This is a genomic window from Acinetobacter sp. A47 (genome assembly GCF_000805455.1).
Taxonomy (GTDB): Bacteria; Pseudomonadota; Gammaproteobacteria; order Pseudomonadales; family Moraxellaceae; genus Acinetobacter.
In genome coordinates, this window is sequence record NZ_JSUS01000027.1 from 1 (window position 1) to 57,671 (window position 57,671).

Here is a 57,671-nt window from a genome sequence, read left to right on the forward strand (position 1 = left end):
GCCCCTGCAGCCCGTCGGCGGTTTGTGACAGCGACTGGCCATCACGATAGGTCACCGTGATCTGGGCTTCGGTATCTTGCCACCCCAAGATCTTGTTCAGATCAAAGTGTGTACCTAAAGCCAGTTGCCCAGTAAATTCACTGCCGTGGCTTGAATGTTGTTTAGAATCTAAAACTCCTGCAAATTCACCAGTGTAATCAGCAGAAAACTTGTAACCCTGTTCTTGTAACGCAGTGCGTTGACCATTCCAATCACCAAACAGCCATGGGCTATTCGGATCAAATGCGGAAGAAGCAGCTTGAGCATGTTGTGCAAAAAGACTCAATGAAAGAACGGATAAACAAGAAACAATCATAGATTTAGAGATTGTCATGTTTACGTAACCTTTTATGTTTTTGTGTATAAAAGATTACTATTATTTTTAAATTACAATTTATTTGAAATGTTAACGGTATGGGCAATATTTCAACAAACAGTGATTAATTGCACATATTTTCTACCATTTGCCCTGCCCCAGTCCCTGACCGATAAATGCATAGCGCATTTGGGAACGGGAAAATTTGATCGGACAAGCCAGTTGAGACTCGGTTTGTGCAGAATGCTCAGATACGGGCACTTCCACCACCCAGTCACGTTGCTGGGCAATCGGTGAAACCAGCGCTTCATCCAGGCTCAGCACAGGTTCAACACAGAGATCCAGCTGCTGGAATAACTGCTGCCATTCGGAAAAATCCCGGGTTTTGAACTTGTCCCTTAAAGCCTGTTTCACGGCCTGACGATCTGCCGGATCAAACGATGCACCTTTTGCCAACAACACCGGCAACTCCAGAGCAGCTGCCAAGCCAGCCATAAACTGAGGCTCCAGACTGCCGACAGAGAAATAGCGGCCATCCCGGGTTTCATAATAATCATAAAAGCTTGCGCCATTTAGCATGCCCGCTTCCGGTGCCTGTGGGGTTTGCCCGGCCAGACTGGCAGCAGCAGCCATGCTATTGAGACTGGCCACACAATCAGTCATGGAAATATCAATATATTGCCCAAGGCCACTACGCTGGCGCTCAACCACGGCCGCAAGGATGCCAATCACGGCATGCAGGGAACCACCTGCAACATCGGCAACCTGAATCCCGAGGGGCGGCGGCCCACCCTCCTGACGGCCACTATGACCGGAAACTCCCGCCAGAGCCAAATAATTAATGTCATGTCCGGCGCGGTCTTTATATGCTCCTGTCTGCCCATATCCGGTAATGGAACAATAGATTAAGCGCGGGTTAATCTCGGCCAGTGTCTCATAATCCAGCCCTAAACGGCGCATCACATCCGGACGGAACTGCTCCAGTACAATATCAAACCCGGATATTTTATTCTTGATCAGTTCAATACTGGTCTTGTCTTTCAAGTCCAGCGCAATTGACTGCTTGTTGCGATTCAGATAACTATGTGCAGTGGCCTGACCATTCGCATAGGGTGGCATAATCCTTACCAGATCAGGACGTGTCGGCGATTCGACATGGATCACTTCTGCACCCATGTCTGCCAGATACATACTGGCAAACGGGCCAGGTAACAAAGTAGAAAAATCTAGAACTTTCAAACCCTTCAGAGCATTTGGCATGATATTTTTTACTCAATTTATTCAAATTTTCTTTTATACTAGGGCTGCATAAACATAAAAACAATGTCATGTTCAGCCATTTACCTTGATAGTTTCGGCAATTTAACATGTACACAATGGGCAATTATTTTTCTTGTCAATTGCCCAATTTGATATTTTAGACGGTTATTTAGGTCAATTATCGTGAATAGTAAAGAAAATGAAGGATTCAATATGAGCCGTGATACGATCAGCATCCACTTCGTGAATGCGGCTTTAACAGGTGTTAAACGCCTAGGCATGGACGTTGAAACATTACTTTCACATGTCGGTATAGAAGCTGAATTGCTCCGCCAGCCCAAAGCCCGAATCTCTCCAGAGCAATATACCCGCTTTGTAAAAATGTTATGGATGGTAACTCAGGACGAACACGTCGGTTTTGATGTACAGCCGCGCCGCTTAGGTACATTTGCCATCATGTGCCAGTTGATTATCCATTCCAAAACATTAGGACAGGCTCTAGAGCTTTCATCCCAGTTCTACAAACTGTTTGGTGATGAGTGGTCGGTCAGCCTGGAACGGGACAAGCATGAAGCGCGTCTGGTGCCTCATATTCCCAAAGCATTAGATCCTGATCACTTTATTACTGAAAGTATGCTGATGATCTGGCATGGTCTTGCATCGTGGCTGATTGAACGCCGCTTACCTTTGGAACGTGTTCATTTTGGTTATGAACGTCCAAGCCATGCTGATGAATATGATGCATTGTTCTTCGCTCCGGTTATGCAGTTCGATGCCCCACGTACCGAAATCACCTTTGCAGCAGATTATCTTGACCTGCCTATCCGTCAGGATGAAAAAACGCTAGAAGAATTCTTGAAGGCAGCACCAGCCCAGTTATTAGTGAAATTCAAGAACACCAACTCACTTACCTCTCGTATCCGCGATGTGTTAAAGAGCCAGATTGGCGAAGAAATGCCAACGCTCAACGATGTAGCTGCCATGTTATATTTATCACCGCAGACGTTGCGTCGACGTTTAGCTGCTGAAGGTAAAAGTTATCAGGGTGTGAAGGATGCCTTGCGTCGTGATGCTGCGATTCATTTATTATTGACTCCAAACCTGACCCTTGAAGATGTTGCTCAACAAGTTGGCTTTAGTGAAACCAGTACCTTCCACCGGGCCTTTAAGAAATGGACAGGTGTCACCCCAGGTCTATACCGTCAACTGCACGGCCATCATAACTAATTTTTTCCACCAGAGTGTTCAACTAGAGATTGTTGAACACTCGTTTCAAACTATGGTAAAAAATAAGCTTAATTTTACGATAAGCTTGAACAAGAATGATCATAAAAAAAGGTGATTTCACCCACCCACAAGTCCAAAATCTCATTCATATCCATTTACATGGCATGCAGCAAAATACCCCAACCGACCATAGTTTTGCATTAGACCTCAGTAGCTTGCAAAAAGATAGCGTGAGCTTCTATACCTTATGGAATGATGATCAGTTACTGGGTTGTGGCGCTCTTCAGGAACTAACGCCCGTGCATGCAGAAATCAAGTCTATGCGGACTCATCCTGCTCATTTGCGCCAAGGCGTCGCAGCACAACTGCTTGAATTTTTATTAAAACTCGCTCAGCAACGTCAATATCGGCGAGTCAGCTTAGAAACAGGAAAAGACGTTCACTTTGATGCAGCCATCAACCTTTATAAGAAGTTTGGTTTTGTTCAGGGTGATGCTTTTGCAGAATATACCGAATCGCCCTATAACCAGTTCTTTCATTTAGATTTATCGAATGAGTCCATCAACTCAAGCTTGAGTTGATCTACGCATTGAATAGCCATTGCTCAATGCCTTTTGGATAAACTGGATATTGATCCAGTTCAAGCTGTTCCCGACTCAACCATTGAGCGGTATAAGTCAAGCCCTCTGTATCACAATCCATTTTTCAATCAAGTTGCCAAATTGGCGAAAAACATCAAAGCAGCCAATGTTTATCATCATTGCGCTGCCACCTAAATTGAGTACACTCGATAAACAACAATTTTAAGGTGATACAAGGAAAACCTATGAGCGAGGCCTACATTATTGATGCCATTCGCACACCACGCGGAAAAGGAAAAAAATACGGCTCACTATATGAAGTAAAACCGATTACATTGCTCACAACATTACTGAACGAATTACAACAGCGTCACCAGCTCGACACATCCAAAGTCGATGATATAGTCTTGGGTTGCGTCACCCCTATCGCAGATCAAGGTGGGGATATTGCCAAAACTGCAGCGATTGCAGCGGGCTGGAATGATGATGTTGCTGGCGTGCAAATTAACCGTTTCTGTGCATCTGGTTTAGAAGCTGTCAACCTGGCTGCACAAAAAGTCCGTTCTGGTTGGGAAGATGTGGTGGTTGCCGGTGGTGTGGAATCCATGTCGCGCATCCCGATGGGTTCCGATGGTGGCCCTTGGACACTTGATCCTGAAACCAACTTAAAATCATCTTTTGTACCACAAGGTGTGGGGGCAGATTTAATTGCCACTTTAGATGGTTATAGCCGTGAAGATGTCGATGCTTTTGCCGTCGGTTCCCAACAAAAAGCGGCAGCCGCTCAGGCCAAGGGCTATTTCGATAAATCAGTAGTGCCGGTCAAAGACCATTCCGGGGTCATGATCTTGGAAAAAGATGAATTTATTAAAGGCAATACCACCCTTGAAGGTTTGGCAAAACTGAATGCCAGCTTTGAAATGATGGGACAAATGGGCTTTGATGCGGTTGCCTTACAGAAGTACCCGGAAGCGCAAAAGATTAATCATGTGCATCATGCCGGCAACTCCTCAGGCATCGTCGATGGCGCTGCAGTGGTGTTACTGGCTTCTGAAAAAGCAGTGAAGGAACAAGGCTTAAAACCACGAGCCAAGGTACTGGCAACGGCATTGGTCGGTACCGACCCGACCATCATGCTGACCGGCCCGGCTCCTGCTGCACGCAAAGCCTTGGCCAAAGCGGGCTTAACGATTGATGATATTGACCTGTTTGAAGTGAATGAAGCCTTTGCTGCGGTCGTGATGCGTTTTATCAATGAACTCAAGGTGCCAGCAGAGAAAGTCAATGTCAACGGCGGTGCAATTGCGATGGGTCACCCGCTCGGTGCAACGGGTGCCATGATTTTAGGCACCTTGCTGGATGAACTGGAGCGTCAAGATAAAAAACGTGGTTTGGCCACATTGTGTGTCGGTGGTGGCATGGGGATCGCCACCATTATTGAGTTGGTGTAAGGAGCACAACATGAGCGCGATTAAATACGAAAAAAACGCTGACAATATTGTAATTCTTACCCTTGATTCATCGGGTCAATCTGCCAATACCATGAATGCAGAATTCCGTGAGTCACTCCAGCAAGTCAGTCAAAAGCTCAAAACTGAAACAGACCTGAAAGGCATTATTTTCCGTTCTGCCAAGAAAACCTTCTTTGCCGGTGGTGACCTGGATGAACTGATTCAGGTTCAGCCTGAACATGCCACTGAGTTTTTCAAGATGATTGAAGAGCTCAAGGGTGACTTACGTGCGATTGAAACGTTAGGTGTACCTATTGTTGCGGCCTTAAATGGAACGGCGCTCGGCGGCGGTTGGGAAATTGCTTTAGGCTGTCATTACCGAATTGCCATCAACGATCCAAAAACCAAGTTTGGCTTGCCTGAGGTGACCTTAGGTTTGCTGCCAGGCGGTGGTGGTATCGTACGTATGGTGCGTTTGCTTGGCCTGCAAAATGCCTTTCCATTTCTGATGGAAGGCAAGCAGTTTGGTGTCGATAAAGCCAAATCGCTCGGTCTGGTACATGACACAGCCGAGAACGAACAAGAACTGTTAGATAAGGCGATTGCCTGGGTCAAAGCCAATCCAAAGTCACAGCAACCTTTTGATGTCAAAGGCTACAAAATTCCGGGTGGCGACCCGAAAACCCCTGCGGTGGCACAGGTCCTTGCCATTGCCCCTGCAATGCTGCGTGACAAAACCAAAGGCTGCTACCCTGCGCCTGAAGCAATCATGGCAGCAGCAGTTGAAGGTGCTCAGGTCGATGTTGATACGGCGTTACGTATCGAGTCACGTTACTTTACCCAGCTGACAGTCGGCCAGATTTCCAAAAATATGATCGGTACCTTCTGGCACGGCCTCAATGCCATCAAGTCTGGCGCAAGCCGCCCTGCAGAGGTTGCAAAATGGCAGGCCAAGAAAGTCGGAGTACTGGGTGCGGGCATGATGGGAGCAGGGATTGCCTATTCGACTGCAATCAAGGGCATTCCTGTGATCTTGAAAGATATCTCGGTCGAAAATGCAGAGAAAGGCAAAGCCTATTCGCAAAAGCTGCTCGATAAACGTGTATCACAAGGTCGTATGAGCGCAGAAAAACGTGACCAGATTTTATCGCTGATTACTGCAACTGCAGATGCAGCAGACTTGCAAGGTTGTGACCTGATCATTGAAGCAGTCTTTGAAAATCAGGAGTTAAAGGCCCAAGTGACTCAGGAAGCTGAGCAATATCTGGCTGAAGATGGCATCTTTGCTTCAAATACCTCTACCCTGCCAATCACAGGTTTGGCATCCGCCAGTAAAGATGCACAAAAATTCATTGGACTGCATTTCTTTAGTCCGGTAGATAAAATGCAACTGGTTGAAATTATTAAAGGCAAACAGACCTCGGCAGAGACTTTGGCCAAGGCGTATGACTTTGTACAGCAAATTGCCAAAATACCAATCGTGGTCAATGACAGCCGCGGTTTCTTTACCAGCCGTGTGTTCGGGACCTTTATTCAGGAAGGGATGCGTCTGCTTGCTGAAGGTGTGCATCCAGCCAAAATTGAAATGGCAGCACTAAAAGCGGGTATGCCTGTAGGTCCGCTTGCGATTCAGGATGAGGTCTCTTTAACCTTGACTGAACATGTTGCCAGTGAAACCCGTAAAGCTTTGCAGGCTGAAGGTCAGGATTTAGCCAAAACTCCGGTAGATGAAGTCATACATACCATGATTCATGAGCTGAACCGTAAAGGCAAAGCAGCAGGTGCCGGTTTCTACGACTATCCTGAAAATGGCAAAAAGCATTTGTGGGACGGGCTTAGTCGCTGGCACAAGGAAAATCATATTTCTGAACAGGACATGATTGACCGTTTCCTGTTTGTTCAGGCACTGGATACCTTGCGCTGCTATGAAGAGGGAGTTTTAGAATCGGTCATTGATGCCAATGTCGGTTCAATTTTTGGCATCGGTTTTGCACCGTGGACTGGTGGGGCGATTCAATTCCTCAATCAAAACGGGATTGAGCAATCCCTGCAACGTGCAGAACAACTCGCAGGCCAATATGGTGAACGTTTTGTGCCACCTCAACTGTTAAAAGACCTCGCGCAGCGAAAACAAAACATTCAATAAGCCCACTCTCAAGCTGAAGCGCTATCAGCCTGTATGGAACACTTTGACCATACAGGCTTTTTCTTGCTGCAACAGAATCAAAGTAAAACTTTCGAGCATTACGTCACGATTTATGCTATAACCACCAACAGTTTTGCTTTATTTTTTGTCCTTTGGAACTATCTTATGTCTGAGAAACTCTGTCCAGAAACCTCACCGTGGGGTTGGAAAGCATTAATTATCACCTGTATTTTAAGCTTCATTTTCATGGTGATTTTTTATTTAGCCATGAATAACGAACCAGACTATATGCCAATGAATAAAAACAAGGTGGCACCACAGTCTGAAATGTCATCCTCCATGATGTCTGAAACCAGCACGGAAAGCCATCAGCACAATCACTAAAGTGTTATTGTGGAATATGATAAATCCGTGTTAAACATGGGTTTATCATCATATTCGAGATTTGCAATGCTTCAACAAAATCGTCAGGCACTGGTTGTTGAAGGCGGTGGAATGCGTGGTGCATTCACCTGTGGTGTGCTGGATGCATTTTTACAGCAACAGTTTAATCCTTTTGATCTGTGTGTTGGCGTTTCTTCAGGTTCAACCAATGTCGCCAACTATCTGGCTGCGCAACAAGGCCGTACCCTCCAGATCTACCTGGACCATTCACTGCGTACTGAATTTATCCATTACGGTCGTTTTTTCAAAGGCGGTGACCTGCTCGATTTAAAATGGATGTGGGAAGTGGTCGAAAAAGAAAATCCGCTGAATCAGGCCCGGCTCTTTGCCAGCCATCCTGAGTTTTATATGGTGCTCACCCACGCCATTACCGGCGAAGCCACCTATATTAAAGCTTCAAAAGATAATATTCTGGATGGCCTGAGAGCCTCCAGCTCAATTCCGGTATTGACACGCCAAGCCGTTGAGGTGTTTGGAGAGCCTTATTTTGATGGCGGTGTAGCAGATGCCCTGCCAGTGCAATGGGCTGCACAACAGCATGCTGTTTCCAAATTGATGGTATTACGAACCCGCCCCCAGCATTATTATAAAGCAGGCAGTAAGGGCGATCAGTTCCTTGCAAAATATCTGTTCAAGAAAAATCAAGGCTTTGCACAAAGCCTATTGGCCAGAACACAACGCTATAACGATTCAGTCCAGTTTCTGCGTACTTCATCAGGACAGAAAATTCTGGAAGTCTGCCCGCCTGATCTGAAAAATATGGCAGGCCGGCTGACCAAAAATAAAGCCAAAATCCGCTATAGCTATGATGTGGGTCTGGAAGTTGGCTTACAGGCCATTGAGGACTGGAACAGACTTTAAAACAGAGTTGGACCATCAATCATACATTAAGGCAGGATGAGCATGGCCATGTTCATCCTGCCTTTCCCCTCTCCCGTATATGTGCTTTTTAGATGAACTCTTTAACCGAACAGGGTTGATCTTGCTATTTTAGACTTGGCAACAGCGACTAAAAAGGCGCAAAATCTGCTTTTATTTTTTGATTTATTCGGAAATTGATTATGAATCAGCAACCATCCCCACAAAAAGATTCAAATGAAACCGTATTGGGATGGAAATTTGTCATCATTGTCGGGGTACTCAGTACCATTTTTTTAAGTTTTTTCTATTTAGCCATGACCCAGGAACCGGACTATATGCCTGGCGCGCAGCGTAAGGCACAGCAACAAAAAGCGCTTGCCCAGGAAGCTGCGCCGGCCAGCTCCGAAGTAGCCGAGCAAGCTAAGCAGTAGTCAGATCGGGCATGCCAATGACAGCTTAGACCTTTGCTGTGATTGGCATACGCATCTCAATATGAGGAATGCCACACTCATCATATGCATCCCCCTGCACCACAAAGCCAAGCTGCTCATAAAATGAAATGGCATGCACTTGTGCAGATAGATGCAGAAATTCACGCTGCTGCTGTCGTGCAAAGGCCATGACCTCCTGCATGATCATGTGCCCCAGACCTTGCCCCCGATAAGCCTTCAATACTGCAACCCGTCCCACGCTATTATTTTGTAATAATCGTGCTGTCGCAATCGGCTGCTCCTGATCATAGAGGACAAAATGGTGTGAGATCGCATCCTGCTCATCCCATTCATCCTTTTCCGGGATAGCTTGCTCTCTGATAAAAACCTGCTCTCGGATCAATCTGGCGTCTGGCTGTAATTGATCCCAACTGCCCTGTTTGACTTGATACATCTTTATCCCTGTTTTGATTAACATTTACAGCCGATATTCTCAATTGGCATCTGATCTTGCAATAACAATTCCAGACTCTGCTTCTCAATCCCATACATCGCTTTTAAGGCCTGAATCTGCTGCATGATTTTAGCATCAGGCTGTTGTATATCTTTGCGCTTGGTGGCCAGAATCATCTTGTTTTTGCTGGTATGTTCCAAAGATACAAACTCGAATACCTTGGTTTCATAACCATAGGCTTTCAGCAACAAGGCACGTAAGGTATCTGTCAACATTTCTGCCTGCTGTCCGGCATGTATGCCAAACTGCAGCATCGGCTGTAATACCTCCGGACTTTGTAATTGTGGACGCAGCTCTTTATGACAGCACGGCGCACACATGATCATGGATGCATTGAGACGAATGCCGGTATGAATGGCGTAATCTGTTGCAATATCACAGGCATGCAATGCAATCATCACATCCAGTTTTTCAGGATGATAGGTCCGGACATCGCCCTCAAAAAAGTCTAAACGATGAAAACCGGCCTGATCTGCGACCTGCTGGCAGAACTCCACCAGATTGGAACGCAACTCCACCCCAGTGATTAAAGGCGTCTTTTGCTGGGCCTGCAAATAATCATATAAGGCAAACGTTAAATAGCCTTTACCCGAACCAAAATCGACAATATTTAATTCTTGCTGGGAAGCATCAATCTGCGCATAGGCATTGGCAAAAATTTCAATAAATTTATTAATCTGTTTCCACTTCCGCGCCATGCTGGGCACGATTTGCCCTTTTTCATCGGTAATCCCGAGATGCTTTAAGAACGGGCTTTGCTGCTGCACATAACGCTGCTTTTCACGGTTGTGTTGCTGCTGTTCAGGCTTGTCTGCTACTGCCTGTTTTTTCTGACGGGTCAACATGGCTTTCTTTTTATTTTTCTTGAGCTGAAGGTCCTGATTCAAAGTAAATAAATTGGCCTGTTTAGATTGAGTCAACAATTCTGCAATTTTTTCCAGACCGTCAGTCACCGAATAGTTTTTGGTAATGTCTTGCGTGGTGTGATGATACAGACACGATAAAGTTGGTTGTCCTTGCAGTTCGATCATCCGGAAAGTGATCTTCTCTAAATGTGCCAGCTCCCCTTTATACTGACTCAAAATCAGTCGCTCAAAGCTTTTATTTTCAATAGATTGCTGGATATCCAAGAAAAACTGCTGTTCCTGTTCAAAAGAAAATTTCGGCGCAAACATAATGAAAACCTGACAAATAGAAACTAAATTTTAAAGCGTCTTACTTTAAAAGGGAAATTGCATTACGATACAGTTGTATTTTTATATAGCCAGATCGCTTGATGAACACAAAAACACTGCTGGACTATGACCCCAAAGAAGAACTGATCAATGCCTATAGTCACGGGCTTGGCGCAGTACTGGCCCTGATTGCTTCCATCTTTCTGGTTATCAAGGGCCATGCTCTCCCTGTGGGCCAATGGATCAGTCTCTGGGTGTACGGGTTTAGTCTGGTGCTTCTGCTTAGCAGCTCGATGCTGTATCACTTTGCTGTAGATGAGCGAAAACGCTACTGGTATAAAAAGCTGGATCACACAGCCATTTATTACCTGATTGCAGGCACCTATACCCCGTTTTTGAGTATTGCGATTCCCACTGCCAAAGCCCACTACCTGCTGATTGCCTTATGGATTATTGCGCTGATCGGTACCCTGTTTAAACTGGTTTTCATTCACCGTTTCCAGAAGGTTTCTCTGGCAGCCTACCTGCTGATGGGCTGGCTCGCCATTCTGGTCATGGACGATATGCAACGCTATCTGAGCAAGGATGCGATACAGCTCCTGGTTGCAGGCGGCTTGGCTTATACCATCGGCACATTGTTTTATGCTTTAAAAAAGGTAAGATATACCCACGCAATTTGGCATGTTTTTGTGCTATTAGGGGCAGGATTACACTTTTTAGCAATCTATTGTTATGTATTATAAGTCCATATATAGCATTCAGCTTTTCTAAGTAAAACTGCACATTCAAAAGGAATTTTTCAAGACATTCCTTAGGATCTGTTGACGTTTCAACCATCTTTACATGATTGGCTAAATGAGGAGCGATTAAAGCTCCGCAAGCAAACAAGGCATGAAATGCAGGCAATGGCATGCCCTTGCCCGGTTTCATAACTCCGTTTAGACATGCTTTAGCACTCGCCGGTAAAATGTAATGTCCACAGTACCTATGTGTTCTTGAACGAATAACATGAAGGTCTTGTATGTCGTCAAGCACTACGACTGCCACCCCGGAAGTGGCCAGCAATTCAAAAGTACGGGTATTATTTGCCAGCCTTGTCGGCACCACGATTGAGTTTTTTGACTTTTATATCTATGCCACAGCCGCTGTACTCATTTTTCCTCATTTATTTTTCCCGGAAAGTAGCGATGGTGCTGCCGTCCTGAAATCACTGGCAACCTTTGCCATCGCCTTTATTGCCCGCCCGATCGGTGCCGCGCTGTTTGGGCATCTGGGTGACCGGATCGGCCGTAAAGCCACTTTGGTAGCGGCCTTGCTAACCATGGGAATTTCGACGGTCTGTATTGGCCTGTTACCGACTTATGCGCAGATTGGTCTTGCAGCGCCGCTGCTGCTTGCCTTATGCCGTCTAGGACAAGGTTTAGGTCTGGGTGGTGAATGGAGTGGCGCCGTATTGCTCGCCACAGAAAATGCACCGGAAGGCAAACGTGCCTGGTATGGCATGTTCCCGCAACTTGGTGCCCCGCTGGGCTTTATTCTTGCGACAGGTTCATTTCTGCTGCTCAATGCATTTATGTCAGAGCAGGCCTTCATGACCTGGGGCTGGCGTATTCCATTTATTGCCAGTGCAATCTTGGTCTTGGTCGGTTTGTATATCCGCTTAAAGCTGCATGAAACCCCGGCCTTCCAGAAAGTTCTAAATAAGCAGAAAGAGGTCAATGTACCGTTCAAGGAAGTCATGACCAGACATTTGCCGATGTTAATTCTGGGGACTATTGCCGCCATCTGTACCTTTGTGGTGTTTTATCTCACCACGGTTTTTGCCCTGAACTGGGGCACCACCAAACTCGGTTACGCACGCGGCGAGTTTCTGGTCTTGCAACTGGTGGCCACCCTGTGTTTTGCCGCCTTTATTCCCCTCTCTGCCATTTTTGCAGAGAAGTTTGGCCGTAAAAACACCTCGATTGCAGTTTGTGTACTCTCAGCCTTATTCGGGCTTGGTTTTGCACCGCTCCTGGGTTCAGGCAATCCACTGCTGGTGTTTTTGTTCCTGTGTATCGGCCTTGCCATCATGGGCTTAACTTATGGCCCGATCGGTACGGTACTGTCAGAGATTTTCCCGACCTCGGTCCGTTATACCGGTTCTGCATTGACCTTTAATCTGGCAGGTATTTTCGGTGCTTCTTTTGCGCCTTATATTGCCACCAAACTGGCTGAAAGTTATGGCCTGGGCGCGGTAGGCTTATATCTGAGCTGTGCCTCGCTACTTTCTCTAGTCGCCTTTTTACTGATTCGTGAAACCAAAAACGACGATGTAAACAACCAGATCTAGCCCTCCCCGGTTTCAGATGATTTGTGATAATCCGATCCAGATCATCTGAAATACCATTCAGTTTTTACCTTTTTATCTTATAAAGTTGCTTTTGCGATTACATTCTTCCAAATATTTTTTGTGCTAAAATAACCGCCTTTATTTTTTCTTAGACGATTGTGTTATGTACGCAGTGATTATCGTTGCCGTATTTTTAGTCAGCTTCTTATATACCTATTTACGCGGTAAAGAGCGCTTGAAAGCATCTCGACAATTATTCGACCATTCGACTTTTTTAGCGCCGATCAACATGTTTATGACCGGCTTTTCCAAATTGCCGAACCAACCCTTCTTTGACGTGGCCCAGTTCCCGGAACTCAAACCACTGCAAGATAACTGGCAGGTGATTCGCGAGGAAGCCATTCAGCTACAGAACCAGATTAAAGCCTCTGAAAAAAATAATGATGCGGGTTTTAATACCTTTTTTAAACGTGGCTGGAAACGCTTTTATCTGAAATGGTATCAGGATAGTCATCCGTCCGCACAACAGCTTTGTCCAAAAACTGTCGCCTTACTGGAAAGCATTCCTTCTGTCAAAGCGGCCATGTTTACCGAGCTGCCTTCCGGTAGTTATCTGGGCAAACACCGCGATCCTTATGCAGGTTCGGTACGCTACCATCTGGGTCTGGTCACACCAAATAGCGATGACTGCTTTATTGAAGTCGACCAGGAGCGCTATAGCTGGCGTGATGGTGAAGCCACCGTGTTTGATGAGACCTTCGTGCACTGGGCCGAAAATAAAACCAATGAAACACGAATCATCCTGTTTTGTGATATTGAACGACCAATGAAATGGGGTTGGGCACAAAAGTTCAATCACTGGTTTGGCCGTAATGTCATGTCTGCTGCCAGCTCACCCAATGACGATCAGGACAAGACCGGCTTTATCAACCGTATTTTTAAATATGGTTATGCCGTGCATCATTATGGCCGTGGCCTGAAGCAGCGTAATCGTCCACTCTATTATGTATCGAAGTGGTTGCTGTTTGCTGTCCTGATTGGTCTGATCTTGCTTCCAAGCTTTTTATAATTACAAGCTTCAATAAAAAAAGAGATGCCGGATGGCATCTCTTTTTTTGTTCCAAGCAGATGGCAATTAGTTAGCTTGAGCTGTCTGCGTGGTCGCAGTTTGTGCAGCTGCTGCATTGGCTGCCTGTACTGCAGTTTCACCAATCAAGGCGATTTTGGCTTTTTCCTGGCTTTGTGCCGATAATGCCGGGTTAGAAGCCACAATACGGTTAATATTAGCTGAATTTGCAGGTGCGATTGCAGCAGTTTGCAATACGATCGGACGATTACCAATGTCACCTAAAGTATAGCGGATACCGGTACGAGGACTAACCACAGTTGTCACTTCACGTTTCACTTGTGCCTCTGCGGTATTGCTCCCTTTGGCGGCCAATACTTTATCAACAGTCGTCGTCTGTGGAGCTTCAGCTGCAAATGCAAAACCTGACACCGCAGCACTTGCTAAAATTAAAAGTTGTAATGGTTTTTTCATTGTCTTCCCGCTTTTAATGCGAATTCAATCAAGATCTGTAAGTCCAATAATGAAACTACAAAGCTGCCCATGACTCAAGTTATTTCTCGTAAAAAAAGCAGAGCCTTATGCCCTGCTTTTCTGGTCCGATCTAACAGACAGCTTTAGATTTTACCGTGACACTGCTTATACTTTAAACCTGAACCGCATGGACAAGGAGCATTACGGCTTTCCGGTACCGGGAATGGTGCATTGTCTGTAAAGCCTTCAGTTTCCTCTGAAACCGTCACTTCACCGGTTAGGCCATCGACATCATCATGTTCAAATGACAGACGCATAGACTCGGCCTGACGTTGCTGCTGCGCTTCCATCTCTGCCAGCTCTTCAGCTGTAGGGACATGAACGCGGGATAAATCGGTCACCACGTCAGATTTAATAATACCCAACATGTTCACGAATAAGTTGAAGGCTTCTTTCTTGTATTCCTGCTCAGGGTTCTTTTGGGCATAACCACGTAAGTGAATCCCCTGACGCAAATAATCCATCGCCGCCAAATGGTCTTTCCAGTGACGATCCAGCGAATTTAACATGAAGTGACGCTCAAGCATGGCAGCTGACTCTTCACCCATCTGCTCACGACGCTGGCGATAACGCGCAATCACCTCATCTGAAATACGCTCGACCAGCCCTTCCTCATCCAGACGGCGGTCCTGGTCTAACCATTGCTGGACAGGAAGCTCGATCCCCAGATCAGACTGCAGTGCAGCCTCCAGTCCTTCAATATCCCACTGGTCATGAATCGACTCTGGTGGAATAAAGTTGGCGATCAGGCCTGTTACCACTTCACGGTGCATCTCTTCGATATAGTCTTGCAGTGTGCTTTCTGCAAGCACTTCATCACGTTGCGAATAAATAATCTTACGTTGTTCGTTATTGACATCATCGTACTTCAACAGGTTCTTACGAATATCAAAGTTACGTGCTTCAACCTTACGCTGGGCATTTTCGATGGAACGGCTCACCATCTTGTGTTCAATCGCCTCACTTTCCTGTAAGCCCATGGCACGCATCATGGCCACCACACGGTCTCCGGCAAAGATACGCATCAGGTCATCTTCAAGTGACAGATAGAAACGCGATACACCCGGGTCACCCTGACGACCGGCACGGCCACGCAGCTGGTTATCAATACGACGCGATTCGTGACGCTCGGAACCGATAATATGCAGACCGCCCGAATTTAATACGTCTTCGTGATCTTTTTCCCACTGCGCCTGTAAACGCGCTTCATCTTCAGGGGTCGGGTTTTCAATTTTGGCCAGTTTTGCCTTCCAGTTACCGCCAAGCAAGATGTCGGTACCACGACCTGCCATGTTGGTTGCGATGGTTACCGCATTCGGGCTACCGGCCTGTGCAATAATATCTGCTTCACGTTCATGCTGTTTTGCGTTCAGCACTTCATGATGGATGCCTGCCTGCAATAACTTGGCAGACAGGATTTCACTGGCTTCAATGGTGGCTGTACCAATCAGGATCGGCGCCACGCCCTGCTGACGAATTCTGGTAATTTCTTCAATAATGGCCGTGTATTTACCATTACGGTTGAGGTAAATCAGGTCATTATGGTCTTTACGGATCATTGGACGGTGAGTTGGAATAATCACCACATCCAGACCATAAATTTCTTTCATCTCCGCAGCTTCTGTATCTGCGGTACCGGTCATACCGGATAATTTTTTATACAGACGGAAATAGTTCTGGAAAGTTGTGGTTGCCAGCGTCTGGTTTTCTGGCTGGATTTCCATGTTTTCCTTGGCTTCAACCGCTTGATGCAGACCTTCGGACCAGCGACGTCCCGGCATGGTACGACCCGTGCTCTCATCGACAATAATGACTTCTTCTTTTTGCGTCTGAGGATTGATCCCAATGATGTAATGCACGTTTTTCTGGTACAGATAATGTGCACGAATCGCCGCAGTTACATGATGCACCAGATTCAGGTTGGTGGCCGAATACAGACTTTCACCTTCTGCCAACAGCCCCATTTCAATCAGTTTCTGCTCTACGGTTTCATAACCGATTTCTGTCATTTCGACTGAGCGCTGCTTTTCATCCACCCAGAAATGGCCCCCATCAGCCACTTTCTCTTCTTTCTGTGGACGCAAGGTTGGCGGAATACTGTTGATGAGCTGGTATAGCTGAGACGAGTCTTCACTTTGACCCGAAATGATCAATGGTGTACGCGCCTCATCAATCAGGATCGAGTCGACCTCATCGATAATGGCATAGCTTAAGCCACGCTGTTTTTTCTCTTGTAGAGAAAACACCATATTGTCACGAAGATAGTCAAAACCAAATTCGTTGTTGGTTCCGTAAGTAATGTCAGCCTTATAAGCCTGTGCTTTTTCGTCCGGCATCTGCATCGAATAAATCACGCCAATGCTTAGGCCTAGAAACTCGAATAATGGACGGTTCAACTCGGCATCACGCTGTGCCAGGTAATCGTTCACGGTAATAACGTGAACACCCTGCCCACTTAATGCATTGAGATAACAGGCCAGGGTTCCCATCAGGGTTTTACCTTCACCAGTACGCATCTCGGCAATTTTACCTTCATGCAAGGTGATACCACCAATCAGCTGCACATCATAATGACGCATGCCCATGACACGCTTCGCAGCTTCACGACAAACGGCAAAGGCTTCTGGCAATAATTTATCTAGACTTTCGCCATTGCTAAAACGTTGTTTGAATTCTGGAGTTTTCGCAGAGAGGTCTGCATCGCTAAGAGCAGATATCGTCGGTTCGAGCGCATTGATTTGTTCAACAATTTTACGCATGCGTTTGAGCTCACGCTCATTTTTTGTACCGAAGATACCTCCGATCAGACTTGCCAACATGAATAAACTCTCTAATCCTGTTTGTTATAAGGTAGGCCAACAGCGACTTACCCTAGGTCGGTTAATTTTTTCTTAGCTGTTATTATGGTGCCAGAAATAAGAACTACAAGTGCTTTGCATCCAAACAGGTAAAAAAATCTGCGAGGCGATTCTGACATTAAGCAACTAAAGTGCGTTAATGTAGCAAATTTGCATTTAACTTACATCGACTTGAATGTGAATTTCCGATCATTTTTTAACAAGATCAATAAGCAATATCTCAAAAACTCATAACAAAATACAAAAACAATAATTTTATTTATAAAGCAGATGCGGCATATTGGATGGAAAGATGACACAGAAAAAACGATAGAGGACTGATCATGACATTACGTTTAGGCGATATCGCCCCGAATTTCCAGCAAGAATCCAGTGAAGGCCAGATTGATTTTTATGAGTTTTTAGGCAACAGTTGGGGCATCCTGTTTTCTCACCCGGCCGATTACACCCCCGTATGTACCACTGAACTGGGTTATACTGCCAAACTGAAAGATGAATTTGACAAACGTGGCGTAAAAGCGATTGCACTTTCTGTAGATGATGTTGAATCACATAAAGGCTGGATTCAGGATATTAACGAAACCCAGAACACCACGGTGAATTTCCCCATCATTGCCGATAAAGACCGTAAAGTATCTGAACTGTATGGCTTTATTCATCCCAATGCCAGCGAAACCCTAACCGTTCGCTCATTGGTCATTATTGATCCGAATAAAAAAGTGCGTCTGATCATTACCTACCCTGCGTCTACCGGGCGTAACTTCAATGAAGTGTTGCGTGTGGTCGACTCATTGCAACTTACCGATAACCATAAAGTCGCGACACCGGCAAACTGGCAACAAGGCGAAGATGTAGTGATTGTGCCGTCATTAAAGGATGAGGAAGAAATCAAACAGCGCTTCCCGAAAGGTTATAAGGCCGTCAAACCTTATTTACGACTCACCCCCCAGCCTGAGTGAGGATCAAACGAGCAACGCTCGTTCCTGAGAAGCGGCTGAAGCTTCGCAAGAAGGTGAACAGCTATGCTGTGAACGAAGCGACTGAAGCGAAGGCTTGAATTGCCGTGCAAGATAAGACAGTCTGTCAGATGACAGGCTGTTTTTATTTATCCCTCAAATTTGTTTTGGTATTTTTTCAGTGCATACGTTATAAGAATGGTTCAATCTGAAACACAATAAAAACCATCATGATCTATAACATTCATCATCTGCATTGCGGCAGCTTCTGTCCGGTCTGCGCTCCTTTATTTGGGCAAAAGGGCTGGAAAGCCCATCTGGTATGCCATTGCCTATTGATTGAAACAGATCGGGGACTGGTGCTGGTTGATACAGGCTTGGGAGTGCAAGACTATTTACATACCGAACAACGTTTAGGCAACCTACTTTCACGGTTTGGCTCAATTGTACCCAACCTGAAACTCAGTGCCATTCAACAAATTCAGCAACTCGGTTTTAGTCCCAACGAGGTCAAACATATTTTTGTGACGCATCTGGATTTTGACCATGCTGGCGGGATTGCAGATTTTCCCCATGCAACCGTGCATGTGCTGGCTTCTGAGTTTAATGCAACCCAGACATTATCCGGTAAAGGCAAACTGCGTTATAAGACCGAACAGTTTAAACAGCACCGGTACTGGAGTTTTGCCGAACATCACGATGGTGAAACATGGTTCAACCTGCAACAGGTGAAAGGCCTACCATTTTTTCAAGATGAAATTTTGATGGTTCCCTTGTTAGGACATACACTCGGGCATAGCGGGATTGCCATAAAAAAAACCGAAGGCTGGATACTGTTCTGCGGCGATGCCTATTTTTCCCATCTGGAACTGAACCCTGAAAATAAACTCAGGGCACTCGATCTTACCGAGCGCTTGTTGGCCGAAGACAACCAGCAACGTCTGCATAATCTCAAACGCTTACAATATCTGGCTCAACATGAAGCATCTATTGAGTTAATTTGTGCGCACGATCCTGTTGAATTCAAGCGTTATCGCTCCGTCTTATGAAAAAAACTCTCGTCACCCTGACCCTGATTTCTGCCCTCAGCATGGGCGGCTGTATGAAACATCCAAGTCTGGATGAGGAACAACGCCCCAGCAACTGGGGGACACTCATCTCGGCAACTCATAATTTTTATCAGATCAGCGCTGATGTATTTCGCAGCGATCAACCAAGCAGCCAATTAATTCCAAGCTTAAAACAGTACAACATTGATACGGTCATCAACCTTCGCGCTCGCAACGAAGATGCCAAGGTACTCAAGGACCAGCCATTTAATCTGGTCCATATACCTATTTATACCTGGGCGATCAATCGCAATGATTTATTACAAGCAATGCGTGCCATTCAAACGGCCAAACAGAATAATCAAAAAGTCCTGATTCATTGCTATCATGGCTCAGACCGTACAGGTGCAACCATTGCCATGTATCGCATTATTTTTGAACACTGGACGATTGAGGAAGCGGTCAAAGAAATGAAGCAAGGCGGCTATGGCTTCCATGTCATCTGGAAAAACATCGACCATTTACTCAGCCCTGAAAATGTAAAATGGATTCAACAGCAACTGTCAAATCCATCTTGATCACTTTCAGGCAGCCGGGTTTCATTTAACGCTGGTCAAGTGGAACCCAGTCAATCACCCAGGCAGACTTCATATTCAGACTTTCATCAGAAGTAATCTTTTTACGGGTGACATCGGCCGTATCACGGTCTTTGGCTGGCCCGACCATGATCCGGATTCCTTTAGAAGTCGGACTGGTCGTGACCTTATAACCTTTAGCACGTAATTTCGATACCACAGCATCTGCATTGGCCTGATTGGCAGCCAGTGCTACCTGTACCATCCATTTTTTATCGCCATTTTCCATCAGGTCACGAGCTTTTTCAGCTTCTGCCTTTTTCTCGGCTTCTGCCTTACGCTTGTCTTCAGCTGCTTTTTTATCTGCTTCAGCTTTACGCTTGTCCTCGGCAGCTTTCTTGTCTGCTTCGGCTTTACGTTTATCTTCAGCCGCTTTTTTCTCGGCTTCTGCCTTGCGCTTGTCTTCTGCTGCTTTCTTGTCTGCTTCGGCTTTACGTTTGTCTTCTGCCGCCTTACGTTCGGCATCTGCTTTACGTTTGTCTTCTGCAGCCTTCTTGTCTGCTTCAGCCTTACGTTTATCCTCTGCTAACTTCTTTTCGGCATCGGTCTTTTGCTGGGCTGTTTTTAACTGTTCGGCCTTAAGCTGTTCTGCCCGCTTCTTTTCATCGGCCTTGCGTTTTTCATCCGCCAGTCGCTTAGCCTTGGCTTTTGCATCTTCAACCAGTTCAGGCGGAATGTTATCCGAGCTTTCCTGTGCAGCCGTACGGCGCGCATTAATCGCAGCATATTCTTCAGCAGCCTTACGTGCTGCGGCTGCTTCGGCTTGTTGCTGCATTTTTAAGAACTCTGCTGCACGGGCCTCTTGCTCGGCAACCGCTTTTTCGCGCGAACGACGCTGTTCTTCCAGCAAACGCTTTTCTGTTTCAACATCAACCGCCAAAGGTTGTAATGAAACCATTTCACCCTCTTGCGCAGGCTGAGCAGTTTTAGGCTTAGGCGCTGTTTTGGGAATAGGATGAGTAACGGTATCTTGCGTATGGTCCTGCTCTATTTCTTCATTACCTTTTAAAAGTAATGCAGCCAATAAAACACCACCTCCTAATAGAACAACGCCACCCATCCAACGTTGTTTGTTATTCATCGACATTCTTCTAAATACTCCCAGACCGCTTCTAAAGTATGAAACGAACCACAGACTAAAATCAGCTGATTGTTATTACCTTGTTTCAGCACAGTTTCAAACGCTTGCTGGATACTGCCGAACTCATGGACCTGTTGCCCCTGCAATGCAGCTTGAATCTGTTGCACTGGTGCGGCTCTAGGCACATCTAAATTAGCAATAAACCAATCTTTTACTGTTGTTTTTAGTAAATCGGTGACAGATGGAATGTCTTTATCTGCCAACATGGAAAATACTGCGACAACTTCTGTGTACTGTTTATTGTATTTTAGGAATTTTCGCAACTGCTTCAATAAAAATTCGACACCGTGAGCATTGTGTCCGGCATCAAATATGACGGTTTTATTTTGAATCTGCCTGATTTCAAAGCGGCCTTGTAAACGTGCCTGCCCAATACCGGTTGCTAGCGCTTGTTGCGAAATACCGATCCCACTTACCAGCACAGCTGCAACTGCTGTAGAAATATTGTCCAGGGCAAGCTGACCGACAGGAAGCTTTAATGTCGTACCAGAGGTAGCAAATGACCAGCTTTGCCCATCTGCATCTAACTGATAGAAATAATCTTGATTGAGGGTATATAACCGGGCTTGGGTTTCAGCCACTTTATCTTGAATGGCTTGTGGCAATTGTTGCTGTCCGGCAAAAATCACCGGAATATTCGGCCGAATGATTCCCGCTTTTTCATAGGCAATTTTTTCGACCGTATCGCCGAGCCAGTCGACATGATCCAGACCGATGTTGGTAATTACCGCAACATCCGGATCAATTACGTTGACCACATCCAGACGCCCACCCAGGCCGACTTCAAGTACCCAGACATCACATTGCTGCTGTTTAAAAATGACAAAAGCAGCCAGAGTGGTTGCTTCAAAAAAAGAAAGGCTCAAGCCACATTCACGGCGTGCCTGATCGACCTGTACAAAGGCATTAATCAGGCTCTGGTCATCGACCTCTGTTCCAGCCAGTTTTACCCGTTCATTAAAACGGTAAATATGCGGCGACTGGTACAGGCCAACCTTGTACCCCTGTGCATTTAAAATTGCAGCTAAGGTTGTTGTAGTTGAACCTTTACCATTGGTGCCTGCGACAGTAAACACCTTTGCCTCAGGCTGCATTACGCCCAGCTTTTCAGCGACGGGAATAACGCGCTCTAAACCTAAATCAATGCCTGTAACATGAACATGGCCCCAATAATCGAGCCATGTAGTTAATGTATCCGTTGAATGTGGAGCGTGCGGTTTCAAGGTAAGTTCATCAGTTTTGCAACAAGTCTGTATACAGTATCACGTAATGCATGACGATGAACAATTTGATCGACCACACCATGATCAAGCAAATATTCTGCACGCTGGAACGGTTCTTCCAGTTTTTCACGTACCGTTTGCTCGATCACACGCTTACCGGCAAAACCAATCATCGCCTTTGGTTCAGCAATGTGTACATCACCTAGCATTGCCAGTGAAGCCGTTACACCACCATAAACCGGATGGGTTAATACCACCACATAAGGCACGCGTGCTTCTTTCATTTTCTGGATCGCAGCTGCAGTACGCGCCATCTGCATCAGGGACAACATGCCTTCCTGCATACGTGCGCCACCAGAAGCAGCAAAACAGATCATCGGTTGATGCAGGGCAATAGCACGTTCAGCCGCCTGTACAAAACGGTCACCTACAACCGTACCCATCGAACCGCCCATAAAATCGAAGTCAAAGGCACAGGCAACCAGATCCAGTCCTTTCAGCGAACCCTGCATGACAACAAGAGCTTCTGTCTCGCCAGTTTTGTCCTGTGCTTCACGCATACGGTCCGGATAAGGCTTACTGTCCACAAACTTTAACGGGTCTTTGGCATTAAATTCCTGACCTAACTCACCATTGACCTGATCAAAGAACCAGTTCAAACGGTCACGGGCACGCATCCGCAGGTGCTCATCACATTGAGGACACACATAGGCATTAAATGACATGGCGGTACGTGTCACCAGTGCATGGCACTCAGGGCATTCAATCGTTGGTTCAGTGAAAGTTGCTTTAAATGTCTGCTGTTCATCTGCGACCTGAATACCCGGGACATCACGCTCAGTCCAAGGGGTTGAAGGGCTAAGAACCTTCCCTGATGTTAACTCTTGACTCATACTAACTCATCGAGCGCAGCTCGAAGCTCCTTCACTTTATTCACCGTCTGTTGCGCAGCTTCATCGGCTGGCAATGTTGCAAAAGATTTAACGAAAGCACTTCCCACAATCACGGCATCGGCAACCTGTCCCATCGCTTTTGCAGACGCTGCATCACTAATCCCAAAACCGACACCCACCGGCACATTCGTCTGGGTTTTAATTTTTGCAATACGTGCTGCTGCTTCTGAGGTATCCAGAGTTGCTGCACCGGTCACACCTTTTAATGACACATAGTAAACAAAGCCACTTGCCTGTTTGACGACATGCTGGATCCGCTGATCGGTTGAAGTTGGCGCCAGCAAGAAGATCTGATCCATTCCATTTTGTTTAAGAACGTCACCTAATTGCTGAGATTCTTCAGGCGGCAAGTCCACCAGAAGTACACCATCGACCCCGCAGTCTTTCGCATAAGCAACAAACTTTTCATAGCCAATGACTTCAACAGGATTGAGGTATCCCATCAACACCACAGGCGTCGTCTGGTCTTTTTCACGAAAGGCTTTCACCATATCCAGGGCATCCAGCGTGTTGGTTCCACCAGCCAAAGCGCGCTCGGCCGCCAGGGCAATCACCGGACCATCCGCCATCGGGTCAGAGAACGGCAGACCCAGTTCAATGACATCAACACCAGCTTCAACCATTTGATGTAACAGTGGAACAGTCACCTGTGGATGTGGATCACCTGCCATTACATAAGAAACAAGCGCTTTACGTTGCTGAGATTTAAGCTGTTCAAAACGAGTGGCAAGACGTGACATAGGATTATGCTTTCCTGATTTATATAAATTAAGGAGTTGTTTGTGGTCATACAAAAAACACTGCATTGTAACGCTATTTTTTGTTCATTGAACAGAGTTTGACGTGATTGCGACAGTGAATCTTGCGACTTCCAACAGTCCTTAAGGGGCATTAACGTTTCAGCCATACTTGCAGCATGGTAAGAAGGTCAACCCGCCCCTATACATTTATCTATATTTTGAATTATTTCTCAATGATCAAAGCTTCCTAATTTTAGGCAGATCAGTTAGTGGCTGGGCAGATTTTACCTGAGCCTGCCCCAGCAGACATTGATAGGAGGTACAAGGCACGCCTGATCGTATATCGCCCTTCCAGGCCATCATATAATCTTGTTACGACATACAGCTTCCCGGCCTGGCCGGCTTATGGCGAAAACTTCCATCCCTCTCCGGGTTACTGCCTGACAGGCTACTCTTGTCTGCGTTTCATGCGGTTGGTGTTGTCTTGGCCTCTATCATCAGACATGATCAAAAGCTCAACATGCCCTAATATTTTAGAATTTCGCCAAGCTCCTTTATACTACCCGCAATTTTTAAGTTTTCTTTTTATTTTATGTCTGCCCACTCTCCCGAAAAAGTACAAAGCAATGCCCTTGCTTTGTTGCCGCTATTGGTATTTTTGATCATCTTTCTTGGGAGTGGTCTGTATCATTCAATGATCGGAACGGAATTTGCCTTTTATCAGGTCAAGGCACCTGTGGCCGCGATTCCAGCCGTGATTCTCGCCCTTCTGCTGTATAAACAGAAACTCAATACGGCGATTGATGAGTTTATGCAAGGTGCCAGCCATCCCAATCTGATTCTGATGTTTATGGTGTTTATGCTGGCAGGAGCCTTTGCCAGCGTTTCCAGTGCCATTGGCAGTGTGGATGCAACAGTACAACTCGGTCTGTCGCTGATTTCAGCCGAGTTTGTGCTGCCGATGCTGTTTATCATTTCCGCCTTTATTGCCACCGCAATGGGTACCTCGATGGGCACCATTGCAGCCTGTGCACCAATTGCCTTTGGCTTTGCCCAGGCAACAGATATTGCGCCTGTCTATGCCATTGGTGCGGTGGTCGGGGGAGCCATGTTTGGCGATAATCTGTCGATGATCTCCGATACTACCATTGCTGCAACACGCAGCCAGCATGTTGAGCTGAGGGATAAATTCCGGGTCAATGTCTGGATTGCCGTTCCAGCCGCGATCCTGACCTTGCTGGTCTATATCCTGATGAGCCATCAGGCAGAAGCCATTCCCGCCAAAGCCTATGATCTCTGGCTGATCTTGCCTTATCTGGCGGTGTTCTTTCTTGCTTTTACCCGCCTGCACGTACTGGCCGTGCTGATGATCGGCGTGATTTTATCCGGCCTGATGGGACTGCTTGAAAAACCGGATTTTGATCTACTCAAGCTGAACAGTGCAATCTATGAGGGTTTTGTCAGCATGTTTGAGGTGGCATTACTGTCCATGTTGCTGGGTGGTTTATCGGCCCTGATGCAAAAAGAAGGGGGTTTACAGTGGCTGATTCAACGCATCTATGCCATCACCCGCCTGTTTAAATTCGGCAAGCAACGCGCTGGTGAACTGGGTATTAGCTTTCTGGTGGTCTTCTCGAATTTATTTGTAGCCAACAATACGGTTGCGATTATTTTATCTGGCGACATGGCACGTGAAGTGGCTAAAGAGTATGGGGTTGCCCCTAAACGGAGTGCGGCTTTACTGGATATCTTTTCTTGTGTGGTTCAAGGGATTATCCCCTACGGCGCGCAACTACTGTTGGCCTGTTCGATTGCCAAACTTTCTCCGGTTGAATTGATTGGCAATATTTATTATTGCTGGATTCTTGCGGTTTGTGCGGTGCTTGCCATTATCTTTAATTATCCACGCCTCAAAACACGTTAAAATAATACAGCGTGTTTTTTGTTATAAGCTCTTTATTCATCTGTTGAAATTAACAACGATCATAAGGACGTCGCTCCTAGTTCTCATCGTATTCTAGGATATGCCTTCGGCGAGTTACTTTGGTTTTGCCCAAAGTAACCAAAGGCATCCGTCATCCACATGAGGAGCGATTGAAGCTCCGCAAGGTTCATTTCTTACTTGCGTTTCACCAAAGCTTTAGTCGCTTTGGCTTACTCAGGTTGTGGATGACATTTCCGCGTATCACATTTCATACCATAATTTAAATTAAGCCTAGCGCTATATTTAAAATTAAAGTGACTTTAAAAACTGCTTGGGTGTAACGCCTGTCCAACGCTTAAAAGCCCGTCCAAACGCACTCTGATCGGCATAATTCAGCCGCTCCGCAATCTCAGACAAAGACTTTCCCTGTTGCAAATACAGCTTGCTCTGTTCCAGACGATACTGGTCCAGCACCTCCTGAAAATTCAGTTCATAGGCTTTCAGCTGACGTTGCAGCGTTCGCTCCGAACAATGCAGATGCCTGGCCACATAGCTTTGCAATACATCTTCCTGCTGCAATAAGCCCTGTTCGATCAGACCATGTATTTTCTGCCTCAATTGCTGTTGCTGAATCTCAAAAGAGCTGATGCTGTTTAAGGATTGCTGGGCCTGACTCGACAAGACCTGATTGAGCTGCTGGTCTGCGGCAATACTTTTGGCTTTCAATATCTGGTTAGAAAAGCGTATGGCGTACTGCCCCTGCTGAATCTGAACCGGACAGCCATAAAACTTTTCAAAATGGTACAGTGCCGTATGGGGCACATAGCCAAACTGGATCATCTGCGGCGGTACCAAGGCATCTTGCACAATCGATTGCGCAATCTTGAAAATCAGGGCCAGATTCAGCTCATACATTTCCCGATAATCACAATAAGAGGCACTCCAGACAATCTGGATATCATCAGGAAGTTGCTGCACAACCAGCTGTTCCAGATTGGTCTGCTTGAACACTAAAGAATAGTATCGCTGTAAAAGTTGAAGTGCCTGCTGAAGGTCAATACTGGTTGAAGCCAGATAGCCCATCAGTCCCAGATCTTGCAAATTGGCATGTTCAGCCAGTACCAGTGTAACCGGACGGGTAAAATAAGGTTGGGCCGCCTGTAACAATAAGGCATAGCGTTCCACATCAAAGTCGCGCTGATCCGGATTTTCCAGACAGGCCTGAAAGGCTTGCCAAAGTTCAGCGGCAACAACTTTAGATAAATCAATTTGTTCTTGTTGCAGTACGCGATTCAACAAACGCAAATATCCAATGATTATTTTAACTGACATGGGCCAATCTCATCCTGAGCTGTCGTTATTTGTATAAAAATTGGCTGTAACTGTCAAAACATTTCATCGGACTTTTTCCATACTGAATTCATGAAAAAAATCAGGAAGAATGAAGATGAATGCACATGTTTCCTATCAGGTTGATCCTGTGGTCAGAACCAAACTGGACTTCCATCTCGAGCAAGCACCCCGCTTCTGGTTCGGTGGCGACCCATTTCGTACCCGTATGTTTGATGCCCTCAGCCTGACCTTCCCCGATGGCGAGCGTTATTTTATTGAATGTGTCCGTTTATTCCGCGACAAGATTGATGACCCGGACTTGCAGGAACGTGTCGCTGATTTTATTCGTCAGGAAGCACAGCATGGTATTGCGCATGACAAAATGAACCAGATCATGAAAGATCAAGGCATGCCCGTAGACCAGTTCACAGCCCGCTTAAAAAAAATCTTTCGCTTTGAACTGAACAATCGTTCTCCCCAATATAACATTGCCATGACCGCAGCGGCCGAGCATTTAACCGCACTGATGGCAGATACCTTCTATAGTAAAAAAGAAACCTTGGCCGAAGCCGATCCTTTTGTACGTGCGCTATTTGCCTGGCATGCGATTGAGGAAATGGAACATCGCGATGTGGCATTTGATGTGATGCGTGAAGTCGGTGAAGTCCCGGAAGCAACCCGTCGCTTTGCCTTGGTCTTTACCACAGTGATGATGTTTGGTTTTACCCTGTACCGTACCGATGTAATGCTCAAAACCGATGGTTTTAGCTTGCGACAACGTTTTGATATGGCGCGTAAAGGCTTACCTTGGTTCTTTGGTCGTAACGGTATTTTGACTGCGAAAAGAGCGCAATATAGCGACTGGTTTAAAAAGGATTTCCATCCAAATCAACATCCGGTGATTCGCCAGTATGATGTCTGGATTGATACTTTGGCCAAGACCAATGATCCGATTGCAGCAGGTGAAGCGTTCTGGCAAGCAGGGCTTTAACCTCCCTCTTAAAAAAAATCCCCTCTCATTTAGGGGATTTTTTCAATGCTTACCACTTTGCATAATGCTGTTCCAGCAAACCATATTGATTATCTAATGACACCAGTTCAACCTGTTCATGCGCAATCGTCCCACTGACTTTGGCTTGCCACTGATTAAACTGGCTACCAATCAGTCGCAAGTTAATATTTTCAAAACGGCACCAGCCTGTTTCGACCACCAGATTTAAACATCCCCCCAAAGAACGGATTGACCAGATTTTTTCATCTTTTTGCTCAAATAAGACATCTGTCAATGGATATAAACGACCATTCACCCACAAGGCATTTTCATTACCAAAGCTTTCATTGACACCTGATGCCAGATTGATGCCGATACGGCGATCTTGCGCATCACGGAACTGGCAAGATAGCCAGAACCAGGCCGTCTCAGGACGTAGAAAACCACAGGTATCATCTAAAGCAGCTAAACTCTGTGCATTAAATTCAATCTGTTGCTGGGCAGGACTAATAAAAAAGCCCTCAACGGCCAGCGTGGTCTGCTTCTGGGTATAAGTCCAGCCATTAATTCCGGTCGGGCTACACAAACTCAAGGCATCCGTCCCTGCACAAAAAATCCGTGCTTTTAGCTGGATTTCACCATGTTTGCTAACCTGAATATAACGCACGCCATTGGCATGCTGCATATCGAATTGATAGGCTGATTTTTTAAACGAACTCTGACTAAATAACGGCTGCTCGTCCAGCTGGGTTTTGAAAGCCAGAGGTTGAATCGCATTCCATTCAATGACCTTTTGGCTCTGGTGATCATAAACATAGTAGAACCCATGCCCGGCCCACGACAGATCAACAATGGCGACACCAATGCTGTAGTGCTCATGCTGCAAACCACAGAATTTAAATTTTTTATATTTCAGCTGCTTGCGCCAGCCGGTTAGTACCTGTCCATAAGGCGTTTTATAAATATAGTCATCCAGATTAATTCGCGATGGAACCTGCTCAAAACGTCCATAACGTGGCTGGCCATTGGCTTGTATCAAATCCATGATTTCATTCCATAAGTACGGGTTGCCTCTGTCTCAATCATAAAGCTTAAACGGACAAATTTACTAATCGTTTTATCTGTAAAATGTTAACTAAAATGCATTGTTACAACTTATGCCAAGGTTCAGCCAGAACTTCCTGCCCCTGTATTTCATCAAACATTCATACAGAAGTTTTATGTTGGAAAACAGTCTTCTATCACCCGATCAAAAACCATGACGACTCAACAATTATTAAAAGCCAAAGTCTGTGGTCTGATGTTGCTGGCTTTAACCGCTTGCAATAATCATGACGATAATGATGCACCCAAAACTGAACGTAACAATCAAAGCGTTAATATTCTTGCCTTTAATGACTTTCATGGCAATTTAGAACCCCCAAAACGCTTTATTGAAGCAGAAGATCCGAATGACAGTAGCAAAACGGTACGTATTCCTGTCGGGGGTGTCAGTTATTTTGCCGATGCGATTAAAAAATTACGCGCGCAATATCCAAACAATGCTGTTGTTTCGGCTGGCGACCTGATTAGTGCCTCACCACTGACCTCATCGCTGTTTCTGGATGAGCCGACCATTGAAACCATGAATGAGATTCAGATCGATTTCAACGCAGTCGGCAATCATGAATTTGACCGTGGTACCGATGAATTACGTCGCTTGCAGAATGGTGGCTGCCAGCAATATACCAGTACCAGACCTTGCCAGATCAATCCAAAGTTTGAGGGGGCCAAGTTTAACTTTCTGGCTGCCAATGTCTCGATGAAGGCTGATCCCAACAAAACCCTGTTCCCGGCCTATAAAGTCAAAAGCTATGGTGGCATTCCGGTGGCCTTTATCGGCATGACCCTAAAAGCGACACCCAGCATTGTCTCGGCTGCAGGCATTAAAGACGTTAATTTTCATGATGAAGCCGATACGGTCAATGCCTTGATTCCAGAGTTAAAGAAACAAGGTATTGAAGCAATTGTGGTGGTGGTACATGAAGGCGTCGCACCCAGTACCAGATTTAATCAAAAAACCTGTGATGGCCTTAGCGGTCCATTACTCGGTATCCTCGATCGGCTAGATCCTGCAGTTGACGTGGTGGTGTCTGGACATACCCATCAGTCTTATATTTGTGATTACTCGACCAAGAATCCGCAAAAACCGTTCCTGCTTACCTCTGCCGGACAATATGGTACCGCCATTACCAATATTCAATTAGAACTGGATGGCAAAACAGGTGATGTGATTAAGAAAGATGCCAAACAGATTCCGGTTCAAAGTGAAGCCTATAGCTCGGGCTCAACCACAGTGAACCTGACGGATCTATATGAGAAATTCAATAAAACCCCAAGCATTGAAGCCATTCTGGATCAATATCGTCAAGCCGTGACCAGCATTTCAGCCCGTGTCGTCGGTACGGCGGATGGTGTGATTAATCGTAATGCTACTGAAAGTGGTGAAAGTGCTTTGGGTAATTTAATTGCCGATGCACAACAGGCCATGGCACTCACTGCAAGCAATCAAGGCTCTGACTTTACCCTGATGAATCCGGGCGGTGTTCGTGCCGATTTACTGGTCAATACCAATAATCAGATTAGCTTTGGCGATATCTTTACCGTGCAGCCATTTGGCAATTCGATTGTGACCCTGAGCCTGACAGGCCAGCAGATTCGCGACCTGCTAGAACAGCAATGGTCAGGCGCAAATGCCGCTACTGCCCGTATCTTGCAGCCATCCAAAGAGTTCAGTTACACCTATAAAAAAGATAAATCGGCTTCACCCCGCGCGGGCAATATACTGGTTGCAGGACAGCCACTGCTAGATCGCAAGGTGTATCGTGTCACCGTAAACAGCTTCCTTGCCGATGGCGGTGATAACTTTACCGTCTTAAAACAGGGGAAAAATCCAGTCGGTGGCGGGCAGGATATTGATGCCCTGGAACAATATGTGGCTCAGCATTCACCACTGACCGCACCTAAAACTGATCGAATCAAAGTTATCCTTTAATTCTATAGCGCATAAAAAAGGAAGCTTTTGCTTCCTTTTTTATAACGGGCATTAAGTTAAAGTCAGATAGGTATTTTCCCAGATGGTAGGGCTAAACTCGCCTGGAACCAAATGAATATAACGCCCTGCAACATGATCTATCGGAAGGCAGTCATCGACATCCACGACACGATCGGTATGCGGCTTATGCCAGTGTTGTTCAATGAACTGTTTGCCCAGCTGTTTTGCGGTCACTGCATCAGGGGCAACCACCAGATGATAGCTATGCAATTCACCAAAAGCCTTCGGCGTATAGCCGCCCAAATTAATCAAATACAGCTTTTGATCTGATGCTGCTGGTGCCGCATCAAAAAACTGGATTTGATAACTCACCCCTTGTGACTGCACACCTGAAAGCTGCGCCCAGGCATCAATATGCAAACCTTTTAGTTCGCCAAACCAGGCCTGTTTCAATTGGGGCGCCAGTTCGGATAAGCTTTCACCAATCGCCATCACTACATCATGCACTTCAGTGTTGGCACGCGCATGACGGCCACCAAGCATCACCATAAACAGACTTGGCATCTTAAAACCTACATATCCACCATTTCAACGCCATCAATACGTGCAACCGTCATCAGGTCTTTATCACCACGGCCTGAAACTGTTGCAATAATGATTTGATCTTTCGACATGGTCGGTGCAAGTTTAGTGACATATGCCATCGCATGTGAACTTTCCAGCGCAGGGATAATGCCTTCAATCCTGGTCAAATCGCGGAAGCCCTGTAAGGCCTCATCATCATTGATCGGCACATATTCCACACGGTTCATGTCTTTCAAGAAACTGTGCTCAGGGCCGACACCCGGATAGTCCAGACCAGCAGAAATACTATGTGTTTCAATGATCTGGCCTTGTTCATCTGACATCAGGTAAGTCCGGTTACCATGTAATACACCCACATGTCCTGCATTCAACGGCGCAGAATGTTTACCGGTTTCAATACCATAACCTGCCGCCTCCACGCCGTACATTTTCACATCCTGATCATTCAGGAAGGGATAGAACAAGCCCATGGCATTTGAACCACCGCCGACACAAGCGACCAAAGCATCTGGCAAACGCCCTGCCTGTTCCTGGATTTGACGGCGCGCTTCACGACCAATAATCGACTGGAAATCGCGAACCAGTTGCGGATATGGATGTGGCCCCGCCACAGTACCGATTACATAATAGGTACTGTCAACATTGGTCACCCAGTCACGCATCGCCTCGTTCATGGCATCTTTCAAGGTTTTTGAACCGCTTTGTACCGGAACCACCGTTGCACCCAGCAAACGCATACGATAGACATTCATGGCCTGACGTTTTACATCTTCAGCGCCCATATACACGACACATTCCATCCCCAGACGTGCAGCAATGGTTGCCGTCGCTACACCATGCTGACCTGCACCTGTTTCCGCAATGATGCGTTTCTTACCTGACAGCTTTGCCAATAAAGCCTGACCAATGGTGTTATTGACCTTATGCGAACCGGTATGGTTCAGGTCTTCACGTTTCAGGTAAATTTGCGCACCGCCGAGGTGCTGAGACCATCGCTCGGCATAATACAGCGGACTTGGACGACCAACATAGAACGCAAGATCACGATCAAACTCTGCTAAAAACTGCGCATCATTTTTCATACGACCATAAAGACTTTCGAGGTCTTCAAGCGCAGCCATCAGCGTTTCTGATACAAAACGTCCACCATGAATACCGAAATGCCCTTGCGCATCGGGAAACTGGGTGTAATCAATAACGTTGTTTTGCTGATCCACGTTGGACTCCTTGCATAAATTTTTCAATCAGTTGTTGGTCTTTTATACCTTTTGCGGACTCGACGCCTCCGCTAACATCCACAGCAAAAGCGGCTGTGGTATCAATCGCTTCACTGACATTTTCAGGAGTTAGGCCCCCTGCCAGAATGAGTGGAATATCGAGTTGGGGAAATTGCGTCCAGTCAAAACTGTGCCCTGTCCCACCTTTTAGCTCGGGATGCCATGCATCTAATAACACTGCACTGGCACCCGCTGCTTGATAGCGCCGGATTTCAGCGACCACATCCAGATCAGGTTTGACCTGAATCGCTTTATACCAGCGTCGTTTACATTGCGTTGCGATGAACTGGCATTGTTGTGGCGTTTCATCGCCATGTAGTTGTAATACATCCAGAGGAACCGAATCAAGCACCGTCTGGATTTCTTCAGCAGTGGCATTTACAAACAGACCGACCAGCTGTACATAAGGGGGAATCTGCTTTGCCAATACTTGCGCCTGCTCAATACTGACATACCGTGGACTAGGCGGAAAAAAGACGAAGCCGATTGCATCTGCACCAGATTGTACAACGGCATGGATATCTTGTATTCGGGTAATGCCACAAATCTTGGCGCGAGTTCGCATCTGGCTTTGGCGCATGAGCTGTCCAATCTAATCTGAATATTTTTGAAGCTCTCGCATTGTAATGCAATTTGACTCACTTTGTGCAAAGTTCATTCTGAAATGCAATTGTTTAAAAAACGTTAACACTTTATACTTTACGTAAACTTGCAACAAGTCTAAAGCACATTCTTTTGCTTATAGGGAAGTTGGTGAAACTCCAACACTGCCCTCGCAACGGTAACACCGAATGACTCATCACGGCTAAATGCCAAATCACTGCATCGGAACGATGTGGGAAGATGATGAGCCACATCATTGGTTTGATGATTATAGTGAAGTCCGGAGACCTGCTTGTTGTGTATTTCCACCTTATCATTCACGACGGGTGAATGTCTGGAGCACGCATGTCTACTGTTTTTCAACCGACTCGTTTAGTTGGTGCGATCGCTATTGCGATGGGATTTTCTTCGCCAGCTTTTGCTCAGGTTCAATCAAACGATAAAGCTGCAACACTCGATACGATTGTTGTAACCGCATCTCGTAGTGAACAGAAAATTGAAGATGTGCCTGCACGAATCAATGTAATTGATGAAAAGGCTATTCATCAAAATCCGATTTCCAATCTTTCAGATTTAATTCAACTCGATCCATCAATCTATGCAAAACAATCAGGTGGTATCGGGCAAATCTCTGAACTTTCTTTGCGTGGTACTTCACCAGCACAAACCTTAGTATTACAAGATGGCGCCCGTCTAAATAATCAAAATAACCTGTCCCCTTTATTTCCAGCTTTTTTAGACACTTCACATATCCAACAAATTGAAGTACTTAAAGGCCCTGCTTCTGTACAATATGGTAGTGATGCCATTGGTGGCGTAATCAATATGATTACAAAAGTCCCAGAAAAAACTGGAGCGCAACTCACCGGTATTTATGGAGAAAATAATACTTATAAAACCTTAGTAAATGCTGATTATGTGGATGCTTCAGGCTTTTATGCACAAATCGGTGGGCAACGTCTTGAATCTGACGGTACCTCGATCTTAAACACTCAAAACAAAAATGAAAAAGCAGGTTTTGATCAAAAAGGTTACTACACAAAAGTCGGGTATTATCAAAAAGATCAAATCGATACTAGTCTTGAGATCAATCAAAATCAGGGACGTAGTATCTATTACAACTATAATATGAACTTAAATAATGCTGTACGTGACTTCAAAAATCAGGTGATCAATGCAAAAGCAGCATATGTGTTAAATTCAGACTTTACTGTTAATGCTCGCTATTCAAATATTCGAGATGAACAAACCATTCCTACGGATCGTTCTTATTACAATACTGAAAGTAACGAAGGCGACTTGAGCCTAAAATGGAATCTTCTACCACATCAAAATATTTTACTTGGAGTAAGTTATCTTGATTCTGAATATGAAACACCAAGTATAAAGGATAAAAAACAAAGTATTGATTCTGTAGGCTATTATGTACAGCATCAATATCAAGATAATGGTATGAGCACACAAGTCGGTGTTCGGGTAGAAGATAACGAACGTTTTGGTACGCATACCGTAGGGCAAGCAGCTATTCGTTACCAGTTACTTCCTCTAACGAGTATTTATGCCAATATTGGAACAGCATTCAGGGCGCCTTCCCTTAATGAAATGTACACTCAATGGGGCGGGAATACTGAGCTTAAACCTGAAAAAAGTACTTCATATGAAATTGGCTTTGATCAAGACTTAAATTATGGTTTAAAGGCCAGCTTATCTGCTTATTATACCGAAATCGATAACCTGATTACTTATACCTGTATCGCTACTTGTGATGGCGATTGGGTTTCAACATTCCCTGTTTCAAAAAACATCAATATTAATAAAGCAAAGATTACCGGCGGTGAGTTTAATTTGAAATGGTCAAATGATATCTACTATATCAATACGCAATATGCTTATGCGCGTAGTATTAATGATGAAACAGATCGTGATATTGCTTACCGTCCTCGTCAGCGTTTAACCTTAACTGCTGGCTATGAATATGATAATGTTGGTATTAACACCTCAGTCATCGCACGTTCCAAATCAAATTCAAGTCAAACCAGCAGCGACAATCAGGTACCAGGCTCTGCCACTGTAGACGTAAATGCTTATTGGAATATCAATCCAAATGTAAAAGTATTTACCAATATTCAAAATATCGGTGATGTCCGTAATAAGCAAGTTTATAACTTTGGACCTTGGTACATCAACGGTGGTCGCCTAGCTTCTGCCGGTGTCACATTCCGTTATTAATCGTGCGCTAAAATAATAAAAACGTTTTCTTCACTTCAGTTTCGGGGTAATGTTCTGACCGACATTATCCCCTTTTTATTTTCAGGATCAGAGAAGCAGAACTATGGGACATCGTTTAAGTAAAATCTATACACGTACAGGTGACTCAGGTACCACCGGTCTGGGAGATGGTTCTCGCGTAGCCAAAGATGATTTACGTATTGCTGCGCTCGGCGATGTCGATGAACTCAATGCAACCATTGGTGTACTTCGCGCACAAATCAGTGCCAGCCAGATTGAAAATAAAGCACATTGGGATAAAAGCTTAAGCCTGATTCAACACTGGTTGTTTGATCTGGGGGGTGAAGTCTGTATTCCAAACTATCACCTGCTTCAACCTGTATGCATCGACTTTCTAGAAAAAGAAATCGACCACATGAATGAGGCTTTACCGATGTTAAAAGACTTCATTTTGCCATCAGGTACTTTGGCTTGTAGTTATGCTCATCAAGCCCGTGCAGTGTGTCGTCGTGCAGAACGTGCCTTACTATCGGTACATCATCGCGACCAGAATATTCAGGCAACGGCGCTACAATTGTTGAATCGCTTATCTGACTGGTTATTCGTTGCCTCTCGTGCTTTACAGCGCACCGAGGGAGGGAGCGAAGTGCTTTGGCAAAAAAATATAAACGACAGTATCGATCAAGCATAACTTTTCAATAAAGGCAGAAACAAATGCGAATTATTGGTCATCGTGGTGCGCGTGGTGAAGCCCCTGAAAATACCTTGGGCGGCTTTCGTTATCTGCATGATTTGGGCGTACGTGGCGTTGAATTTGATGTCCGCCAACTAAAAGATGATCAACTGGTCGTGATTCATGATGATGACTTTGTACGTACCGCAGGACGCTCTCAGCAGGTTGAAAACTGTAACTTAGCTGAGGCCCGGCAATTCGATCATCGTCATCAATGGCAAGCCTGGGCATTTGAAGAATATACGCCTAGCCTTTCCCATGTTCTTGAGTGTCTCACTGACTTTGCGCATATCGAAGTGGAGATTAAAGCGGTTGCAGATGAGGCTGCGGCTGAACGGCTGATCGTACAGCTGCATCAAGATTTAAAGGGCTTTGAGACAACGGCGACCATTACCAGTTTTGATGTCAAAATCTTGGCGGCATTACAGCGCCACCAGAGTCGTTTCAAGCGCGGATTACTGGTGGAAATTCCAGTTGGTGAATATGCAATTGAACTGGCGCATCAATATGGCTGCTGTCAGATTGGCTGGGGCGATGCACTGGCGACAGATGAAATCATTCAACAGACCCAACAGGCCAATCTTGAAATCAGTGTCTGGACAGTCAATGAAGTGGAACGCGCCAAACATCTTCAGCAGTTGGGCATACAAGGTTTGATTACCGATGTTCCAAGTACCATGTTGCAGCATTTAAAGTAAAAAAGGCGGAGTTTATTCCGCCTTTGCTTTTATTTCTTACGCTGGGCCTGAATCAAACGTTGCCCTTTTGCATCTAATAAATACAAGTTTGCACCATCCAGCTGGAAGCGTTCGACCCGCTGAATCGCATCCATCAAGTCTGCCTCTTGCGCCAAAGCGCGGTTACAGCTCTGGTGCTGTGCCATCACATCAAAATCCAGTTTACGCTGGCTAAAGTCATACTTGTAACGCCCGTAAATATTGTTGCAGCCGGTATGCCCTGACACCATCTTGGAAACCGAGTTGAGCTGAAAGCCCGGATACTGGTTAAAAAACAAGGCGCGCTTGCCCTGAATGGTGGTAATTTGCCAATCCACATCTTGCACACCATCGGTACTTTTACGGACTTGCATGGCAGGTGGATGGGTTACCCGTTTGGGTTGCAAGGTGTTTTTTTGCACGGGCTGAGGTTGGCTTTGACACGCTGCCAGCATGACAGCAGCAGAGAAAATTAAAGTTTTGTTAAAAAATGCCTTCAAAGAAAAAATGGGATTTTTCATGGTAATTTGCTCAGACATTGATTTATTTCACCTTTTGATTCATTGATCAAATTGACAAATGAATTCTGTTACTGTTCTTTCGATACAACTGTAGAATAATGCTAGTGCTAAACGATTTGGACATGCTAATATCAGTGATAAAATAGCAATATATCGTCGTGATTGGTTTTGCTATCTCGTTTAGTTTTATTATCTTGTACAAACAAGGTTATTAGGAGCGCTGACGGATATGACTTCCGCCCCACTCAAAAAAGCACCCATTAACTGGACTGCTAGCATTACCTTAATTGGAACACCAATTCTTGCCGCTATTTTAATTCCTTTATATGCTTATTATTATGATTTTAGTGTAAGTGCGTGGGTCAGCATGTTCTTCCTGCTGGCACTCAGTAGCCTTGGAATTACAGCAGGTTATCACCGTCTTTGGGCACACCGTGCCTATGAAGCTGCCTTACCGCTTAAAATCTTGCTGATGATTGGGGGAACCTTTGCCGTCCAGAACAGTATTTTATACTGGGCTTCAGGTCACCGTACCCATCACCGCCATGTCGATGATGTTGATCAGGACCCATATTCCATCAAGCGTGGTTTCTGGTATGCACATTTAGGCTGGATGATTCGCGACCATTCCCCGTCTCAACCTGATTTTAAAAATGCCCCTGATTTGCTTAATGACAAACTGGTGATGTTCCAGCACAAATACTATGTGCCGCTGGTCATTGCAGTTCATGTCGGCGTATTAGGATTGATTGGCTGGGCAACCGGTGATCTCTGGGGCGTGATTTTACTGGGTGGTTTATTGCGTTTGATCATTAGCCACCATGTGACCTTCTTCATCAATTCGCTTTGCCACATGTGGGGCAAACGTCCGTATACCGATGAAAATACCGCACGTGACAACTTCGTATTGGCTATTTTCACTTGGGGCGAGGGTTATCATAACTACCACCACATCTTCCAGTACGACTACCGTAATGGCGTGAAATGGTGGCAATATGACCCAACCAAATGGTTGATCTGGACCAGTTCAAAACTTGGTTTAGCTAAAAATTTACGCCGTATTCCAAGTTTTAATATCAAAAAAGCCGAGCTGGCGATGAAGTTTAAATATGCAGAACGTGATCTGGCGATCTATGGGCATGATGTCAATACCGACATCGTGCAAATAAAGCAACGTATTGCTCAGGAATATGAAGCATTTACCCATACCTTAAATGACTGGGCCAAGCTGAAAGAACAAGAGCTTCAGGCAAAGAAAGCCGCCATGGCAGAAAAAATCCATCAAATGGATCACAAGCTTAAAGTGGATTTCCAGTTACTTGAGCATCGTTTAAGTCATCACCGTGAATGTCTGGAAACTTTAATGCGCAACATCAAAAAAGCGCCTGTTTCCGAATAATGGCATAGCAGTTCAAAATGGTCTCAAATCGAGGCCATTTTTTATGCCTGCTGTTTCAGGTGCTGATCTTATATGCTTGTCCATTGCACAGGTTAATTTGCTATAGTCATAGATCAGCCTTTCAAGATATTTCGCTTATGCAATTTAATCCGCGCTATGACTCTTTAAATCCCAAGCTTTATCATCAGCAACAACCTAGTCCGTTGCGTGGTGCCAAAGCAGGCCATTTCAATGAAGCCTTGGCAGATGAGTTGCAATGGAGCGAAGAAGACAAAGCCAACTGGGTGGAAATCTGTAGCGGTCAAAAAACCTATGCCGAGTTTACGCCTTTAGCAATGGTCTATGCAGGGCATCAATTTGGACAATGGGCTGGACAACTCGGGGATGGTCGAGGTTTGCTGATCGGACAAATCCTGAATAAACACGGTGAAACCATTGATCTACATCTGAAAGGTGCAGGCCCTACCCCCTATTCACGTATGGGTGATGGCCGTGCTGTGCTGCGTTCGGTAATTCGTGAATATCTGGCGGGACATGCCTTAAATGCGTTGGGTGTAGCCTCCAGCCATGCCGTCGGTTTTACCAGTTCCACGCAAGGTGTACAGCGTGAAACCTTGGAGCTTGGGGCGATGCTGTTACGTACCTCCGAATGCCATATTCGTTTGGGTCATTTTGAATGGATCAATCAATATGCACCTGAACTGTTGGCAGAGTTTACCCAGAAATGTATCGAGTGGCATTATCCGGAATGCCTTGAAGCTGAACATCCGGTTCTGGCATTTGCTGAAGCCGTGATTGAACGAACTGCGATCATGATTGCCAAATGGCAACTGGTCGGTTTTGCACATGGGGTCATGAATACCGACAATCTCAATATTACTGGTTCAACCCTCGATTTTGGCCCTTACGGTTTTATGGAGCGTTTCCGTCCAAACTGGATAAACAACCACTCCGATTATCAGGGGCGATACACCTATCAAAACCAGCCTAGTATTGGCCACTGGAATCTGTGGACATGGCTGAACAACCTGATTCCTTTGGCATCGGACGCAGATAAGGAACAGTTCAAACAGGATCTGGCAAGCTGCCTGGAAAAATTTGAACCGACATTTTTACAGCATTATGGTCAGGGGCTTTGCCAAAAAATGGGTCTGCCGCATTTCCATAAAGATAGTCTAGATTGCAGTTTTGCCTTCTTGAGAATTTTGCAAACCGAACAACTGGATTACACCCAGAGCTTTATTCGTCTGCAACAACAGGATTATAAAGCTTTAAGAGATGACTGTATTCATATACAGCAGTTCGATGATTTCCTGACACATTACCAGCAGATCCGCCAGCATCAGGATACCGATGAATTAGATCAGCAGATGCAACAGGTCAATCCGCAGTATGTCCTGCGCAATCATATGGCGCAGAAAGCGATTGAGCAGGCTGAACGTGGTGATTTTAGTGAGGTTGACCGTTTATTTAAACTGCTCAATCAGCCGTACCAAAAACAGCCTGATCTGGAAACACAAGCAGATACCGCACCTTTACCAAGTGATGTTCCTGAAGTGATGGTGAGTTGTTCATCTTAATGGTGGATGGTTATGATTACCCAGTGCCGCTATTGCGATGTAGCGGATTAACTGATTTAAAAAGAAGAACCTCATGAAAACTGGTCTGATTGTGGGATGCGTCATTTTAGTGATTTTATTGGTACTGGCATATTACCAATATGGCAAATTCATCCCTACATTTACGGCATCCCATACGCCTTTAACAGCCGAACACATACAGCTGCTCAAACAAGGTAAACCTGTCACCTCAATCGAAGTCTTTAAAAGCCAGCGCATACTGCAATTAAAACATCAACAGGAAATCATTCGCAGCTATCCGATGCGTCTGGGCTTTGAGCCAGTTGGACACAAGCAGTTTGAAGGTGACGGTAAAACACCTGAGGGAACCTATTCAATTGACTGGCGCAATCCGCAAAGTGCCTACTATAAATCGTTGCATATCTCCTACCCCAATGCTGATGATCTAAGTTATGCCAAGCAGCACAACCGCTCAGCCGGGGGAGATGTGATGATTCATGGTACAGTGCCGACCGGCATGACTTCACTATCCACAAGTAAAACCTACCTGCCACGTAAAGACTGGACCTTGGGCTGTATCGCGGTAAGTAACTCGGATATGGATGAAATATGGCAGTTGGTGAGTAACCACACACCGATTATCATTCACCCATAAGGCTTTAAATGTTCAGACAGGCTTGCGGATAAAGCCTGTGATCAAACCGGACAAGGCTTATTCAGGGGATAAGTTTGCAAGCTAGAATCAATCTCATTTCAATCAGCCAGCTCACCACAAGTGTTTGTAAAGTAATGTAATCTTATTGAGTAGAATATCAAGCGATGCTTGAGTTAAAACCAGAAAAGCAGATAATTTCGACAAAATCTTTGCGAAACTATCCACATTTTCTGTGGATAACGCTGTGGTTATCCACAGGATAAAAGTTTTTACCGCACTTCACCCTTTATCCTTATCAAAACTCATCTCTTGTCAGTTTCTCTATCCGAAGAAAAAAAGATGAGTTTATCTATAGAAACTGTTCCACATTTTTTGATTATGAGCTACCACAAACCAAGTAATGCATCTTACTCATCTGGATATTCAAAACGATAACCAACACCATAAACAGCCTGAATCCATTCATGACGATTGCCTGTATCCGCTGCTTCTGAAATCTTACGGCGCAGATTTTTAATATGGCTGTCAATCACACGGTCTGCCACATCAAAGCTGTCCGGATTGATATGATCGAGCAACTGTGCACGTGAATAGACCTGACCAAGATGCTCTAAAAACAGCTCCAGTAAACGGAACTCTGTTGGGGTCAGGGTCAGTGCTTTTTGCTGATACCAGATACGTTGCTGGGCCTTATCAATGCGGAACAAGTCGTTTTGTTCCGGCTCGGCTTTACGTTCTAAACGGCGCAACACCGCTTGCACACGGGCAACCAGTTCCTTTGGACTAAAAGGCTTGCAGATATAGTCATCTGCACCCATATTGAGGCCCAGCACACGGTCAATCTCTTCAGTACGTGCCGTCACCATAATGATCGGCAGGTCAGACTGTTCACGCACCTTACGGCAAATGGTCAGGCCATCCATACGCGGCACCATCAGGTCCAGGATCATCAGGCTGGGTTTACGTTGCTGAAACTGGGTATAAGCATCCTGACCATCATGGAACATACTGACTTCAAAACCAGCAGCTTCTAAATAATCACGAACCAACTGTGCCAGTTCAACTTCGTCTTCAACCAACATAATATGTTTCATGGTCTTCATCCTATCCATCCTCCTCTACCACAGAGGAGCTAAAATTTATGCGATTTGTTTTGGGAAAGTCAGTACACAACGTAATCCACCTAATGGTGAATGATCGAAAGTCAGTGAACCGCCTAAAGCTTGGGCCAGTTTACAGGATAAAGCCAGCCCCAGACCTGTTCCACCTGTACTGCGTGTACGAGAATCATCAACACGGTAGAAACGCTCCCCCAGACGGGCCAGTTGTTCATCGGTCATTCCCAGTGGACTGTCATCTACATACAATATCCATTGTTGCTCGCTTTGTTGAGTATGGATCTGTATTTTGCCCCCCTGTTCGGTATAGCGCACACAGTTCCCCAGCAAATTGACTATGATCTGTTTAAAACGGTCCCGATCCAGAGAAAGTAAGGCTCCTTCACCTGACAAGGTGACGTCGAGCTGATGTTGCTCAAAGGTAGCCTTGAAGTTTTCAACTTCCTGCAACACCACATCCCACGGATTGACTTCAGCAAAATAGCACTTTAACTGCTGCGCATCGGCCTGTGCCAGATCTGCCAGATCCTGAGTTAACTTTTTCAAACTGCTGACCTGGCGCATCATGGCATCCAGATGTTCAGGAGTGGCTTTACGTATACCGTCCTGCATCGCTTCAATTTGTGCCTGCAATACGGCGAGCGGCGTTTTTAACTCATGCGATGTATCGGCCACCCATTGACGGCGTGATTCTTCATGCTGGTGTAAAATATCTGCCAGATGGTTGAGCTGGTTCGATAAATCGCCCAGTTCATCATTCCGTTTAATGACCACCTGATGCTGATAATTGCCCCGGGTCAGTTCTAGCGTGGCTTTTAACAGACGTTGAATCGGTTTTTTAAAATAAGTCGCCATCAGCAGTGCAGCAATCAGGCTCGAAAGTACGGTTAAGGCATAGACCAGCAGCAAATAACGCTTCTGATTACTAAAGAAATTAATACTGGATGCATCATCCTGATCCAGCACCGGTTTTAAACCGAGATAGCCTACCACCTGATCTCCGACAATAATCGGACGGAATGAAATCTGGTCTGTTGCAGGCTCACCCACAATAAACTGCTGCTTTTCATCATATAAAGACAGGCGTGAACTCAGCCCCAGACGGTCCGGAATCGAGACAAAACGCTTTTTCCCCTGTTCAGGCAGGTTTAACTTGCTGTCCGACTTATCATCTTTACCATCTTTCTTTAAACGGAACTGGCTCGGACTGAGCGGAAAGCGCAGGCCTTCAAAGGGTTGATATTCTGAAGGCAGGTTTTGCTTGAGAATTTTAAGCTCTTCATCATTAAAAATCTGACGGTTTCGCATCTCAAGGTTATTTTGCGCCAAGGTCGGTGACAGGCTCAGTAAGGTATGGTCATTAAAATAACGCTGCTGCAAGGCAATATCATACTGACGGCGTAGCCACCACTGGGACAGCCGGTCATAGTCATCGGGGGCAGCAGTCCCTTCAATCTGCAAAATCTGCGCCTGAATGGCATTGCCCCAGTCATGATAGACCGTATAGACATTGCCCAGATTGGCAATCAGCCGATCCAGTTTCTGCATTTCAACATCAGCGACATATCTTGCAAAGTTTTTTTGCATGGTCCAGTGCAAAATTCCCAGACTGATCGTGGCAATCAGCAAGGTGGTCAGCAATACCGTTAAAAATAGACGTAAGGCTAAAGGGACACGACGGACATTCAAAAGCTTAATCTCAATAGTGTTCTATTTGTGGATTGTAACCAACATGGTTGAAAAAGACTCTCCATTGTTTCTTCATCTTTATTATCTAATCTTTAATCATTAAATCACAACTGCTTACGCTGGACAAAACAATGGACAAGACAAAAATTGTATTGATGACCACCCTGCTCGGTTCTGTTTTAGGCCTGGCTGCCTGCCAGTCGACTACGCCAGCGGAACAGTCAATGAACCGTGATGCTCACCGACATCATCATATGCAACGTGCGCCACTGACACCGGAACAGCAGGCTGAATGGCAGGCCAAACGTGAACAGCGTCTGCAACAGCGCGAACAGATGCGCCAGCAACATCAGGCCCAGCGAACCCTGATTGAGCAGGCCTGTCAGGGTAAACGTATCGGAGAACGTGTGAATGTGCAATGGAATAACCGTGTAATTGAAGGGAGCTGTGAAGTGCGTTTCACGCCGGACAAATCGCAATTCAAACGTCAGGCCAATGCAACCACCTGAGTATCCTCTTCCTCACAGGCGCTTTTAAAGCGCCTTTTTTTTATGGATGGACAGTCCGGTTTTACATTACACAGCTGCTTACGATTTTAACCGATCAGTTTAAGTCAAAAGTCATAAATCCACCTACAATCTAAGCGTTTAGGCAGGTTGAACCATAAACTTTGACTTCACAGTCACTAAGAAATGACCTGCAAAAGCTTGTACCGAACTATAACTTGTTGCACGATTAGCGCTACCAAATGGTGCTCTTGGGCACATTGAACATTGACTAAGATTATAACTCTGGTTTAACCAGTATTGAGGAACCCGCTATGCCACAATACAAAGCACCCTTACGTGATATGCAGTTCGTATTGCACGAATTATTAAATGCTGAAGCACATTACGCAAAACTGCCTGCATTTCAAGACACAGTAAGCCGTGAATTGGTTGATCAATATTTAGAAGCAGCGGCTGATTTCTGCGAAAATGAACTTTCTCCTTTAAACCAGGTGGGCGACCGTGAAGGCTGTACCTGGAATGACGGCGTGGTGACTACCCCGACAGGCTTTAAAGAAGCGTATCAAAAATATATCGAACTCGGTTTCCCGTCACTTTCTGCCGATGAAGAATTCGGTGGTCAGGCATTACCAAACTCTTTAGGCATCGCCATCTCTGAAATGGTCGGTACTGCAAACTGGTCATGGGGCATGTACCCGGGTCTTTCTCACGGTGCCGTACGTACTTTAGAACACCACGGTTCTGATGAACAGAAGAAAACTTACTTGCCAAATCTGGTATCAGGCGTCTGGACAGGTACCATGTGCCTGACCGAATCGCATGCAGGTTCAGACCTGGGCATCATTCGTACCAAGGCAGAACCAAATGCAGATGGCAGCTATGCCATCTCTGGCGAGAAAATCTTTATCTCTGCCGGTGAGCATGACATGGCTGAGAACATCATCCATATCGTACTTGCTCGTTTACCGGGTGCGCCAAAAGGAACCAAAGGAATTTCACTGTTCATCGTACCGAAGTTCAATGTCAATGCTGACGGTTCTATCGGCGAGCGTAATGCAGTACGTTGCGGTTCAATCGAACACAAAATGGGAATCCATGGTAACGCGACCTGTGTAATTAACTTCGACCAGGCAAAAGGTTACCTGATTGGCCCTGAAAACCGTGGCTTAAACTGCATGTTCACCTTCATGAACACAGCGCGTATCGGTACTGCGGTTCAAGGCTTGTCTGCATCTGAATCTTCTTTCCAGGGCGCTTTGGCCTATGCGAAAGACCGTTTAGCCATGCGTTCTCTTTCTGGCCCGAAAGCACCTGAAAAAGAAGCAGACCCGATTATCGTTCACCCTGCTGTTCGCAACATGCTGTTAACCCAAAAGTCATTTGCTGAAGGTGGTCGTGCGCTGGTTTACTTACTGGCTCAATATGCAGACATCGTTGAAAAAGGCGAAACCGAAGAAGAACGCAAGTTTGCCGACAACATCTTGTCTCTGTTAACTCCAATTGCAAAAGCATTCTTAACTGAAACCGGTTCTGAATCTGCGAAGCACGGTGTACAAGTCTTTGGTGGTCACGGCTTCATTTCTGAACACGGCATGGAACAGATCGTACGTGATACACGGATCTCTTGCCTGTACGAAGGCACCACCGAAATTCAGGCACTTGACTTGCTCGGTCGTAAAGTATTGCAAACCCAAGGTGCAATGTTGAAAGACTTCACCAAGATCATCCATAAATTTGTTGAAGCAAACAAAGACAATGCGGCAATGCAAGAGTTCATTGCACCATTGGCTGCTGCCAACAAGGAATGGGGCGATATCACCATGCAAATTGGTATGCGTGCAATGCAAAATCCGGATGAAGTGGGTGCAGCTGCAGTTGATTACCTTTACTTCGCTGGCTACGTCACGCTTGCTTACCTGTGGGCACGTATGGCACTTGTTGCGCAAGAGAAACTGGCTGAAGGCAGCACTGATGTAGACTTCTACAATGCAAAAATCACCACTGCCCGCTTCTACTTCAAGAAGATCCTGCCACGTATCCGTTCTCACGTAGACGTGCTTTCAACTGGCGTTGCGCCATTGTTTGAACTTGATGCGGAACACTTTGCTTTCTAAACATAGTTTAGAATCAGATGCAACGTTCATCACAGAAAAAGGACTGGTCAGTTTTGACCGTCCTTTTTTTGTTTAATCAATGCTAAATTGATACGATTCAATTTATTTGTTCGTTTTATTTGGTCACTTTGCACATCCTGATGTGCTTAAAAAGGAACGATTATGCCAATTTACAATGCTCCTCTAGCAGACATGAAATTCATCTTGAATGATGTATTTAAAGCAGAACAATTTTGGCAGGCTAATGAGAAGCTGGCTCATGTGGACGCTGCAACAGCTGAAGCAATTTTAGAAGAAATGGCAAAGTTTGCCCAAAACGTGACACATCCGTTAAACCGTACGGGTGATGAAGAAGGTGCACGTTGGGAAAATGGCGAAGTATTTACACCAGCAGGTTTTAAAGAAGCTTTCCGTCAATATGCTGAAGGCGGCTGGATTGGCTTAGGTGCAGACGAAGAATGGGGCGGTCAGGGCATGCCGAAAATGCTGACCGTGCTGTCTGATGAAATGCTATTCGCAACCAACCCGTCATTCATGCTCTACCCGCTGCTTTCTGTAGGTGCAGGTATGGCCTTAAACAGCTATGCATCTCAAGAGCAAAAAGAAACCTATTTACCAAAAATCTATTCGGGTGAATGGTCAGGTACCATGTGCCTCACCGAGCCACATGCAGGTACAGACCTCGGTATTATCAAAACCAAGGCTGAACGTAACGACGATGGTAGCTATAACATTACCGGTACGAAAATCTTCATTACTGGCGGTGATAACGATCTCGCTGAGAACATCATTCACTTGGTTCTTGCGAAAACCCCTGATGCACCTGCAGGTTCACGTGGTATTTCGTTATTTATCGTACCGAAATTCTTGGTGAATGAAGATGGCTCTTTGGGCGAGCGTAACCCGGTAGGGCCAGGTTCAATCGAACACAAGATGGGGATCAAGGCATCTGCGACTTGCGTCATGAACTTTGACGGCGCCAAAGGTTATCTAGTCGGTAAAGAGAACGAAGGCCTTGCTGCCATGTTCGTGATGATGAACTACGAACGCTTGTCGATGGGTATCCAAGGTCTCGGTGCTTCTGAATTTGCATATCAAAATGCAGCACAATATGCGACTGACCGCCTGCAGGGCCGTAGCGCATCTGGTGCTCAATCGCCAAACAAGCCGGCAGACAGCATTTTGGTACACGGTGATGTACGTCGTATGTTGCTCAATGTACGTGCCAACAACGAAGCCTCTCGTGCGTTTGCAGTCTATGTGGGTCAACAGCTCGACATCACCAAGTTCTCAACTGATGCCGAAGCGGTGAAGAAAGCCAACGATCGCGTTGCACTGTTAACACCAATTGCAAAAGCGTACCTCACAGACACGGCGTTCCAGGCAACCTTGGATGCACAAATGGTGTTTGGTGGGCATGGTTATATCCGTGAATGGGGCATGGAACAATGTATCCGTGATCTTCGTATTGCTCAAATTTACGAAGGCACCAACGGTGTTCAGTCGCAAGACCTGATTGGCCGTAAGACCATTAAATGTGGTGGCGCGTTCATTGCAGAATATATCGCTGAAATCCGTGACTTTGCCAATAACCTGGATACCGACCTGAACTTCATTAAGGATGCAACTCTAGATGCTGCAACTGAAATTGAAGCCATCACCCAGTTCATTATTGAGCAAGCAGCTGAAAATGCAGAATTCCCGAACTCTGCTGCCGTTGACTACTTACATGCAGTCGGCTTACTCAGCTTTGCCTATATGTTTGCAAAAATCGCTGCTGCGGCAAAAGACAAGTCAGGCGACTTCTATCAAAACAAACTTGCCTTGACGCAATACTTTGTTGATCGTATCTTGCCAGAGCTGGATACCCGTCTGGCCAAGATCAAGGCCGGTTCTGACCTGATCATGAACTTCAGCGAAGATTACTTTACCAATCAGGCTTAACCCAGATTTAATCCAAAAACTGCCTCAATCCAGGTTGAGGCAGTTTTTTTATGTCTATAATAAAATCAGCATAAAACTTGCATATTATTCCACGCATCATGTTGAGCAGATAAATCGCCATGTCGAATCCCAAAGAGAAACTTGAAGGCTTACCCCGTTTACTTGACCGTTTTGGGCACTATGCGGTTGAAGCCTTTCATTATTTAGCCCTGTTTATTATCGGCTGTATGATTGCATGGTCCGCCGTACATACCGTGATTGAAATCCTGACGGTTAAACAGTACGCCACCATTGATGACATTTTGCTGCTGTTTATCTATCTGGAACTAGGCGCCATGGTCGGGATTTATTTCAAGACCAACCATATGCCGGTGCGCTTTCTGATTTATGTCGCCATTACCGCACTGACCCGTCTACTGATTGCCGATATTCAGCATAACCATAAAGCCTCCATGGATCTGGTGATTACCACAGGCTCTATTCTGATCTTGGCGATTGCAATTTTGATTGTACGTTTTGCGTCATGGAACTACCCTTCCGTGATTCGCGGGAAAGATCAGGAACAGCAACTACCGGCCCACAAGACACCCCGGCCACAAGATGATGAACTGGCATGAATAAAAAAAGCAGGCTGATTGCCTGCTTTTTGATTCCCCTGTTTAAGCCACTCTAAATACACGATATTTAGAGTCGACCAAGACATATTTACCTTGTACCTGCATCCAGTGATAACCACGTGGCGGCTCATATAGACGATGGTAGCGATAATTGGAGATCACATAACGGTTACTGCGATATTCTGAAGGTAAACGTTCGCCCCGTTTAAAATTGATCCGCTGCCCATAATGATTGCCACGGTCGCCATTCGACCAGCGTGGTTGTTCGCGATGATCATGTCGATGGTCATAACGGTCATAGCGATAATCATAGCGGTCTTTATGATCATGATTCCAACGGTTTGAATCTGCCATGGCAGAAGCAGACATGCCTAACATTAAGGTTGATACCAACAATACTGCTGTCTTTTTCATTGTTTGATCCTCGGTTTTTCGATCTGAAACCAGATTAAGAAAAACTCTGGGAGAAAGCATGAACAAAACCCGCGACATTGCAAAGCTTTGTAATGAATGGCAAGAAATTATGGAGAAGCCAGTCTATACCGGACTTTAACCTTCATTTAAGATCAGCGAATGATCTCAATGGTAAAGTTATCGTCGGTTACCAGCAGATAACGCCCGTCAATCATGACCCAGTGCCGACCGCGAGGCGGTTCACGCAACGAATAATCCCCCCAATCCCGCAGCACGTAACGCTCGCTACGGAACTCGCCCGGTAACGCATTGCCCACCACAAAAGACTCGCGGCGATAGCTCCGCTCATATTGTGTGTCTGGATAATATTCGACACGAACACCCGGCCGGTGATGCGAATGCGGATAATCTTTATATTGATAGGGCTGATAATAATAGCCTTTCGGTGGCGCTGCCGGTGTAGCACGCTGATTCGAGAACGCAAACGGATCTTGCGCAGGCGGCGGATAGGCCGGCCTCTGCTGATGATAAGAACGGCGCTCTACCCCGCTATAACCACCCCACGCATTGTCGGCATGGCTCATCACCGGGAGACCGCCAAGCAGGCCGACTAAGCCATAGATATAAAGTTTAGTGTGCTGCATCATGCTCTCCCAAACCCAGAATATGTTTTCATTTTAGAATAAAAAACGGGTGCTACGGTGATCATCCTATTTTTTCCGATTAACTGCTTAATTGCATGGATAGAACGCAGCTAGCAGTAGCTTGGCGTAGATATGTTAGAATCTGTTTTTTGGTTTTGAGGCAACATCTGTGGCTGAAATGAATTTTGATCGTCTCTATCAATTTTTCTGTAAAGTGCCGAGCATACAAGAATCCCGCATTGTCGCGCATGGTGCAGATGGCCAGCATGCCTGGTGGTTTAAATTCAATATTGATGTTGAGCATCCGCTAGCCTGGCAAACAGTGCAGGAACTTGGACATGTCCTCAATTATTTATCCACCAATGAACGTTTACCGACCCAGTTTTTCCCGGTATCACCACCGCCCTATATGAACGGTGAAGCCAAAGATTTTCTGGCCTGGGTGATCCAGTGTAATCATCCTGAATTTAGCCCGGATGTGGTTTGTGACTGGCTAGAGGCGCGCTTACCGAATCCGGTCGATGATGAAAGCCAGTGGAAAATCAAAACCGATTTAAGTGAACTGGAGCAAATGGCCGATAAAGATCTGGATCAGCTGATTCCACCGAGTCCTTAAACATTTTTAACAACACGCTTCTCTTTAACTGAATGCAATGCCTTGTAAAAGTTAAAGAGAAGTTTATTTAAGCCAATTTTTTATGCCAGAGATCAGCCGCTGTCTTAATTTTGGCTGTTCTGCATTTTCATCAAAAAGAGCTGCTATTTGCGGTTGTACCTGTGCCTCATAGTGCTCTGCTGCAGCCGGGACAGCCAGCGAAAAAATCCGGTCCCAATGACTGCTTAACTGCAAGTTTAATTGTAACTTATCAGCCAGTTGGTGATTCTCCTGAATCCCAAAACCTCCCCGTAAAGCGACCACTAAAACCTTTTTTACACTCTGATCAACGCTGCCATACTGAAGTGCCAGTTCTGCCCACTGCGCCTGTTCATGCTGTTCCGTTAAAGCCACCAGCCATTCAATGGCTTCAAGGCAACCGAATTCAGCCGCTTGTTTAAAATAATGCTTTGCCTGTTCAGGTTGATCTTCTGTGTAATAGCGTCCTTTTTCATACAAGGCCTGTGCATGTTTATGTTCAGCGGCCAAAGTAAAATAGTGCTCAATTTCTTCAAACTCAGCATCACTGAGATCTGTTTTTCGGTCCAGCTCATAAGCATAGGCATACATTGCAACCGGATGCTTCAATGCTGCTGCGGTTTTGAGGTAGTCCACATAAGTTTCGGTCATTCTCGACAATTGCAGCCATGCATCCGCAGCTCCCCGGTCAGCCTGTTGTTGATAAAAAAGCTGTCGCCACTGCCACAATTGCGCCCTATTTTGTTCCGAAATATAATCAGATACATCACTGCGAAGAAATTCAACAATTTTCTGGATCTGGCCTTGTTGTAAAGCGTGCTCCAGTTCCCGCATCAGATCGTGCTGTGCGCGCTCGAAATGAGTGCTCCATGTCTCGGCATCATACAGCCCCAGTTGCTGTAATTCCTCATCATCACATTGTGACAGATACAAACTGGCACTCAATTTTTCTCCTTGCTGCCACGCCTGATACAGATAAGGTATGGTCTCGAGATCTGGATAAGAAACCCCGTGTTTACCTTTGATGAGTAGTGCCTGAGTATTTCCCTGGGCAATTAATTGATCGGTGATCTGCTGTAATTCGTCATGCAGTTGATCAATATCATCTTCATCATAGTATGTGGTATTAAAAATTAGCCTTTGCCCTCGCATCAGGGAAAAAAGCATGATGATCGCTTGGGTATGACCTAAACGGGCAGCGCGTAGCAGATATTGGTCCCGATAATACAGATTAAGAGGCAACATGCAGTCACCTCGATCATGGTCATAAAACAGGGCAAGTTCAAAGAATGCGTGTGGTTGTTGCTGCTCAGCCAACACCTTGAATAATTCAATGGCCTGAACGGTATCAATCAGAACCTCTTGATTACCGTAGCTAAATGCCAGGGCCTGTTCTAATGTTGCAGTCATTTATTGTTATCCGGTTTTTATCTTATCTAGCTATTGAATACATTCATATTCAGCATATGAATGTATTCAGAAGCTTCCTATCAGCTTAAATGTAGCGCCAATTAGAAGGTCGAGAGACCCGACCACTCCATAAAACGGTAAATCCAGTATTTTATCTTGGATTCATCGGCATATTTTGCATAATCCACCGTGATCTGACGGGCATTGGCGTTGCTCCATGCGGCATCAAAGTACTGTCCTGCATCTTTAAATACCGGCGCTTGTGCCGAACCGAGCACCCGCATATCGGTCTCAAGATTATAGTTTTTCAGGTTGCGTGCGGTCAGGTTGGCAGAACCGAGAATGATTTCAGCTTGCTGGGCATTGTATTTCAGCAACATCTTGCTATGGCACTGTTCACCACGCGTATCGCACCAGCGGATTGGAATACCGGCAGCATTGAGCTCCGATGCCACCTGACGGTTCGGCATGCCATTCTTCTGACGGCCAAATGCGTCCTTATTCGGGTCGATCATGATCCGGATATTGACCCCACGTTGTTGCGCCTGTTTGAGGGCTTCAATAATATTGCGTTCCGACAAATAGAACATGGCCATGTCCAGATGCTCATTGCGCTTTGCCGTCTGAATCATGTTCAAGATAGCCGTATAAATGGCTTTTTCAGTCAGCACTTGTACCTGAGGCAAGGTCTTGTCTTCGCTTAAGCCACCCATAATTACAAATGGACTGGAACCTTGCGACATGTTGGCAACCGCCTGTTCAGTTTGTAAAACATCAATCGCAGTTGGCCCATCCACCACCAGCGCCACATTACTATGATGCGAGCTGCCATCGTGTGGGTTGGCCGAGGTCACCAGACTTTTCCAGCCATCCACCGTATCAACCACCAAGGTTTTACGATGATTGGCCTTGAAATTGAATAACTCCAGATAACTGCGCAAAGTAATCTTATCATTGCCAAACGGACTGCTTAACCAGCCCCCCTCAGGATTATTGCCCAGATTTTGACAGCAGATATACCACAACCCAGACCAGAGCGGATTAGAGGCACGCAATGGTTTTAAATCGGTTTCAATCACATCCACACCTGCTTGACGCAATTGCAGATAATGTTTTGGTGTCATGCCACCATACACCGAATTGATCGGATCGGTAATCACCACAATTTCAACATTGGGATGCAAGCGACGCTTCACGATCAGCGCATCAGTCAATTCTTGCATCAGAGGCAACTGTTTCACCTTAGAAGCGCCGACTTCCTGATTAAACAGGAACATATCCAGCACAATGGTGGTCTGGGCCTGATCAATCAAATGGAAGACTTCCTTGAAAATATGCTGATCTACCTGTTGCTGGCCTTGGGCATCGATATAGGTCTGATCGGCTAAAAATTTCACATTGGCATGACGCAATTGCCCGGTAAAATCCAGCCCTTTCGGGAGTGGTTTTACTGTGTGATAGATTGCCGAAGCAATGTACCCAATCGCAAAAATACTCAATATGACTGCCATGTAACGTCGACCTGACCAGTTTAATTTTCGATGGATTCGTTGGAAGATGCGCATATAAACAAAAAAAGCCCTAGCCGAATAAAAATCTCCCCAGCCCTCTTTATCAAAGAGGGGGAACTTTATGTAGGCTAGAGCTTATACTTTGATTTTTCAATAAGATTTAAGTGAAAAATTAGAAGTTAAAATTCACCCCGACAGTGAAGTTACGGCCCACCTGTGGAATGGTCGACAAGAATGATGCATGCTGATACACCTGATCATCCAGCAGGTTATTGGCATTGAAATACACACGATAATCGCCGACATTGCTGTATTTACCGGTATACGCCACGCCCAGATTCAACATGTTATAACCTTGGGTATCGGTTTCATACGCTGCAATCTTGTCTTGCTGGAACACATGGTAGTACTCGGCCGAACCGCTAAAGCCATCCCCAAAGTCTGCATTGATCTTGGTACCTAAGCGTCCAGCCGGCACACGCGGTGCATTTTCATTGTCGATCTTGCCACGAACATAATCACCAAACACACTGACTTTATACATGTCCGAGATCTGGTAACCCGCTTCCGCCTCTGCACCATAGAAACGTGCCTGATCCTGGGTATATTTCACTAAACGGAAATCTTTATAACGGTCTAGCGTTTGCGCATAGATATAGTCATCAAACCAGTTGTGATAGACATGCACATGGTAGTCAAACTTGTCATTGTCATAATGCAACCCAAGCTCGACATTATTGGATTTTTCTTTCTTCAGCTGATCATTGCCCAGTTCATAGGTATTGGTGGCAAAATGTCCGCCATTGGCATATAACTCTTGCGCCAGCGGTAAACGCTCCTGATGTGAGGCAACCAGAGAAAGTTTATAGTCTGGTGCAAACTCCCAGTTGGCAGCGCCCGAAACAGAAAAGGCTGAACCGTCAAAATCTTTTTTGCTTGAGTCCTCAATATCAATTTTCTGTTTTTCTGCACGAGCTGCCAGTTCAACATGAACATCATTAAATTGTGCATGCTCTAAGCCAAAGATACTCCACTTCTTGGTGGTGTTCGGCGCCAAGAAAGCTTCTTCACCAGTCAGTTTCAGTTTTTGCTGACCATATTGCGTACCAATTACCCCTTCCCATGGGCCAATCGGATTGTGTACCAACTCTAAACGTCCATCATAGCCCTTGTTCTTAAAGCGAGTGGCGATGGTGTCTTCTTCAATTTCATCATGTTGATAATCGGTATAGCTGGCTTGCGCACGTAACTTTTTAAAGCCGGCAAATGGATCATTCAATTCTGTGCGCACATCATAACGCTCAGATTTCAGGTCAATCCACGGTCCTGCCTCATGGGCATGATCATGGTCATGATCGTGATCGTCCTCCCCATCATGATCATGTTCCCCACAATGCAAACTCAAACCGTGTAAATGGCAGCTCTCGTACTCATGGCTATGTCCCGGCAAGCCATACTGATCCTGGCGGTTGCTATAAGAAATTCCGGTAAAACCGCGATCATAAATCCAAGATAAGCCAACATTGACGGTTTCGCCTTTGGCAAAGGTATTGCCGACACGGCGCTCTTTCTCACCTTCATGGCGATAGTCAGGTGCGATATAGTCATTGGCTTCACGTTTCAGCCCCTCGACCCGTAACGCCACCTGATCACCCAGCCCAACCGTGACACCTGCAGTTGCCAGCTTTTCATCACTGCCGGTGTTGTAACGTAAACCGACATTCCCTTCGTAACCTTTTTCCGGCATCTGGGTCGGGATTTTGCTGTCATTAACATTGACCAGCCCGCCAACGGTTCCCGCGCCAAATAATAAGGTAGATGGCCCGCGAATCACTTCCACCTGCTTGGCCAGTGCCGGATCGACCGTAACTGTATGGTCAGGAGACAAGGTCGAGACATCAATATTTTCAGATGAGTTTTGCAGAATCTTGACACGTGGCCCGTCCTGACCACGAATCACAGGCCGGCTAGAGCCCGCACCAAACTGGTTTGAATAAATACCGGGCTCACTGCCCAGCGCCTCACCAATGGTGACAGCCCCCTGTTGTAAACGTTTTTCATCTACAACCGTGTCGGCTACTGCAAAATCTTTTGAGGTCTGCTCAAGCGGATGGGCCTTGATACGGATCGTGTCCAGAGTTGCCACCTGTTCATTATCTGCGGCAAAGGCAGATACGGATGCGATGGCTAAAATAGATAAGGTCAGGATATTCTGCTGAAATGACATACCATGTCTCGAATTGGTTAATCTTTGTTTTGTTATATTATAACATTTCATTTATTTTGCAATAAAAAACAGTCTGCCAGAAATCATTTGCTACACTGCCTTTTCATATTTGTCATAAATGGTTATGCCTCCACGATATGCCTTTTACGCTTTCCCATGCGGTGCTTGCTCCACCTTTATCCAAACTGAGTCAGGGACATTTACCGGTAGCAGCCTTGGCCATTGGCTGTATGACCCCCGACCTGTATCGATTATTTACCCCAGACAATATCGCCTTAACCCATCAATGGTCAGGTATCTTATTTCCGAACCTGCCGATCGGTCTATGCTTTTGCTTATTGTGGTATTTAATTTACCGGCCTGTGCTTTACCGTTTTCTGGGGGTACAGGATTCATGCAAGCTGCATTCATTTGAACAAATAATCACTTTTATATTAATGAATTGCTTTGCCATTATTTTAGGGACTGCCACGCATTTAATCTGGGATGGACTCACCCATCTTGATGATCGTAGTTTTGCCTTTAAAGAAATTCTTTCCCAAAACGTCGACTTATTTGGTTTTCATTATCCACTGCACTTTATCTTGCAGATTGGCTCATCCCTTGCCGCCTTACCCTTCATCGTCAGGATGAGCTGGCATTATTATCAGAACCACCGCACCAACCGGCCAGTCGCCCTCTCTATCCAGCGGTTTGTCTGCTTCAGCCTGCTACTGTCCCTGCTGACCGGGCTTTTTTCTGTGTGGGATTATAGCCGCCATATCCATAGCGATGTGTGGAACAGCCAGCGCTATTTCTTTATTGGCAAATCCATTAACGAGTTTACCCAGGCAGGCTTAAGCGTATTCACGCTGGCCTGTCTGTTATTCCTGATTTTGCAGCGAACGGGACACTTCAAATCGGCTTAGTCAGCGTGATCTGTTGTTTTCAATTCGCTTGAAAACATTAACACTTGAGACAATACGTTCAACAAGGCATAATCTCCCCTTCATTGGTGGTGCGCTGTTTACGCATTCACCGTCTACAGCCAATATAGTTTGGATACATAATTCAATATGATGCGCACTCATTACTGTGGCTCTTTAACTGAAGCCCAAATCGACCAAACCGTAACCTTATGCGGATGGGTTCATCGTCGCCGTGACCATGGCGGTGTTATTTTCCTGGATATGCGTGACCGTGACGGTTTAGTACAGGTCGTCATCGATCCTGATACTCCGGAAGCATTCGCAACAGCAGATAAGGCACGTTCTGAATTTGTATTAAAAATTACAGGCCGTGTTCGTCGTCGCTATGAAGGTACTGAAAATGCCAACATGGTGAGTGGCC

General features: G+C 45.6%; 52 protein-coding genes, 1 pseudogene and 1 riboswitch (1 of these 54 running past the window's edge). Of the genes and pseudogenes, 29 read left to right on the forward strand and 24 right to left on the reverse strand.

Annotated elements, in window-relative coordinates; translation table 11 throughout:
- A partial coding sequence (locus OC23_RS05830) for a carbohydrate porin (protein WP_171194760.1) occupies nt 1-352 on the reverse strand: 352 nt, incomplete at its 3' end.
- Between the two features lie 144 nt (nt 353-496).
- Nucleotides 497-1,615, reverse strand: a complete 1,119-nt coding sequence (locus tag OC23_RS05835) for a CaiB/BaiF CoA transferase family protein (RefSeq protein ID WP_038343501.1) — start codon at nt 1,613-1,615, stop codon at nt 497-499.
- Between the two features lie 213 nt (nt 1,616-1,828).
- Between OC23_RS05835 and OC23_RS05840 the strand changes: the two genes are divergently transcribed.
- Nucleotides 1,829-2,842 carry an AraC family transcriptional regulator gene (locus tag OC23_RS05840; protein ID WP_038343502.1) on the forward strand — a complete coding sequence of 338 codons (1,014 nt, stop codon included), beginning with the start codon at nt 1,829-1,831 and terminating at the stop codon, nt 2,840-2,842.
- A 95-nt stretch (nt 2,843-2,937) separates the two neighbouring features.
- Nucleotides 2,938-3,423 (forward strand): GNAT family N-acetyltransferase, encoded by a 486-nt coding sequence (locus tag OC23_RS05845; protein ID WP_038343504.1) that lies wholly within the window; start codon nt 2,938-2,940, stop codon nt 3,421-3,423.
- Nucleotide 3,424: 1 nt separating this feature from the next.
- Here OC23_RS05845 and OC23_RS05850 read toward each other — a convergent pair.
- A pseudogene (locus OC23_RS05850) lies at nt 3,425-3,538 on the reverse strand (NUDIX hydrolase); the annotation flags it as partial.
- Nucleotides 3,539-3,668: 130 nt separating this feature from the next.
- On the opposite strand from OC23_RS05850, the gene OC23_RS05855 reads away from it, so the two are divergent.
- The 5 genes from OC23_RS05855 (at nt 3,669) to OC23_RS05875 (ending at nt 8,756) form a co-directional block, all read left to right on the forward strand.
- Nucleotides 3,669-4,874: an acetyl-CoA C-acetyltransferase gene (locus tag OC23_RS05855; RefSeq protein WP_038343505.1), complete on the forward strand. Its 1,206-nt coding sequence runs from the start codon at nt 3,669-3,671 to the stop codon at nt 4,872-4,874.
- 10 nt (nt 4,875-4,884) lie between these two features.
- Nucleotides 4,885-7,020 carry a 3-hydroxyacyl-CoA dehydrogenase NAD-binding domain-containing protein gene (locus tag OC23_RS05860; RefSeq protein WP_038343507.1) on the forward strand — a complete coding sequence of 712 codons (2,136 nt, stop codon included), beginning with the start codon at nt 4,885-4,887 and terminating at the stop codon, nt 7,018-7,020.
- A gap of 165 nt (nt 7,021-7,185) precedes the next feature.
- Entirely contained in the window at nt 7,186-7,404 is a 219-nt protein-coding gene (locus OC23_RS05865; protein WP_038343682.1) for a hypothetical protein, read from the forward strand.
- A gap of 66 nt (nt 7,405-7,470) precedes the next feature.
- Nucleotides 7,471-8,325: a patatin family protein gene (locus OC23_RS05870; protein ID WP_038343683.1), complete on the forward strand. Its 855-nt coding sequence runs from the start codon at nt 7,471-7,473 to the stop codon at nt 8,323-8,325.
- 200 nt (nt 8,326-8,525) lie between these two features.
- The gene (locus OC23_RS05875) at nt 8,526-8,756 is read left to right on the forward strand and encodes a hypothetical protein (RefSeq protein WP_038343509.1); all 231 of its coding nucleotides are present in this window, start codon (nt 8,526-8,528) and stop codon (nt 8,754-8,756) included.
- Between the two features lie 25 nt (nt 8,757-8,781).
- On the opposite strand, the gene OC23_RS05880 is transcribed toward OC23_RS05875, so the two are convergent.
- A complete protein-coding gene (locus OC23_RS05880; protein WP_038343684.1) occupies nt 8,782-9,210 on the reverse strand; it encodes a GNAT family N-acetyltransferase in 429 nt (142 codons plus the stop codon).
- 17 nt (nt 9,211-9,227) lie between these two features.
- A complete protein-coding gene (locus OC23_RS05885; RefSeq protein WP_038343511.1) occupies nt 9,228-10,445 on the reverse strand; it encodes a class I SAM-dependent methyltransferase in 1,218 nt (405 codons plus the stop codon).
- A 101-nt stretch (nt 10,446-10,546) separates the two neighbouring features.
- Between OC23_RS05885 and trhA the strand changes: the two genes are divergently transcribed.
- From trhA to lpxO, 3 genes are all read left to right on the forward strand, one after another.
- Complete coding sequence (gene trhA, locus OC23_RS05890; RefSeq protein ID WP_038343513.1) at nt 10,547-11,188, forward strand: PAQR family membrane homeostasis protein TrhA; 642 nt, start codon at nt 10,547-10,549, stop codon at nt 11,186-11,188.
- A 278-nt stretch (nt 11,189-11,466) separates the two neighbouring features.
- A complete protein-coding gene (locus OC23_RS05895; protein WP_038343515.1) occupies nt 11,467-12,777 on the forward strand; it encodes an MFS transporter in 1,311 nt (436 codons plus the stop codon).
- Nucleotides 12,778-12,940: 163 nt separating this feature from the next.
- Nucleotides 12,941-13,846, forward strand: coding sequence for a lipid A hydroxylase LpxO (gene lpxO, locus OC23_RS05900; RefSeq protein WP_038343516.1), 906 nt, complete (start codon nt 12,941-12,943; stop codon nt 13,844-13,846).
- Nucleotides 13,847-13,912: 66 nt separating this feature from the next.
- On the opposite strand, the gene OC23_RS05905 is transcribed toward lpxO, so the two are convergent.
- Together OC23_RS05905 and secA are read right to left on the reverse strand one after the other, a co-directional pair.
- Nucleotides 13,913-14,317: a hypothetical protein gene (locus OC23_RS05905; RefSeq protein WP_038343517.1), complete on the reverse strand. Its 405-nt coding sequence runs from the start codon at nt 14,315-14,317 to the stop codon at nt 13,913-13,915.
- A gap of 143 nt (nt 14,318-14,460) precedes the next feature.
- Nucleotides 14,461-17,196 carry a preprotein translocase subunit SecA gene (secA, locus tag OC23_RS05910; RefSeq protein ID WP_038343518.1) on the reverse strand — a complete coding sequence of 912 codons (2,736 nt, stop codon included), beginning with the start codon at nt 17,194-17,196 and terminating at the stop codon, nt 14,461-14,463.
- A gap of 362 nt (nt 17,197-17,558) precedes the next feature.
- Between secA and OC23_RS05915 the strand changes: the two genes are divergently transcribed.
- The 3 genes from OC23_RS05915 to OC23_RS05925 all read left to right on the forward strand — a co-directional run bounded on the left by OC23_RS05915 (nt 17,559) and on the right by OC23_RS05925 (nt 19,818).
- Nucleotides 17,559-18,194 carry a peroxiredoxin gene (locus tag OC23_RS05915; protein WP_038343519.1) on the forward strand — a complete coding sequence of 212 codons (636 nt, stop codon included), beginning with the start codon at nt 17,559-17,561 and terminating at the stop codon, nt 18,192-18,194.
- A gap of 227 nt (nt 18,195-18,421) precedes the next feature.
- A complete protein-coding gene (locus tag OC23_RS05920) occupies nt 18,422-19,240 on the forward strand; it encodes an MBL fold metallo-hydrolase (protein WP_038343520.1) in 819 nt (272 codons plus the stop codon).
- On the forward strand, nt 19,237-19,818 hold the full coding sequence (locus tag OC23_RS05925; protein ID WP_038343522.1) for a dual specificity protein phosphatase family protein: 582 nt from the start codon (nt 19,237-19,239) through the stop codon (nt 19,816-19,818). The genes OC23_RS05920 and OC23_RS05925 overlap by 4 nt, the downstream gene beginning before the upstream one ends.
- A 25-nt stretch (nt 19,819-19,843) precedes the next feature.
- On the opposite strand, the gene OC23_RS05930 is transcribed toward OC23_RS05925, so the two are convergent.
- From OC23_RS05930 to trpA, 4 genes are read right to left on the reverse strand one after another with little or no spacing between them, the layout of a single operon-like run.
- Nucleotides 19,844-20,962: an SPOR domain-containing protein gene (locus tag OC23_RS05930; protein WP_038343524.1), complete on the reverse strand. Its 1,119-nt coding sequence runs from the start codon at nt 20,960-20,962 to the stop codon at nt 19,844-19,846.
- Nucleotides 20,953-22,239, reverse strand: coding sequence for a bifunctional tetrahydrofolate synthase/dihydrofolate synthase (folC, locus tag OC23_RS05935; RefSeq protein ID WP_038343525.1), 1,287 nt, complete (start codon nt 22,237-22,239; stop codon nt 20,953-20,955). Before folC ends, OC23_RS05930 begins: the two co-directional genes overlap by 10 nt.
- Entirely contained in the window at nt 22,236-23,132 is an 897-nt protein-coding gene (gene accD, locus OC23_RS05940) for an acetyl-CoA carboxylase, carboxyltransferase subunit beta (protein WP_038343526.1), read from the reverse strand. Before accD ends, folC begins: the two co-directional genes overlap by 4 nt.
- The gene (trpA, locus tag OC23_RS05945) at nt 23,129-23,932 is read right to left on the reverse strand and encodes a tryptophan synthase subunit alpha (RefSeq protein ID WP_038343527.1); all 804 of its coding nucleotides are present in this window, start codon (nt 23,930-23,932) and stop codon (nt 23,129-23,131) included. The genes accD and trpA overlap by 4 nt, the downstream gene beginning before the upstream one ends.
- A 592-nt stretch (nt 23,933-24,524) precedes the next feature.
- Here trpA and OC23_RS05950 point away from each other — a divergent pair.
- A complete protein-coding gene (locus OC23_RS05950) occupies nt 24,525-25,856 on the forward strand; it encodes a Na+/H+ antiporter NhaC family protein (protein WP_038343528.1) in 1,332 nt (443 codons plus the stop codon).
- 309 nt (nt 25,857-26,165) lie between these two features.
- Here the strand turns inward: OC23_RS05950 and OC23_RS05955 are convergent, their stop codons facing one another.
- Nucleotides 26,166-27,188, reverse strand: a complete 1,023-nt coding sequence (locus tag OC23_RS05955) for an AraC family transcriptional regulator (protein ID WP_038343529.1) — start codon at nt 27,186-27,188, stop codon at nt 26,166-26,168.
- 115 nt (nt 27,189-27,303) lie between these two features.
- Here OC23_RS05955 and OC23_RS05960 point away from each other — a divergent pair, with 115 nt between their 5' ends.
- Entirely contained in the window at nt 27,304-28,179 is an 876-nt protein-coding gene (locus OC23_RS05960; RefSeq protein ID WP_038343530.1) for a metal-dependent hydrolase, read from the forward strand.
- A gap of 49 nt (nt 28,180-28,228) precedes the next feature.
- Here OC23_RS05960 and OC23_RS05965 read toward each other — a convergent pair whose 3' ends face one another.
- On the reverse strand, nt 28,229-29,224 hold the full coding sequence (locus OC23_RS05965; RefSeq protein ID WP_038343531.1) for a DUF2804 domain-containing protein: 996 nt from the start codon (nt 29,222-29,224) through the stop codon (nt 28,229-28,231).
- A gap of 213 nt (nt 29,225-29,437) precedes the next feature.
- On the opposite strand from OC23_RS05965, the gene OC23_RS05970 reads away from it, so the two are divergent.
- Entirely contained in the window at nt 29,438-31,213 is a 1,776-nt protein-coding gene (locus tag OC23_RS05970) for a bifunctional metallophosphatase/5'-nucleotidase (RefSeq protein ID WP_038343534.1), read from the forward strand.
- Nucleotides 31,214-31,264: 51 nt separating this feature from the next.
- Here OC23_RS05970 and OC23_RS05975 read toward each other — a convergent pair whose 3' ends face one another.
- Genes OC23_RS05975 through OC23_RS05985 form a run of 3 tightly spaced genes read right to left on the reverse strand, consistent with a single transcriptional unit; the run spans nt 31,265 to nt 33,655 of the window.
- Nucleotides 31,265-31,777 (reverse strand): DUF1543 domain-containing protein, encoded by a 513-nt coding sequence (locus OC23_RS05975; RefSeq protein WP_038343535.1) that lies wholly within the window; start codon nt 31,775-31,777, stop codon nt 31,265-31,267.
- A gap of 8 nt (nt 31,778-31,785) precedes the next feature.
- Nucleotides 31,786-33,015, reverse strand: a complete 1,230-nt coding sequence (gene trpB, locus OC23_RS05980) for a tryptophan synthase subunit beta (protein WP_038343536.1) — start codon at nt 33,013-33,015, stop codon at nt 31,786-31,788.
- Entirely contained in the window at nt 32,990-33,655 is a 666-nt protein-coding gene (locus OC23_RS05985) for a phosphoribosylanthranilate isomerase (protein WP_038343537.1), read from the reverse strand. Before OC23_RS05985 ends, trpB begins: the two co-directional genes overlap by 26 nt.
- A gap of 119 nt (nt 33,656-33,774) precedes the next feature.
- A riboswitch (cobalamin riboswitch) is annotated at nt 33,775-33,989 on the forward strand.
- A gap of 34 nt (nt 33,990-34,023) precedes the next feature.
- Here OC23_RS05985 and OC23_RS05990 point away from each other — a divergent pair.
- The 3 genes from OC23_RS05990 to OC23_RS06000 all read left to right on the forward strand — a co-directional run bounded on the left by OC23_RS05990 (nt 34,024) and on the right by OC23_RS06000 (nt 37,338).
- Nucleotides 34,024-35,907: a TonB-dependent receptor plug domain-containing protein gene (locus OC23_RS05990; protein WP_038343539.1), complete on the forward strand. Its 1,884-nt coding sequence runs from the start codon at nt 34,024-34,026 to the stop codon at nt 35,905-35,907.
- A 103-nt stretch (nt 35,908-36,010) separates the two neighbouring features.
- Nucleotides 36,011-36,598 (forward strand): cob(I)yrinic acid a,c-diamide adenosyltransferase, encoded by a 588-nt coding sequence (locus OC23_RS05995; RefSeq protein ID WP_038343541.1) that lies wholly within the window; start codon nt 36,011-36,013, stop codon nt 36,596-36,598.
- Between the two features lie 23 nt (nt 36,599-36,621).
- Nucleotides 36,622-37,338 carry a glycerophosphodiester phosphodiesterase gene (locus OC23_RS06000; protein ID WP_038343543.1) on the forward strand — a complete coding sequence of 239 codons (717 nt, stop codon included), beginning with the start codon at nt 36,622-36,624 and terminating at the stop codon, nt 37,336-37,338.
- A gap of 29 nt (nt 37,339-37,367) precedes the next feature.
- On the opposite strand, the gene OC23_RS06005 is transcribed toward OC23_RS06000, so the two are convergent.
- Nucleotides 37,368-37,895 carry an META domain-containing protein gene (locus tag OC23_RS06005; RefSeq protein ID WP_038343545.1) on the reverse strand — a complete coding sequence of 176 codons (528 nt, stop codon included), beginning with the start codon at nt 37,893-37,895 and terminating at the stop codon, nt 37,368-37,370.
- Nucleotides 37,896-38,106: 211 nt separating this feature from the next.
- On the opposite strand from OC23_RS06005, the gene OC23_RS06010 reads away from it, so the two are divergent.
- From OC23_RS06010 to OC23_RS06020, 3 genes are all read left to right on the forward strand, one after another.
- Complete coding sequence (locus OC23_RS06010) at nt 38,107-39,276, forward strand: acyl-CoA desaturase (RefSeq protein WP_038343546.1); 1,170 nt, start codon at nt 38,107-38,109, stop codon at nt 39,274-39,276.
- A 137-nt stretch (nt 39,277-39,413) separates the two neighbouring features.
- Nucleotides 39,414-40,856 carry a protein adenylyltransferase SelO gene (locus tag OC23_RS06015; RefSeq protein WP_038343548.1) on the forward strand — a complete coding sequence of 481 codons (1,443 nt, stop codon included), beginning with the start codon at nt 39,414-39,416 and terminating at the stop codon, nt 40,854-40,856.
- A gap of 73 nt (nt 40,857-40,929) precedes the next feature.
- Nucleotides 40,930-41,511: a L,D-transpeptidase family protein gene (locus tag OC23_RS06020; protein ID WP_038343550.1), complete on the forward strand. Its 582-nt coding sequence runs from the start codon at nt 40,930-40,932 to the stop codon at nt 41,509-41,511.
- 407 nt (nt 41,512-41,918) lie between these two features.
- On the opposite strand, the gene OC23_RS06025 is transcribed toward OC23_RS06020, so the two are convergent.
- Nucleotides 41,919-42,605: a response regulator gene (locus tag OC23_RS06025; RefSeq protein WP_004652437.1), complete on the reverse strand. Its 687-nt coding sequence runs from the start codon at nt 42,603-42,605 to the stop codon at nt 41,919-41,921.
- 45 nt (nt 42,606-42,650) lie between these two features.
- A complete protein-coding gene (gene baeS, locus OC23_RS06030) occupies nt 42,651-44,318 on the reverse strand; it encodes a sensor histidine kinase efflux regulator BaeS (protein ID WP_038343553.1) in 1,668 nt (555 codons plus the stop codon).
- Between the two features lie 131 nt (nt 44,319-44,449).
- On the opposite strand from baeS, the gene OC23_RS06035 reads away from it, so the two are divergent.
- From OC23_RS06035 to OC23_RS06050, 4 genes are all read left to right on the forward strand, one after another.
- Nucleotides 44,450-44,827 (forward strand): hypothetical protein, encoded by a 378-nt coding sequence (locus tag OC23_RS06035; RefSeq protein ID WP_038343555.1) that lies wholly within the window; start codon nt 44,450-44,452, stop codon nt 44,825-44,827.
- Between the two features lie 311 nt (nt 44,828-45,138).
- Entirely contained in the window at nt 45,139-46,941 is a 1,803-nt protein-coding gene (locus OC23_RS06040; RefSeq protein WP_038343557.1) for an acyl-CoA dehydrogenase C-terminal domain-containing protein, read from the forward strand.
- A gap of 162 nt (nt 46,942-47,103) precedes the next feature.
- Nucleotides 47,104-48,885, forward strand: a complete 1,782-nt coding sequence (locus OC23_RS06045; RefSeq protein ID WP_038343559.1) for an acyl-CoA dehydrogenase C-terminal domain-containing protein — start codon at nt 47,104-47,106, stop codon at nt 48,883-48,885.
- Nucleotides 48,886-49,004: 119 nt separating this feature from the next.
- The gene (locus tag OC23_RS06050) at nt 49,005-49,502 is read left to right on the forward strand and encodes a phosphate-starvation-inducible protein PsiE (RefSeq protein WP_038343560.1); all 498 of its coding nucleotides are present in this window, start codon (nt 49,005-49,007) and stop codon (nt 49,500-49,502) included.
- Between the two features lie 42 nt (nt 49,503-49,544).
- Here the strand turns inward: OC23_RS06050 and OC23_RS06055 are convergent, their stop codons facing one another.
- A complete protein-coding gene (locus tag OC23_RS06055; protein WP_038343561.1) occupies nt 49,545-49,916 on the reverse strand; it encodes an RcnB family protein in 372 nt (123 codons plus the stop codon).
- A gap of 152 nt (nt 49,917-50,068) precedes the next feature.
- Complete coding sequence (locus tag OC23_RS06060) at nt 50,069-50,560, reverse strand: RcnB family protein (protein ID WP_038343562.1); 492 nt, start codon at nt 50,558-50,560, stop codon at nt 50,069-50,071.
- 178 nt (nt 50,561-50,738) lie between these two features.
- Here OC23_RS06060 and OC23_RS06065 point away from each other — a divergent pair, with 178 nt between their 5' ends.
- A complete protein-coding gene (locus OC23_RS06065) occupies nt 50,739-51,176 on the forward strand; it encodes a hypothetical protein (RefSeq protein WP_038343685.1) in 438 nt (145 codons plus the stop codon).
- A gap of 63 nt (nt 51,177-51,239) precedes the next feature.
- Here the strand turns inward: OC23_RS06065 and OC23_RS06070 are convergent, their stop codons facing one another.
- The 3 genes from OC23_RS06070 to znuD all read right to left on the reverse strand — a co-directional run bounded on the left by OC23_RS06070 (nt 51,240) and on the right by znuD (nt 56,342).
- On the reverse strand, nt 51,240-52,604 hold the full coding sequence (locus OC23_RS06070; protein WP_038343563.1) for a hypothetical protein: 1,365 nt from the start codon (nt 52,602-52,604) through the stop codon (nt 51,240-51,242).
- Between the two features lie 101 nt (nt 52,605-52,705).
- Nucleotides 52,706-54,169 (reverse strand): phospholipase D family protein, encoded by a 1,464-nt coding sequence (locus tag OC23_RS06075; protein WP_171194759.1) that lies wholly within the window; start codon nt 54,167-54,169, stop codon nt 52,706-52,708.
- A gap of 118 nt (nt 54,170-54,287) precedes the next feature.
- Nucleotides 54,288-56,342, reverse strand: coding sequence for a zinc piracy TonB-dependent receptor ZnuD (znuD, locus tag OC23_RS06080; protein WP_038343565.1), 2,055 nt, complete (start codon nt 56,340-56,342; stop codon nt 54,288-54,290).
- Nucleotides 56,343-56,479: 137 nt separating this feature from the next.
- On the opposite strand from znuD, the gene OC23_RS06085 reads away from it, so the two are divergent.
- Both OC23_RS06085 and aspS read left to right on the forward strand, forming a co-directional pair.
- Entirely contained in the window at nt 56,480-57,250 is a 771-nt protein-coding gene (locus OC23_RS06085; protein ID WP_038343566.1) for a DUF4184 family protein, read from the forward strand.
- Nucleotides 57,251-57,397: 147 nt separating this feature from the next.
- Nucleotides 57,398-57,671 carry the start of an aspartate--tRNA ligase gene (aspS, locus tag OC23_RS06090; protein ID WP_038343568.1) on the forward strand. 1,508 nt of this gene lie beyond the right edge of the window, so only the first 274 of its 1,782 coding nucleotides appear in the window; its start codon is at nt 57,398-57,400; the stop codon falls past the right edge of the window.

Excerpts from the sequence above, each read along its gene's own strand:
- OC23_RS05835 (WP_038343501.1), bottom strand. The coding sequence starts at position 1,615 with ATGCCAAATGCTCTGAAGGGTTTGAAAGTTCTAGATTTTTCTACTTTG.
- OC23_RS05840 (WP_038343502.1), top strand. The coding sequence starts at position 1,829 with ATGAGCCGTGATACGATCAGCATCCACTTCGTGAATGCGGCTTTAACA.
- OC23_RS05845 (WP_038343504.1), top strand. The coding sequence starts at position 2,938 with ATGATCATAAAAAAAGGTGATTTCACCCACCCACAAGTCCAAAATCTC.
- OC23_RS05855 (WP_038343505.1), top strand. The coding sequence starts at position 3,669 with ATGAGCGAGGCCTACATTATTGATGCCATTCGCACACCACGCGGAAAA.
- OC23_RS05860 (WP_038343507.1), top strand. The coding sequence starts at position 4,885 with ATGAGCGCGATTAAATACGAAAAAAACGCTGACAATATTGTAATTCTT.
- OC23_RS05865 (WP_038343682.1), top strand. The coding sequence starts at position 7,186 with ATGTCTGAGAAACTCTGTCCAGAAACCTCACCGTGGGGTTGGAAAGCA.
- OC23_RS05870 (WP_038343683.1), top strand. The coding sequence starts at position 7,471 with ATGCTTCAACAAAATCGTCAGGCACTGGTTGTTGAAGGCGGTGGAATG.
- OC23_RS05875 (WP_038343509.1), top strand. The coding sequence starts at position 8,526 with ATGAATCAGCAACCATCCCCACAAAAAGATTCAAATGAAACCGTATTG.
- OC23_RS05880 (WP_038343684.1), bottom strand. The coding sequence starts at position 9,210 with ATGTATCAAGTCAAACAGGGCAGTTGGGATCAATTACAGCCAGACGCC.
- OC23_RS05885 (WP_038343511.1), bottom strand. The coding sequence starts at position 10,445 with ATGTTTGCGCCGAAATTTTCTTTTGAACAGGAACAGCAGTTTTTCTTG.
- trhA (WP_038343513.1), top strand. The coding sequence starts at position 10,547 with ATGAACACAAAAACACTGCTGGACTATGACCCCAAAGAAGAACTGATC.
- OC23_RS05895 (WP_038343515.1), top strand. The coding sequence starts at position 11,467 with ATGTCGTCAAGCACTACGACTGCCACCCCGGAAGTGGCCAGCAATTCA.
- lpxO (WP_038343516.1), top strand. The coding sequence starts at position 12,941 with ATGTACGCAGTGATTATCGTTGCCGTATTTTTAGTCAGCTTCTTATAT.
- OC23_RS05905 (WP_038343517.1), bottom strand. The coding sequence starts at position 14,317 with ATGAAAAAACCATTACAACTTTTAATTTTAGCAAGTGCTGCGGTGTCA.
- secA (WP_038343518.1), bottom strand. The coding sequence starts at position 17,196 with ATGTTGGCAAGTCTGATCGGAGGTATCTTCGGTACAAAAAATGAGCGT.
- OC23_RS05915 (WP_038343519.1), top strand. The coding sequence starts at position 17,559 with ATGACATTACGTTTAGGCGATATCGCCCCGAATTTCCAGCAAGAATCC.
- OC23_RS05920 (WP_038343520.1), top strand. The coding sequence starts at position 18,422 with ATGATCTATAACATTCATCATCTGCATTGCGGCAGCTTCTGTCCGGTC.
- OC23_RS05925 (WP_038343522.1), top strand. The coding sequence starts at position 19,237 with ATGAAAAAAACTCTCGTCACCCTGACCCTGATTTCTGCCCTCAGCATG.
- OC23_RS05930 (WP_038343524.1), bottom strand. The coding sequence starts at position 20,962 with ATGTCGATGAATAACAAACAACGTTGGATGGGTGGCGTTGTTCTATTA.
- accD (WP_038343526.1), bottom strand. The coding sequence starts at position 23,132 with ATGAGTCAAGAGTTAACATCAGGGAAGGTTCTTAGCCCTTCAACCCCT.
- trpA (WP_038343527.1), bottom strand. The coding sequence starts at position 23,932 with ATGTCACGTCTTGCCACTCGTTTTGAACAGCTTAAATCTCAGCAACGT.
- OC23_RS05950 (WP_038343528.1), top strand. The coding sequence starts at position 24,525 with ATGTCTGCCCACTCTCCCGAAAAAGTACAAAGCAATGCCCTTGCTTTG.
- OC23_RS05955 (WP_038343529.1), bottom strand. The coding sequence starts at position 27,188 with ATGTCAGTTAAAATAATCATTGGATATTTGCGTTTGTTGAATCGCGTA.
- OC23_RS05960 (WP_038343530.1), top strand. The coding sequence starts at position 27,304 with ATGAATGCACATGTTTCCTATCAGGTTGATCCTGTGGTCAGAACCAAA.
- OC23_RS05965 (WP_038343531.1), bottom strand. The coding sequence starts at position 29,224 with ATGGATTTGATACAAGCCAATGGCCAGCCACGTTATGGACGTTTTGAG.
- OC23_RS05970 (WP_038343534.1), top strand. The coding sequence starts at position 29,438 with ATGACGACTCAACAATTATTAAAAGCCAAAGTCTGTGGTCTGATGTTG.
- OC23_RS05975 (WP_038343535.1), bottom strand. The coding sequence starts at position 31,777 with ATGCCAAGTCTGTTTATGGTGATGCTTGGTGGCCGTCATGCGCGTGCC.
- OC23_RS05985 (WP_038343537.1), bottom strand. The coding sequence starts at position 33,655 with ATGCGCCAAAGCCAGATGCGAACTCGCGCCAAGATTTGTGGCATTACC.
- OC23_RS05990 (WP_038343539.1), top strand. The coding sequence starts at position 34,024 with ATGTCTACTGTTTTTCAACCGACTCGTTTAGTTGGTGCGATCGCTATT.
- OC23_RS05995 (WP_038343541.1), top strand. The coding sequence starts at position 36,011 with ATGGGACATCGTTTAAGTAAAATCTATACACGTACAGGTGACTCAGGT.
- OC23_RS06000 (WP_038343543.1), top strand. The coding sequence starts at position 36,622 with ATGCGAATTATTGGTCATCGTGGTGCGCGTGGTGAAGCCCCTGAAAAT.
- OC23_RS06005 (WP_038343545.1), bottom strand. The coding sequence starts at position 37,895 with ATGTCTGAGCAAATTACCATGAAAAATCCCATTTTTTCTTTGAAGGCA.
- OC23_RS06010 (WP_038343546.1), top strand. The coding sequence starts at position 38,107 with ATGACTTCCGCCCCACTCAAAAAAGCACCCATTAACTGGACTGCTAGC.
- OC23_RS06015 (WP_038343548.1), top strand. The coding sequence starts at position 39,414 with ATGCAATTTAATCCGCGCTATGACTCTTTAAATCCCAAGCTTTATCAT.
- OC23_RS06020 (WP_038343550.1), top strand. The coding sequence starts at position 40,930 with ATGAAAACTGGTCTGATTGTGGGATGCGTCATTTTAGTGATTTTATTG.
- OC23_RS06025 (WP_004652437.1), bottom strand. The coding sequence starts at position 42,605 with ATGAAACATATTATGTTGGTTGAAGACGAAGTTGAACTGGCACAGTTG.
- OC23_RS06035 (WP_038343555.1), top strand. The coding sequence starts at position 44,450 with ATGGACAAGACAAAAATTGTATTGATGACCACCCTGCTCGGTTCTGTT.
- OC23_RS06040 (WP_038343557.1), top strand. The coding sequence starts at position 45,139 with ATGCCACAATACAAAGCACCCTTACGTGATATGCAGTTCGTATTGCAC.
- OC23_RS06045 (WP_038343559.1), top strand. The coding sequence starts at position 47,104 with ATGCCAATTTACAATGCTCCTCTAGCAGACATGAAATTCATCTTGAAT.
- OC23_RS06050 (WP_038343560.1), top strand. The coding sequence starts at position 49,005 with ATGTCGAATCCCAAAGAGAAACTTGAAGGCTTACCCCGTTTACTTGAC.
- OC23_RS06055 (WP_038343561.1), bottom strand. The coding sequence starts at position 49,916 with ATGAAAAAGACAGCAGTATTGTTGGTATCAACCTTAATGTTAGGCATG.
- OC23_RS06060 (WP_038343562.1), bottom strand. The coding sequence starts at position 50,560 with ATGCAGCACACTAAACTTTATATCTATGGCTTAGTCGGCCTGCTTGGC.
- OC23_RS06065 (WP_038343685.1), top strand. The coding sequence starts at position 50,739 with ATGAATTTTGATCGTCTCTATCAATTTTTCTGTAAAGTGCCGAGCATA.
- OC23_RS06070 (WP_038343563.1), bottom strand. The coding sequence starts at position 52,604 with ATGACTGCAACATTAGAACAGGCCCTGGCATTTAGCTACGGTAATCAA.
- OC23_RS06075 (WP_171194759.1), bottom strand. The coding sequence starts at position 54,169 with ATGCGCATCTTCCAACGAATCCATCGAAAATTAAACTGGTCAGGTCGA.
- znuD (WP_038343565.1), bottom strand. The coding sequence starts at position 56,342 with ATGTCATTTCAGCAGAATATCCTGACCTTATCTATTTTAGCCATCGCA.
- OC23_RS06085 (WP_038343566.1), top strand. The coding sequence starts at position 56,480 with ATGCCTTTTACGCTTTCCCATGCGGTGCTTGCTCCACCTTTATCCAAA.